Source organism: Streptomyces sp. NPDC048659 (assembly GCF_040650575.1).
In the GTDB taxonomy this organism is placed as follows: domain Bacteria; phylum Actinomycetota; class Actinomycetes; order Streptomycetales; family Streptomycetaceae; genus Streptomyces.
The window spans coordinates 1-48,875 of sequence record NZ_JBEZHM010000058.1; the positions used below are offsets into that span (position 1 = coordinate 1).

The following is a 48,875-nucleotide window of genomic DNA, read 5'->3' on the forward strand; positions in this document are numbered from 1 at the left end:
GGAAGATCAGCATGGTGAGGCCGAGCTCCGAGAGGCCGTCGACCAGCGCGTCGGGCTTCGCCCAGCCCAGCAGGTCGGGGCGCCGTTCCCAGACAGAGGAAGAGCGCGCCGACGAGCGTCGCCACGGCACTCGCCAGTGCCAGGGGACGCGCGTGTCGCGGCGGGCCGATGCCACCAGCGCGGCGGCGAGGAGGGTCCGGCGCGGCGGCGCACCAGGAGAGGACGGAGAGGACGGAGCTGTGTCGGGCGTTGCTGGCATGGGCGGGACCCCCGGTCGAGAGCTGGGCGAGCGGGCGCGGTGGGTGGCGCCGCGCGCCCACTATCCCGGCTGCCCGGTCCCTTCGGCCAGCCATTCGACGCGCGCCGCCCGAGCAATATCGGTCTGGACCACTGGCGCCCGGCCCCGCGCTGACCTGCGCGCTCGCCTACCCTGGGGCCATGACCGACCTCGACCGCGCCGCCGCCGCGCTCCGCGGGCTGCCGCCCTCCTGCGGGCCGGTGCGGCTCGTCGCCGTCGACGGGCACGCCGGCTCCGGCAAGTCCACGCTGGCCGCCCGGCTCTCCGGGGCACTGGGCGGCGCGCCGGTGCTCCACCTCGACGACCTCGCCACCCACGAGGAGCCCTTCGAGTGGACCGGCCGGATGCTCGCCGAGGTGGTCGGGCCGCTCTCCCGGGGCGGGACCGCGCGCTACCGCCCGTACGACTGGACGCTGCGCGCCTTCGGCCCGGCCCGCCCGCTGGCGCCGGAACCGGTGGTGCTGGTGGAGGGTGTGGGGGCCGGGCGGCGGGCGCTGCGGCCGTTCCTGGCGCGGCTGCTGTGGATGGAGCGCGGCGCCGAGGAGTCCTGGGTGCGGGGGCGCCGCCGGGACGGTCCGGAGCTCTCCTCCTTCTGGGACGGCTGGACCGTGGCGGAGACTCGCCATTTCGCCGAGGACCCCTCGCGGCCCTTCGCCGACACCGTGGTGCGGGAGCGCGAGGAGGGGTACGAGTGGCTCCCAGGGCCCTCTGTGACAGCGAGTTCGCACCACACCGTCACCCACCGTGACACCTCCCGCCCTGCGAACTGAGTGGGCGGAAGTCCACTTCCGCAAGTGCCCCAACTCCGCTTGACCCAAGGGGCGTACAGGTCTTACGTTCTGAATGTGCGGCTTTCCGAAGTCGCCGCAGACGCGAAGCCCCCGGTTGTTCCCCCGTGATCGGGGGCTTCGTTCTGCCCCCGCCCTCACCGTGGGTCACCACCCGTGAGCGGTCGTCGGATCACGCCGGTTCCCGGTGGATCGACTCCTTCTCCCTCATCAGGCACCCCCTGCGCAGGTACGATGCCCCTCGGTGCGGTCAATTCCCGTCCACGTGATGACGGTTGTGGGGGACCCGATGGACATCGGCACACAGGGCGCGCACGCCCCCGCCGAGCTCGCCTGGCTGCGCGGTGTGGACGCCTACACGATGGGCGCCTATCCGCAGGCCGAGGAGGAGTTCCGCACGGCGGTGCGCGTCGATCCCGGCATGGCCGACGGCTGGCTCGGCCTGCACGCGCTGCGCGTCGACACCACCACCGCCCTGCTGCGGATGTACCGCAACCGCGAGCGGTTCGGCGAGCAGCGGGCCCGGCACCGCCGGACCCTGAACTCCTGGTACTGGCTGGGCTGGTGGGTGCAGCCGGTGCTGGAGAGCCCGCGCGACCTGCTGCTCGCGCACGCCTCGCACTGGCTGGACGGCCGGCACGTGCCGGAGCTCGACCGGGCGCTCGCCGGGCTGCCGCCGGTCGACGCCGACCCGCAGGTCCGCTTCCTGCACGCCTGCCGCTCCTACCTGGTCAAGGACTGGGAGCAGCTGGTCCGGCACACCGAGCCGCTGGTCGACGACCCGCTGCTCGGCATCGAGGCGGGGCTCTTCGGCGGCATGGCCCGGGTGCGGATGGAGATGTACGGGCAGGCCGAGCCGCTGCTCGCGACGGCGCTGATGCGCTGCCGCAGCGAGCAGCCGCAGCGCAAGGAGCTGCGCTACTGGCTCGCGCGGGCGCACGAGGGCACCGGGCGGACCGCCGCCGCCATGCCGCTGTACCGGGCGGTGCACCGGATCGACCCCGCGTTCATGGACACCGCCGCGCGGCTCGCGGCCATCGCCGAGTACGACGGCTTCGAGGGCCCGGACGACCCGGCCGGGCTCGCTCCCGTCGCGCTCGGCGGCTTCGGCCAGGACGTGCGGGACGCCATGGACGCCGTACCGGGCGATCCGGAGCCGCTGGGCGGGGACGCCCTGCTGCTCAAGCCCGGCGCCGTACCGCCCGCCGCTCCGCCCGTGCCGCCGCCCGCTCCCCCGGAGCCGCCGGAGTTCGTCCGGCAGAAGGCGGTGGTCCCGCCGCAGCCGGTGCCGCCCCGCTTCCCCGCCAGCCCCACCGACCCGGCGCTGCTCGCCGAGGCGCTCTCGGAGCTGGAGCGGATGGTCGGGATGGAGCCGGTGAAGCGGCAGGTCAAGGCGTTGTCGGCGCAGTTGGAGATGGCCCGGCTGCGGGCCGGGCAGGGCCTGCCGGTGCAGCCCCCGAAACGTCACTTCGTCTTCTCCGGCCCTTCCGGCACCGGGAAGACCACCGTCGCCCGCATCCTCGGCCGGGTCTTCTACGCGCTCGGCCTGCTCGGCGGCGACCACCTGGTGGAGGCCCAGCGGGCCGACCTGGTCGGCGAGTTCCTGGGCCAGACCGCGGTCAAGGCCAACGAGCTGATCGACTCGGCGGTCGGCGGGGTGCTCTTCGTCGACGAGGCGTACTCGCTCTCCAACTCCGGCTACAGCAAGGGCGACGCCTACGGGGACGAGGCCCTCCAGGTGCTCCTCAAGCGCGCCGAGGACAACCGCGACCACCTGGTGGTGATCCTGGCCGGCTACCCGGAGGGGATGGACCGGCTGCTGGCCGCGAACCCGGGGCTCTCCTCGCGGTTCACCACCCGGGTCGACTTCCCCTCGTACCGCCCGCTGGAACTGACCGCGATCGGCGAGGTGCTGGCCGCCTCGAACGGCGACGGCTGGGACGACGAGTCCCTGGACGAGCTGCGCTCGATCAGCGCGCACGTCGTCGAGCAGGGCTGGATCGACGAGCTCGGCAACGGGCGCTTCCTGCGCACCCTGTACGAGAAGTCCTGCGCCTACCGGGACCTGCGGCTCTCCGGGTACGCGACCACGCCGACCCGAGAGGACCTGGCCACCCTGCGGCTGCCGGACCTGATGCAGGCGTACGGGGAGGTGCTGTCGGGCCGCGGCCCGGTGGACCGCGGCCCGCAGGAACCGCCGGGGCTGTAGGGGGAGCCCGCCCGGCGGGAGTCCCCCGGGGGCCCGACGGCACCCCCGGCGACTCCCCCGCCGGCTCCCCCGCGCTCAGCTCGCCAGCACCTGCGTCGCCCTCGGGTGCAGGGGCGCCGCCGGCATCCGGTGCGACGGGTCGCGGACCTCGCCGACCAGCATCTCCAGCACGTCCTCCAGCGCGACCAGGCCCAGCACCCGGCCGGAGCCGTCCGCGACCTGCGCCAGGTGCGTCGCGGCCCGGCGCATCACCGTGAGGGCGTCGTCCAGCGGGAGCTCGGCCCGCAGCGTGCCCATCGGGCGCCACACCTGCTGCGGGACGGCCCGCTCCCGGTCCTCCAGGTCGAGGACGTCCTTCACGTGCACGAAGCCCATGAAGGTGCCCCGGGCCTCGGAGCGCACCGGGAAGCGGGAGTAGCCGGTGCGGACGGTGAGCTCCTCGATCTCGCGCGGGGTCACCGAAGGGGAGACGGTGACCAGCGCGGCCGAGGGGATCAGGACGTCCGTGACCGGGCGGGTGCCGAGCTCCAGGGCGTCCTCCAGGCGCTCCTGCTCCGCCGGGTCGAGCAGTCCGGCCTGGCCGGCGTCCTCGACGAGCCGGCCGAGCTGGGCGCGCGTGAACACGGCCTCCACCTCGTCCTTGGGCTCCACGTGGAAGGCCCTCAGCACGAGCCGGGCGCAGGCCCCGAGCGCGCTGGTGACCGGGCGGCAGAGCCGGGCGAAGCCGACCAGGCCGGGGCCCAGCCAGAGCGCGGTGCGCTCGGGGTCGGCCATGGCCAGGTTCTTCGGGACCATCTCGCCGATCACCAGGTGGAGGAAGACCACCGCGGCGAGCGCGAGCACGTACCCGAGGGGGTGGATCAGGCCCTCCGGTACGCCGACGGCGTGGAAGACCGGTTCGAGCAGCCGGGCCACGGTCGGCTCGGCGACCGCGCCCAGGGTGAGCGAGCAGACGGTGATGCCGAACTGGGCGGCGGCCATCATCTGCGGCAGGTGCTCCAGGCCGTACAGCACCTGGCGGGCGCGGGAGCCGCCGAGCGGCTCGATCTGGCTGCGCCGCACGGAGACGAGGGCGAACTCGGCGCCCACGAAGAAGCCGTTGGCCAGCACGAGCAGCACGGCGAACAGCAGCGGGAGCAGGCTCATCGGACCGCCTCCGCGCCGACCGGCACCGGGGCGGCCCCGGCGGCCCCGACGGCCTCGGTCGTCCGGGTGATCCGCACCCGCCCGGCCCGGTAGCGGTCCACCTGGCGCACCGAGAGGCGCCAGCCGGGGAGTTCGGCGCGGTCGCCCGGGGCGGGGATCCGCCCGAGGAGGTCGGCGACGAGCCCGGCGACCGTCTCGTACGGCCCGTCGGGGACGTCGAGACCTATCCGGTGCAGGGTGTGGACCCGGCAGGAGCCGTCGGCCTCCCAGGCCGGCTGGCCGTCCTCGGAGGGGACGGCGGCCAGTTCGGGCCGCTCGTCGGCGGCGGTGTCGTGCTCGTCGCGGACCTCGCCGACGAGCTCCTCCACGATGTCCTCCAGGGTGACGACCCCGGCGGTGCCGCCGTACTCGTCGACGACGACCGCGATCGGCTGCTCGCGGCGCAGCCGCTCCAGGAGCGTCTGGGCGGGCAGCGACTCGGGGACGAGCAGCGGCGGGACGGCGATCCGGCCGACCGGGACCCGGTGCCGCTCGTGCGGGACGACGGCGAGGGCGTCCTTGAGGTGGACCATGCCGACGATCTCGTCGATCCGCTCGCGGTAGACCGGGAAGCGGGAGAGGCCGGTGGCCCGGGTGAGGTTGAGGACGTCGGCGGCGGTGGCGTCCGACTGGAGGGCGCTCATCTTCACCCGCGGGGTCATGACCTGCTCGGTGGTGAGCCCGCCGAGCGTGAGGGTGCGGACGAAGAGGTCGGCGGTGTCCTGTTCGAGGGCGCCGGCGAGGGCCGAGTGCCGGGCGAGGGAGACCAGCTCCCCCGGGGTGCGGACCGAGTCGAGCTCGTCGGTGGGCTCCACGCCGAAGAGCCGGACGAGCCGGTTGGCGACCCGGTTGAGCAGGGCGATCACCGGCCGGAACAGCGAGGAGAAGACGTGCTGCGGTCCGGCGACGAAACGGGCCACCTGGAGCGGCCGGGAGACCGCCCAGTTCTTGGGGACGAGCTCGCCGACGACCATCTGGACGGCGGAGGCGAGCAGCATCCCGACGACCACGGCGATGCCGGAGACGGCCCCGGCGGGGAGCCCGGTCGCGGTGAGCGGCCCGTCGAGCAGCCCGGCGAGTGCGGGCTCGGCGAGCATGCCGGTGACGAGCGAGGTGATGGTGATGCCGAGCTGGGTGCCGGAGAGCTGGAAGGACAGCTCGCGCAGCGCCTTGACGACGGTACGGGCGCGGCGGTCGCCTTCGGCCGCGGCCCGTTCGGCCTCGGGGCGGTCCACGGTGACGAGGCCGAATTCGGCGGCCACGAAGAATCCGTTGGCGAGGATGAGCAGGAAGGCCGCCGCGAGCAGCAGAAGCGAGACGATCATGCCGCCGCCTCGGGTGAGGGGGCGGCGCGGGTACTACCGGACGATCCGTCCATTGCCGGAGGGAGTCACTCCTCGGGTCGAAGGGCTGCCTCGCGGGCCGCCGGCGGGCGGCCCTGCACGCGCGAGGCGGTGGTGCCGCGTGGCACCACCGCCTCAAGAGTAGTCACGCCCGTGCCACCGGGGGCAGGGGGTCGGCCCCGTATGGGGGACGGATCGGGGTCAGGAATCCTCGCGGCCGCTGCCGTGGCTGTCGGCGAGGGCGCGCAGCGCGCGGGCGTCGCGGATGGCCGACTCCTTGGCGATCCCGGGCTGGATGCCGAGCGCGGGCATGCTCGTGCCGTCGCTCAGGTCGAGGAAGACCCAGGGGTCGCCGGGGCGCAGGTTGACCTTGAGGATCTCGGCCCAGGCGAGCCGGCGCGTCCGGGTGATGTTGACGACCGTGACACCTTGGTCGTCGGCGACGACCTTGGGGCGGCTGAGCAGCACCAGGACGCCGAGGAACAGCGCGGCGGTGAAGACGAAGCTGGCCCGCTCCCCCGGCCCGAGCTTGTCGAGCATCATCCCGACGGTGGTGATCACGACGAACATGGCCACCCCGACGGTCAGCAGCACGATCCGGGTGCGGGCGGGCCGGAAGGTGACCGGGAGGGCGGCGGCGGTGGGCTCGGACATGCGGGTTCCTTGCGCGGTTCCTGCGGGCGCCCCGTCGGGCGCCCGCCGGCGGGTCGGGGTCAGAGGCGGCAGGCGTGGATGGCCGTGGTGAGGATGGCGCGGGCGCCGATCTCGTACAGGTCGTCCATGATCTTCTGGGCCTCCTTGGAGGGGACCATGGCGCGGACGGCGACCCAGCCCTCGTTGTGCAGCGGGGAGACGGTGGGCGACTCCAGGCCGGGGGTGAGGGCGACGGCCTGCTCCAGGTGCTCGGCGCGGCAGTCGTAGTCCATCATCACGTACGAGCGGGCGACCAGGACGCCCTGGAGGCGGCGCAGGAACTGCTGGACCTTCGGGTCGTCGTCGGGGGCGCCGGAGCGGCGGACGACGGTGGCCTCGGAGGTGAGGATCGGCTCGCCGATGACCTCCAGGCCCGCGTTGCGCAGGCTGGTGCCGGTCTCGACGACGTCCGCGATGATCTGGGCGACGCCGAGCTGGATGGCGGTCTCGACGGCGCCGTCGAGGTGCACGACGGAGGCGTCGACGCCCTGCTCGGCGAGGTGCTTGGCGACGATGCCCTCGTAGGAGGTGGCGATCGTCATGCCGGCGAAGTCCTCGGGGCCGTTGGCGGTCCCGGGGCGGGTGGCGTAGCGGAAGGTGGAGCGGCCGAAGTTGAGCGGCAGGATCTCCTCGGCGTTGGCGCCGGAGTCGAGCAGCAGGTCGCGGCCGGTGATGCCGATGTCGAGCCGGCCGGACGCCACGTAGATCGCGATGTCCTTGGGGCGGAGGTAGAAGAACTCCACCTCGTTCTCCGGGTCGACGACGACGAGCTCCTTGGACTCCTTGCGCTGCCGGTAGCCCGCCTCATGGAGCATTGCCATCGCAGGTCCGGAGAGAGAACCCTTGTTGGGGACGGCGATGCGCAGCATGGGACGGGCTTCCTTTGCCTCAGGTGTAAGGGAGTGTTTCGGTGCTCACGTGCTCAGAAGTACTCGGCGGTGCCCGGAGGTACCCGGCGGGGCGCCGCGCTCGGGGAGCGGGCGCCGCGCTCAGAGATGGGAGTAGACGTCGTCGAGCGAGATCCCGCGGGCGACCATCATCACCTGGACGTGGTACAGCAGCTGCGAGATCTCCTCGGCGGCGGCTTCCTTGCCCTCGTACTCGGCGGCCATCCAGACCTCGGCGGCCTCCTCGACGACCTTCTTGCCGATGGCATGGACGCCCTTGCCGACCAGTTCCGCGGTGCGGGAGGTCGCCGGGTCGCCGGTCTCGGCCTTGAGCTTGAGCTCGGCGAAGAGCTCTTCGAAGGTTTTGTTCGCCATGATGTCCTTAGAGTACGTGGTGGGCGGGCACCACTCAGCGCCAGGGTTCGCTGACCGTGCGCAGCGTGGTCGCGGTGGCGACGGCGGCGACGACGGCCTCGTGGCCCTTGTCCTCGGAGGATCCTTCGAGACCGGCCCGGTCGAGGGCCTGCTCCTCGTTGTCGACGGTGAGGACGCCGAATCCGACGGGTACGCCGGTGTCGATCGAGACCTGGGTGAGGCCGTGGGTGACGCCCTGGCACACGTACTCGAAGTGCGGCGTTCCGCCGCGGATGACGACGCCGAGCGCCACGATGGCATCGTAACCGCGACCGGCGAGTACCTTCGCCACGACCGGGAGCTCGAAGCTGCCGGGGACGCGGAGCAGGGTGGGCTCCTCGATGCCGAGGTCGTTCAGGGCGCGCAGGGCGCCGTCGACGAGGCCGTCCATGATCTTCTCGTGCCACTGCGCCGCGATGACCGCGACGCGGAGGTCGCCGCAGTTCCTCACGCTGAGGACGGGTGCGCCCTTGCCGCTCATGTGTCTCCTTGCCTGGTGCCGGTGGTACGTGCGGGATTACTGGTTGTCGCAGCCGGCGGCCGGGGAGCCGTCCAGCCAGGGCAGGTCGTGGCCCATCCGGTCGCGCTTGGTGCGCAGGTAGCCGACGTTGTGCTCGCCGGCCTGGACGGGCATGGGCTCGCGGCCCGCGACGGTGAGGCCGTGCCGGGTGAGGGCCTCGACCTTGTCGGGGTTGTTGGTCATCAGCCGCAGGCTGCGGACGCCGAGGTCGGCGAGGATCCGCGCGCCGGCCGCGTAGTCGCGAGCGTCGGCGGGCAGCCCGAGCTCCAGGTTGGCGTCGAGGGTGTCGCGGCCGCGCTCCTGGAGCTCGTAGGCGCGCAGCTTGGACAGCAGGCCGATGCCGCGGCCCTCGTGGCCGCGCAGGTAGACGACGACGCCCCGGCCGGCCTCGGTGATGCGGTCCATGGAGGCGTGCAGCTGGGGGCCGCAGTCGCAGCGCAGGGAGTGGAAGACGTCGCCGGTCAGGCACTCGGAGTGGACCCGGACCAGGACGTCCTCGCCGTCGCCGAGCTCGCCGTGGACGAGGGCGACGTGCTCGACGCCGTCGACGGTGGAGCGGTAGCCGTACGCGGTGAACTCGCCGTGCGCGGTGGGGAGGCTGATCTCGGCCTCGCGGCGGACGGTGGGCTCGGCGGAGCGGCGGTAGGCGATCAGGTCCTCGATGGAGATGATCGTCAGGCCGTGCTTGCGGGCGAAGGGGATCAGCTCGGGCAGCCGGAGCATGACGCCGTCCTCGCCGGCGATCTCGACGATGGCGCCGGCCGGGCGCAGTCCGGCGAGCCGGGCGAGGTCGACGGCGGCCTCGGTGTGCCCGTCGCGGGCCAGCACGCCGCCGGGCCTGGCGCGGAGCGGGAAGACGTGGCCGGGGCGGACGAAGTCGCCGGGCTCGTGGACGCCGCTCGCCAGCATCCGCAGGGTGGTGGCGCGGTCGGCGGCGGAGATGCCGGTGGTGACGCCGTGGGCGGCGCTCGCGTCGACGGAGACGGTGAAGGCCGTCCGCATGGACTCGGTGTTGTGCCCGACCATCTGCGGCAGGTCGAGGCGCTCCAGCTCCTCGCCCTCCATGGGGGCGCAGATCAGGCCGCGGCACTCGCTCATCATGAAGGCGACGATCTCGGGCGTGGCCTTCTCGGCGGCGATGACGAGGTCGCCCTCGTTCTCGCGGTCGGCGTCGTCCACGACGACGACGGGGCGGCCCGCGGCGATGTCGCGGATCGCCTGCTCGACGGGGTCGAGGGCGAGGTCGGCGGGGTCCCAGGGAGACAGCGCGCTCATGCGTGGGCTCCTTCGAGGGCGGGGGCGGTGCGGGACCGGAGCCACCAGTCGCGCATCCCCCAGATGACGAGGGCGAAGTAGACGACGTAGACGAGGCCGGAGAAGGCGAGGCCGCTGTTGAAGGCGAGCGGGACGCCGACCAGGTCGACGAGGAGCCAGGCGAACCAGAACTCGACCAGGCCGCGGGCCTGGGCGACCATGGCGACGAGGGTGCCGACGAAGATGTACGCGTCGGCCCACGGGCTCCAGGAGAGCGTCGGGTAGAGGGTGAAGAGGCCGCCGACGGCGAGGGTGCCGAGGACCGCGCCGCCGAGGAGGACGCCGCGCTCCTTCCAGGTGGCGAAGCGGACGGCGATGGAGCCGTCCTGGGCCTGCTGCCGGCCGCGGCTCCACTGGCGCCAGCCCCACAGGGCGACGCCGATGACGAGGAGCTGCTTGCCGACGCCGCCGCTGAGGTGGGCGGAGGCGTAGGCGCCGACGAGGATGACGCCGGAGAGCAGCTGGGCGGGCCAGGTGAGGACGGAGCGGCGCCAGCCGAGGGCCAGGGCGATCAGGCCGATCGTGTTGCCGATCATGTCGGACCACAGGATGTGCTGGCCGAAGGCGGTGAACGCCTCGGAGTTGAGCCAGTTCACTTGACGTTCTCCTGAGCGTTCGGGCCGAGCAGGCGCTCGACGTACTTGGCGATGACGTCGACCTCGAGGTTGACCGGGTCGCCGGGCTGCTTGATGCCGAGCGTGGTCAGGGCGAGGGTGGTGGGGATGAGGCTGATGGTGAAGAAGTCGGCGGCGGCGTCGACGACGGTGAGGCTGACGCCGTCGACCGTGATCGAGCCCTTCTCGACGACGTAGCGGGAGAGGTGGGCGGGCAGGCCGACCTTGACGAGCTCCCAGTGCTCGGAGGGGGTGCGCTCCAGGAGGGTGCCGGTGCCGTCGACGTGGCCCTGGACGATGTGGCCGCCGAGGCGGTCGCCGACGGCCATGGGGCGTTCCAGGTTGACCCGGGAGCCGGTCTCCAGGGCGCCGAGCGAGGAGCGCTTGAGGGTCTCGGCCATCACGTCGGCGGTGAACTCCCCGTCGCCGTGCTCGACGACCGTGAGACAGACGCCGTTGACCGCGATGGAGTCGCCGTGCTTGGCGCCCTCCGTGACCAGCGGGCCGCGCAGCCGGAAGCGGGAGGCGTCCGGCAGCTGCTCGACGGCGACGACCTCACCCAGCTCTTCGACGATTCCGGTGAACACGGTCAGGCTCCCTTGGGGGTGGTGGTGGGGACGGCGGTGACGCGGAGGTCGGGTCCGACGCGCGCGGTGTCGGTGACGTCGAGCCGCAACGCTTCGGTGAGGGTGCTGATTCCGGCGTCGGCGAGGACGGCGGGGCCCGCGCCGAGGAGGACCGGGGCGAGGTAGCCGACGACCTGGTCGACGGCGCCCGCGGCGACGAAGGAGCCGGCGAGGGTGGCGCCGCCTTCGAGGAGGACGGAGCGGACGCCCCGCGCGTACAGCTCGGCGAGCAGCGCGCGGACGTCGATCCGGCCCTCGTGGAGCGGCAGCCGCAGGACTTCGGCGCCGGGCAGGTGCCCGGTGTCGGCGTCCTCGCCCACGACGAGGAGGGTGGGGGCGGCCGGGTCGAGGATCCGGGCGCCGGCGGGGAGCTCGGCGCGGGTGTCGACGCCGACCCGGAGGGGCTGGGTGACGCCGTCGAGGCCGCGGACGGCGAGGTGCGGGTCGTCGGCGCGCAGGGTGCCGCCGCCGACGAGGACGGCGTCGGACTCGGCGCGCAGCCGGTGCACGTCGGCGCGGGACTCGGCGGAGCTGATCCAGCGGGAGGTGCCGTCGGCGGCGGCGGTGCGTCCGTCGAGGGTGGCGGCGTACTTCCAGCGGACGAAGGGGCGGCCGAGGCGTACGGCGGTGAGCCAGGCGATGTTCCCGGCCTCGGCCTCGGCCTCCAGGAGTCCCTGGCGGACCTCGACACCGGCCGCACGCAGGGTGTCGGCACCGCCGGTGGCCCGCGGGTTCGGGTCGGCGACGGCGTACTCGACGCGGCTGATCCCGGCGTCGATGAGGACCTGGGCGCAGGGGCCGGTGCGGCCGGTGTGGTTGCAGGGTTCGAGGGTGACGTACGCGGTGCCGCCGCGGGCCCGGTCGCCGGCCTCGCGCAGGGCGTGGACCTCGGCGTGCGGGCCGCCGGCGCGCTCGTGGTGGCCGGATCCGACCGGGTGGCCGGCTGTGTCGGTGATGACGCAGCCGACGACGGGGTTGGGGCTGGTGGAGCCGAGACCGCGGGCGGCGAGCGCGAGGGCGCCGCGCATGGCGGTGATGTCGGCTGGTGTGGCCACCGGGTCCTCCTGCCTCTTCGGGCACGGACTCCGGGGCCTGTCGATGTCGACAGAGAGCGGGTACGACGTGACACACGGGTGCGCCGAGGCCGAGGGTCCCCTGGGACGCCGGAGGGCGCCGGCGTGCGGCGTCTCGGCGACCAGCGGACGTACGGCCGGCACACCCCTGTGAAAGGGGTCGCCCGCCGCGCACTGCCTCCCATCCGGACTTTCACCGTCGGTCCAGGAATCTCACCTGGTCAACCGGCCGCTGGCTTGCGGACGGGTCGCGGACTATACCGCCGGTTCGGAATTACACCGACCCCGGAGTGCGCTGCTGCTGATACAGGGCCAGTGTGCCACGGCCGGGAACCGGCCATATGGGTGAGGTCCTGTGGGCTGGGTCACAGCCCGTGCTCAGACTGCCACGGATTCCTTCGTTGGTCCAGACCTATTGACGCACTGGTCTAGTCCTCTTAATCTCCGAGTCACCTCCGAGGTACGGCCCGCCGGTTGTGCGCACTCCCACGGGCCCAACACGACCCACCCCCTTGTTCGTTGTGTTCTGCCGACCTCCCCCTGGAGGAACCGAACGTGCTGTCCCCCACGAAGAAGAGAGCGAGCCTGCTCGCCTCCGGCGCCGCCGTCGCCGGACTGCTGATCAGCTCCCTCGCCTCCGGCGGCGTCTCCTACGCGGCCGACAACGAGTCCTGTCGCCCCGACGGGCTCTACAAGACGCCCGGCGTCGACGTCCCCTACTGCTCGGTCTACGACACCGAGGGCCGCGAGAAGATGGGCGCGGACCACCAGCGCCGCGTCATCGGCTATTTCACCGGCTGGCGCACCGGGAAGAACGGCGAGCCCGCTTACCTCGCCAACAACATTCCGTGGGACAAGATCACCCACATCAACTACGCCTTCGGTCACGTCGGCAGTGACAACAAGCTGTCCGTGGGCACGGACGGCCCGAACAACGCGGCCACCGGGATGACCTGGCCCGGCGTCGCGGGTGCCGAGATGGACCCGGCGCTGCCCTACAAGGGCCACTTCAACCTGCTGAACAAATTCAAGAAGCAGTACCCGAACGTCAAGACGCTGATCTCGGTCGGCGGCTGGGCGGAGACCGGCGGCTACTTCGACGACAACGGCGCCCGGGTCAACTCCGGCGGCTTCTACTCGATGGCCACCAACGCCGACGGCTCGGTCAACCAGGCCGGTATCGACACCTTCGCCACCTCCTCCGTCGACTTCATCCGGAAGTACGGCTTCAACGGCGTCGACATCGACTACGAGTACCCGACGACCATGAAGGACGCGGGCAACCCGCTCGACTGGCAGCTCGCCAACGCGCGCCGCGCGGGCCTCGTGCAGAGCTACGCCGTCCTCATGAAGTCCCTGCGCGAGAAGCTCGACCGGGCCGGCGCCGCCGATGGCAAGCACTACCTGCTGACCGTCGCCGCGCCCTCCTCGGGCTACCTGCTGCGCGGCATGGAGACCTTCCAGATGCAGAAGTATCTGGACTACGTCAACATCATGTCCTACGACCTGCACGGCGCCTGGAACGAGTACGTCGGCCCCAACGCCTCGCTCTTCGACGACGGCAAGGACGGCGAGCTCGCCGCCGCCAACGTCTACGGCTCGGCGCAGTACGGCAACATCGGCTACCTCAACACCGACTGGGCCTACCACTACTTCCGCGGCTCGATGCCGGCCGGCCGCATCAACATCGGCCTGCCCTACTACACCCGCGGCCACAAGAACGTGCAGGGCGGCACCGACGGCCTGTGGGGCAAGGCCACCGCGACCACCTGCCCGGCCGGCTCCGGCCTGACCAAGTGCGGTGACGGCGCCTCCGGCATCGACAACCTGTGGCACGACAAGGACACCAACGGGCAGGAGTCGCCCGCCGGTTCCAACCCGATGTGGCACGCCAAGAACCTGGAGAAGGGGATCGTCGGCGACTACGTCACCCAGTACGGCTTCGCCGCGAACACCACGCTGACCGGCACCTACGCCCGCAAGTACGACTCCACGCTGGTCGCCCCGTGGCTGTGGAACGCCCAGAAGAAGGTCTTCCTCTCCACCGAGGACGAGCAGTCCGTGGCCGCCAAGGCCGACTACGTGGTCAGCCGCGGCATCGGCGGCACCATGGTCTGGGAGATGGCCGGCGACTACGCCTGGAACGCCGCCAAGGGCCAGTACGAGATGGGCTCCACGCTCACCTCGCTGATGTACGACAAGTTCAAGGCCGCCACCCCGTACGGCGCCAAGAAGTCCAACGCGACGCTGCCGACCAAGGCCGTGAACGTGGGTGTCGAGTTCACCGAGTTCAAGCTGGGCGACTCGAACTACCCGATCACCCCGAAGATCAAGATCACCAACAACACGCAGACGGCCCTGCCCGGCGGCACCGAGTTCCAGTTCGACTACGGCACCTCGGCCCCGAGCAACGCCTCGGACCAGTCCGGCTTCGGCACCAAGGTGATCAGCAGCGACCACACCGGCAGCAACGTGGGCGGCCTGAAGGGCGACTTCCACCGGGTCTCCCTGAAGCTCCCGGCCTGGCAGTCGCTGGCCCCCGGCGCGACCGTGGACCTGGCGTTCAACTACTACCTGCCGGTCTCCACGCCGTCGAACTGGACGGTCACCATCAACGGGACCGCCTACGCCCTCGCCGGCGACCTGGCGCGCGGCACGACCGTGGTGGAGCCGGGCGCGACCGTGCCGCCCACGACCCCGCCGACCACGCCGCCGACCACCCCGCCGACGACTCCCCCGACCACCCCGCCCACCACGCCTCCGACGACGCCGCCGACCGGCTGCACCGCCCCGGCGTACGTGGCCGGCACGGTCTACAACGCGAACAGCGTCGTCTCCCACAAGGGCCGCAAGTGGCTCGCCCAGTGGTGGACGCAGAACGAGGAGCCGGGCACGACCGGCCAGTGGGGCGTCTGGAAGGACCAGGGCGCCTGCTAGCCCCGCTCGGATCACCCCGATCACACCGATGATCCCGATCATCGCGATCACTCCCTGAGAACCCCCGGCGGCGGTCTCACGGCCCTTGGCCGCCGCCGGGCCTCCCACCGCGCCGCGTCCCCCTGTCCGGGGCGCGGCGCGGACGCGTTCGCGGGGCGCCTACGGGAAGAGCTCCTCCTGCGCCGCGTCGCGCGCCCGCAGCAGGGCGCCGCGCAGCACGGCCGTGTCGCCGAGGGCGGTGGCGCGGACCTCGGTGCGCAGCGGCGAGAGCCGGGCGAGCGCGGCCTCGACGCGGGCGGCGAGCTCCGGGCCGCCCTGGTGGCCGGTCTCGCCGGCCAGCACCACGCAGCCCGGGTCCAGGACGGCGGCGACGGCCGCCGCGCCGACCGCGAGGCGGTGCGCGAGGGCGTCGAGGAAGGGGCCGTGGCCCGAGCCGAGGGCCGTCGCCGGGTCGAGGCCGTGCGCGACGGCGAGCGCCCGTACGGCGGCCACGCAGGCGAGCTCGTGGAAGCCGCCGTCGCAGCCGAAGGCCGAGGGCAGCCCCGAGGTGCCGGGCACCGGCAGGAAGCCGAGCTCGCCCGCGCCGCCGGAGGCCCCGCGCCGCAGCCGCCCGTCGAGGACCACCGCCGCGCCGATGCCCTGGCCCAGCCAGAGCAGCACGAAGTCGTCGCGGTCGGCGGCCGCGCCCTCGCGCAGCTCGGCGACGGCGGCGAGGTTGGTCTCGTTCTCGACCAGGATCCGGGCCGGCAGCCGCTCCTGGAGGACGCCGATGAGCCGCCGGTGCCAGGCGGGCAGCTTGCCGGAGTCGCGCAGTTCGCCGGTGGCCGGGTCGATCAGGCCGGGCGCGCCGACGGCGACGGTGTGCAGCCGGTCGACACCCGCCTCCTTGGCGGTGCGCTCCAGGAGCGTGACGGCCTTCTCCACGGCGGGGCCGGTGCCGACGTCGTCGCCGACGGGCACGGCCGCCTCGGCCAGCGGGGCGCCGAGCAGGTCGGTGACGACGACCGCGACGGAGCGGGTGCGCACGTCGAGCGCGGCGAGGTGCGCGCGGTCGGCGACGAGCCCGTACAACTTGGCGTTGGGGCCGCGGCGTTCGGCGCCCGCCTCGCCGACGATCCGGACGAGTCCGGAGCCGCTGAGCCGTTCGACGAGGTCGGCGACGGTGGGGCGGCTGAGTCCGGTGAGGGTCTTGAGCTGGGTCGCCGTCAACGGGCCCTCGTCCTGGAGCAGGCGCAGGGCGAGCCGGTCGTTGATGGCCCGGGCGGTGCTCGGGGATGCGGCCATACGGTGATCCTCTCAGATGCCCCGTGGTCCGGCGGGCGCCCGTCCACTATTTATCAGGCAGGGTTCCTGATAGTTTACGCGGCACAGTCACTCCCGGGGAGGGAAACAGGCATGGACGCACTCGGCACCCGCCGCCTCCGGCGCGCCCGGTTCGCCGTCGCCGCCGTCTTCTGCGTGCACGGCGCGGTCACCGGCAGCTTCGCGACCCGGATCCCGTGGATCCAGGAACACGCGGAGGTGAGCGCGGGCCAGCTCGGCCTCGCGCTCGCCTTCCCGGCCATCGGCGCCTCGCTCGCGATGCCGCTGGCCGGAGCGGTCAGCCACCGCTTCGGCGCCCGCACCGCGCTGCGCGGCCTGCTCGCGCTGTGGACCCTCGCGCTGCTCCTGCCCTCGCTCGCGCCGAACGTCTACGGGCTGTGCGGGGTGCTCTTCGTCTACGGCGCCACGGCCGGCATGTCCGACGTGGCGATGAACGCGCTGGGCGTCGAGACCGAGAACCGGCTCGGCCGCTCGATCATGTCCAGCCTGCACGGCATGTGGAGCGTGGGCGCCCTGATCGGCTCCGCCACCGGCACCCTCGCCGCCCACCTCGACGTCGACGCCCGGCTGCACCACCTGGTCGCCTCGCTGCTGCTGACCGTGCTCGGCCTGGCCTTCTGTCAGGGCGTCCTGGACCTGCGCAGCACCCCCGACGAGCAGCCGCCGCCGCGCTTCTCGCTGCCTCCCAAGTCGGCCCTGGTGATCGGCGCGATCGGCTTCTGCGCGGTCTTCGCCGAGGGCGCGAGCCTGGACTGGTCGGCGGTCTACCTCAAGGACGAGCTCGGCACCTCGGCGGGCCTCGCCGCCGCCTCGACCACCGCCTTCGCGCTCACCATGGCCGTCGCGCGGCTGGCCGGCGACCGGATCGTGGACCGCTTCGGCGCCCAGCGCACCGTACGGGTCGGCGGCGTCGCCGCCACCCTCGGCGGGCTGCTCGTGGTCTTCGCCCCGCACGTGGCCCTGGCCCTGGCCGGATTCGGACTGATCGGGCTCGGCGTCGCGGTCGTCGTCCCGCTGGCCTTCGCCGCCGCCGGGCGCAGCGGCCCCAACCCCAGCCAGGCGATCGCGGGCGTGGCGACCATCACGTACACCTCCGGTCTCATCGCCCCCTCGGCCATCGGCGGCATCGCCAACGCGACCTCCCTCGTGGTCTCGTTCGGCCTGGTCACGCTGCTCTCCTTCGGGCTGGTGCTCGGCGCGAGCGTGCTGCGCGGCGGCTCGCGCGACACGGCCGCCGGGGCGGACCGGACCGGCGCGGGCGTCCGGGAAGGGGTCCACTGACCTCGGGCGCATTACCATGTGGCTGATCTTTTTCGGCCATGGCCCGGCCCTCACCGCCCGGAGCAGGCCGTCCGAACCCGGAGAACTGGAGCGACCACATGAGCCTCGGCGTGCGCTGGAAACTGCACGGCGACGGGAGGACACCCGCTCCGGGAGCCGTCGTCCGGCCGGACGAGCGCCTCTCCTGGCCCCGTACCGCCGGGCTCGGCGCCCAGCACGTGGTCGCGATGTTCGGCGCCTCGTTCGTGGCGCCGGTGCTCATGGGCCTGGACCCGAACCTCGCCATCATGATGTCCGGCGTCGCGACCGTGATCTTCCTGCTCGCGACCCGGGGCACGGTCCCCTCGTACCTGGGCTGCTCGCTCTCCTTCGTGGGTGTCGCCGCCGCGATCCGGGCCTCCGGCGGCTCCAGCGCCACCGTGACCGGCGCCGTCTTCGTGGTCGGCGGCGTGCTGTTCCTGGCCGGTCTCGCGGTGCGGAAGTTCGGCGCGCGGATCATCCACGCGGCGATGCCGCCGGTGGTCACCGGCGCCGTGGTCATGCTGATCGGCTTCAACCTGGCCCCGGTCACCGCCTCCACCTACTGGCCACAGGACCAGTGGACGGCGCTCCTGGTGATGCTCTTCACCGGGCTCGCCGTGGTCTGCCTGCGCGGCTTCTGGTCGCGGATCGCGATCTTCCTCGGCCTGGTCTTCGGCTACGCCGTCTCCTGGGTCTTCGACCTGGTCTTCGGCAAGATCCACTCGATGTCCCCGGGCGGCCAGGTCACCGACCACTGGCGGCTCGACCTCTCCGGCGTCTCCCAGGCCGACTGGATCGGCCTGCCCAGCTTCCACGGCCCCAGCTTCGAGTGGTCCGCGATCCTGGTGGCGCTCCCCGTCGTCATCGCGCTGATCGCGGAGAACGCGGGCCACGTCAAGGCCGTCGGCGAGATGACCGGCGACAACCTGGACGACAAGCTCGGCACCGCGATCGCCGCCGACGGCGCCGCCTCGATGCTCTCCACCGCCGTGGGCGGCCCGCCGAACACCACGTACTCCGAGAACATCGGCGTCATGGCCGCCACCCGCGTCTACTCCACCGCCGCCTACTGGGCCGCGGCCGGCTTCGCGCTGCTCTTCGGCCTCTGCCCCAAGTTCGGTGCGATCGTCGCCGCCATCCCCGGCGGCGTGCTCGGCGGCATCACCGTGATCCTGTACGGCATGATCGGCCTGCTCGGCGCCCAGATCTGGATCAACGCCAAGGTCGACCTGCGCAACCCGCTCAACCTGGTGCCCGCCGCGGCCGGCATCATCATCGGCGTCGGCGGCGTGAAGCTCACCTTCACCGACACCTTCGAGCTCGGCGGCATCGCGCTCGGCACCATCGTGGTCATCACCGGCTACCACGTGCTGCGCGCCTTCGCCCCGGCCCACCTCAAGCAGCAGGAGCCGCTGCTCGACTCGGGCACCAGCTCGTACGAGGGCACGTCGGGCGACGGCGCGGGCCCGAAGCCGTAGCCCATTCGCCCGATCTGGGGAAGCCGGGCGGCGGAACGCCTCCGTCCGGCCGCCGGACTGCCACGCTGCGTCCATGGCGCAGACGCAGCACCTCCCCGTCGGGCCCTTCACCGCCGTCGACCCCGTGGTGGACCGGATGCGGGCCTTCCGTTCGGCCTGGCACCCGGCCGACGGGGTCGCGGTGTTCAACCGGGTCTACCTGACCGTCACCGAGGAGATCGGGCACGCCCTCGAAGCCGGCGCCTTCGCCGACCGGCGGGCCGCCGCCACCCTCGACGTGCGCTTCGCCCAGCGCTACCTCGCGGTCGTCGACGCGGTCGCCGCCGGCGCCCCGGCCCCGGCCTGCTGGCGCCCGCTCTTCCACTACCGCCGGCATCCCGGCGTACGGCCCCTGCAGTTCGCCCTCGCCGGGATCAACGCGCACATCGGGCACGACCTGGCGCTCGCCGTGGTGGACACCTGCCGGACGCTGGGGTGCGCGCCGAAGGAGCTGGAGGACGAGTTCGACCGGGTCGGCGACGTCCTCGTCCTGCTGGAGGAGCGGATCCGGGAGGAACTGATGCCGGGCCCGGACCTCCTGGAGGTCGCGGACCCGCTGACGCATCTGCTCGGCTGCTGGAGCCTGGACCGGGCCCGCGACGGGGCCTGGCTCGCCGCCCGCTCACTGTGGCAGCTGCGGCGGCTGCCCGACCTGGCCGAGGAGTTCACCGAACGCCTCGACCGGTCGGTGGGCCTGGTGGGGCGGATGCTGCTCACCCCGCTGGCCCGGCCCTGACCTGGACCCTGACCCGGATCAGTCCTCCGGCAGCTCGACCGGGGCGATCTCGTCGTACACGTCACCCGGACCGGGGTTGGTCGTGTCGGTGGCGCCGCCGAAGTGGTGCATCACGCCCCAGACCGCGTTGAGCGCCGTCTGCACCGCGCCCTCGGCCCAGCCGGCCGTCCACGAGATGTCGTCGCCGGCCAGGAAGATGCCGCGCTTGTCCTCGGGCAGCCGGTCCTGCATGAAGTGGGTGAACAGGCGCCGCTGGTAGCGGTAGTGGCCCGGCAGGTTGGCCTTGAACGCGCCCATGAAGTAGGGCTCGTTCTCCCAGGAGACGGTGACCGGGTTGCCGATGATGTGCTTGCGGATGTCGACGTTCGGGTAGATCTCGCCGAGCGACTTCAGCATGACCTCCATCCGCTCGTTCGCGGACAGCGGCAGCCACTTCAGGCTGTCGTCGCACCACGTGTACGAGAGGCAGATGGTGGCCGGCTTGTCCGGGCCGTCGTCCAGCAGGTAGGTGCCGCGGGTCATCCGGTCGGTCAGCGTCATCGACATGACGTCGCGGCCGGTCACCTCGTCCTTGTCCAGCCAGAACGGCCGGTCCACCGGCACGAAGAGCTTCGAGGACTCCATGTAGTGGGTCCGCTCCATCGCCGTCCAGTGGTCGATCGGGAAGAGCGAGTCGTCGCAGGCGATCTTGGACAGCAGCATCCAGGACTGGGCGGTGAAGATCGCCGCCTGGTACGTGCGGATGTCGCCGGACGCGTCGGTGACGGTGATCCGGTTGCCGGCCGCGCGGGTCAGCCGGGTCACGGCCGGGCGCGGGGCGCCCTCGTGCAGGGAGCTCAGCGAGGTGCCCTGGGCCCAGTGGACGATCTTCTGCGGCTCGCGCTCCCACAGGCGCAGCGGCAGCTGCTGGGAGCCGCCGACGATGCCGCGGTGGTGGTCGTCCGCCTCGGTGTAGACGACCCGGAGGATCTCCAGGATGGAGTTCGGGAAGTCGGTGTCCCAGCCGCCGGTGCCGAAGCCGACCTGGCCGAAGATCTCGCGCTTGCGGAAGGACCGGAACGCCTCGGACTTGCAGAGGAAGCCGTAGAAGGTCTCGTCGTCCAGCTTCTCGACCAGCCGGGCCCAGATCTCGCGGATGCGCGGGACGTCGCGCTCGCGCATCGCCCGGTTCATGTCGGAGAAGTCGGCGCCCTCGTCGAGGCAGGCGTTCCACGCCTCGGCGACGTCCCGGTAGATCTGCGGGAGGTCGGCGATGGTCTCGGCGTAGTGGGTCTCGCCCTTGAGGTCCACGACGGTCGAGGGGGTGGCCTCGGCCAGCGGGTTCGGGAACGGCGTGGTCTCCAGGCCGACCAGGTCGATGTAGTGCTGGAGCGCGGTGGAGGAGGGCGGGAAGCGCATCGCGCCCATCTCGGCCGTCAGGCCCTCGGTCTCCGGGCCCTCGAAGCCGACGGTGCGCAGCCGGCCGCCGATCTGGTCGGCCTCGTAGACGACGGGCTTGAGGCCCATCTTCATCAGCTCGTACGCGGCGATGATGCCGGACAGGCCGCCGCCGATGACCGCGACCTCGGTGCCGTGCTCCGTCGCGGGGACCTGCCCGAGACCGGCCGGGTGGGCCAGGAAGTCGTCGTAGGCGTACGGGAAGTCCGGGCCGAACATGGTGATCGGCGGCTGCTGCTCGTCGGCGTGCTCGACGGCGTTGGGCACGGTGGACGTCATGGGGTACGGACTCCTTGCACGGAAAGCGGGTGTGGCAGGCGGGGCGGGGGGGCTGGGCGGGGCCGGCTCAGACGAGGGAGCCGTAGAGCCCGGGCCGCCGGTCCCGGAGGTAGGGGTTGAGCGCGCGGGAGGCCGCGAGGGCCGCCGGGTCGACGTCGCCGAGGACCAGGTCCTCGCCGTGCCCGGCGCGGGCCCGGGCGGTGCCGTCGGGGGCGGCGAGCGTGGACAGGCCGACGAACTCGAAGTCGCCCTCGGGGCCGGTGCGGTTGGCGTACGCGATGTAGAGCTGGTTCTCGAAGGCGCGGACGGGCACCACCGACAGCGGCACGACCTCGGCGGGGTGCATCAGCGCGGTCGGCACGAGGAGGAGGTCGGTGCCGGCCAGCGCCTGCGCCCGGACGTTCTCGGGGAACTCGACGTCGTAGCAGATCATGAGGCCGACGGTGAGCCCACCGAGCTCGGCCTGGACGACGGCCCGGTCGCCGGGGGTGAACCACTTCAGCTCGAAGTCGCCGAAGAGGTGGGTCTTCCGGTAGTGCGCGAGCACCTCGCCGTCGGCGCCGAAGAGCTGGGCGGAGTTGTAGAGGACCCCGTGCCGCTCGGTGTCGCGCTCCGGGTAGCCGTAGCCGACGGCCAGGCCGTGGCGGGCGGCGATCGCGGCGACGGCGCGCGCGGAGGGGCCGTCCGAGGGCTCGGCAAGGCGGGCGATGGAGTCGCCGATGGCGTACCCGGTGAGGAAGAGCTCGGGCGCCAGCAGCACCCCGGCGCCGGCGGCCGCGGCGCGGGCGGCGGCCTCGTCGAGGCGCTTGAGGTTGGCGGCCACGTCACCGAGCTCTCCGGAGCTCTGGAGCAGGGCGGTGCGCAGCGCGGGCATGGGCCGTCCTCGGGGCAGAAGGGGAGGGAGTAATTCAAAGGGAAGACGTCAAAAACGGTACGGTTCCGGACTCCGCCGGGACAAGGCGAGACCGTTGCGGACCGACCGTCGAACCGTTGCGCGATCCTCGGCCACGACGGCGATTCGTTGCGCACGGCCCCGACCCGGGGCGTACGGCGTCCCCGCCGCGCGGCGGAGACGGGGACCGTTCCCGGGCCCGACGCCGTGGCGCGGGCGGCGCGGAAGAGTGGTGGGCGTCCGGTTGACCTGCCGAAAGGACCGAAACGACATGACCCGCCGCACGAAGCTCGCCGCCGTCGCCGCCGCGCTCCTGATCACCGCCGGGGCGGCGGGCTCCGCCACCGCCTCGGGCGACGGGAAGGGCCCGCGCCGGGAGGCGGCGGCGCTGACGGGGACGGCCAAGCTGTACCGGGTGGCCTCGGACGACATCACCTTCGCCTTCGACGCGCACCTGGCGCTGAAGGACCGCAACGATCCGCTGGCAGCGACCGGCACCTTCCGCTACAGCCACTACAAGAACGGCAAGGGCGGCCGGGCCGAGGTGGCGGTGGACTGCCTGGTCACGGGCGGCAAGGTGGCCACGGTCACCGGCGTCGTCACGGCGACCGACGTGCCCGGGCTGCTGCACCGGCGGGTCGGGGTCTCGGTCCACGACGACGGCCGGCGCGACCGGCTGGGCTACAGCTGGGCCGCGTCCGACCCCACGAAGGACGAGGTCCCGCCGTGCACGGCCGCCGCCCCGTTCGAGCGGGTGAAGGCGGGCACCGGCGACTTCGACGTGCTGCCGTGGGTGTACGACTACCCGGCGGAGTAGCCCGTACGGAGAGCTAGGCGGGCGAGCCGGAGGAGAAGCGCCGCAGCAGCGGCGAGAGCACCAGGACGGACTTGGTGCGCTCCACGAAGGGCTCGCCCGCGATGCGCTCCAGGACGCGCTCGAAGTGGCGCATGTCCGAGGCGAAGACCTGGACGACGGCGTCCGCGTCACCGGTGACGGTCGACGCGGACACCACCTCGGGGTACCGCTCCAGACCTCGCCGGATGTCCTCCGGCGAGGTGTTGTGGCGGCAGTAGATCTCGACGAACCCCTCGGTCTCCCAGCCGAGCGCCGCCGGGTCCACCCGTACGGTGAAGCCGGTGATGGCGCCCTCGGCCCGGAGCCGGTCCACCCTGCGCTTGACCGCGGGAGCGGAGAGTCCGACGAGCGAGCCGATGTCGGCGTAGCTGCGGCGGGCGTCTTCCGCGAGGGCGTGGACGATGCGTTCGTCGAGGTCGTTGAGTCGCACTACGGGTGGATCACTTCTCTGCTGATGCCAGTCGGGAGCGGCGCATGCCGTACAGGAAGTAGAACACGAGACCCGCGGCCATCCAGCAACCGAAGACCACCCAGGTGACGGCGTCGAGGCTGAACATGTTGTACGCGCAGAAGCCGAAGCCGAGGACCGGGAAAACCGGGCCGAACGCCACCTTGAACGTGCGCGGCATGTCCGGGCGGGTGTAGCGCAGGACGATGACGGCGATGTTGACCAGGCCGAAGGCGAAGAGGGTGCCGATGCTGGTGGCGTCGACCAGCTTGCCCAGCGGGATGACCGAGGCGAGCGCGGCGCAGAACAGCGAGACGATCACCGTGTTGACGCGCGGGGTGCCGGTCTTCTCGCTGACCCTGCCGAAGACCTTGGGGACGAGGCCGTCGCGGGACATCGCGAAGAGGACGCGGGTCTGGCCGTAGAGCACGGTCAGGACGACGCTGGCGATGGAGATGACGGCGCCGGCGGCGAGCATCGTGCCCCAGAAGGTCTGGCCCGTGACGTCGTTCATGATCGCCGCGAGGGTGGCCTCGGAGCCCGCGAAGTCCTTCCAGTGCCAGGCGCCGACGGCGACCGCGGCGACGAGGACGTAGAGGACGGTCACGATGAGCAGCGAGAGCATGATCGCCCGCGGCAGGTCGCGCTTGGGGTCCTTGGCCTCCTCGCCCGCCGTGGAGGCGGCGTCGAAGCCGATGTAGGAGAAGAACAGGCTGGCGCTGGCCGCGCCGACACCGGCCATGCCGAGCGGCATGAAGTCCTTGTAGTTGCCGGACTTGAAGCCCATGAAGCCGATGGCGCAGAAGAGCACGAGCGCCGCGATCTTCACCACGACCATGATCGTGTTGACCAGGGCGGACTCCCGGGCGCCGCCGAGCAGCATGACCATCGCCAGCAGGACGACGATGAGGCCGGGCAGGTTGATCACGCCGCCCTCGCCGGGGGCGGAGGAGAGCACCTCGGGGAGGGTGACGCCGATCGTGCCGTCGAGCAGCTCGTTGAGGTACTCGCCCCAGCCGACCGCCACCGCGGCCACCGAGACGCCGTACTCCAGGACCAGGCACCAGCCGCAGACCCAGGCGACGAGTTCGCCCATCGTTGCGTACGCGTACGAGTACGAGGAGCCCGCGACCGGTATGGAGCCGGCCAGCTCGGCGTACGAGAGGGCCGAGAAGAGCGCCGTGAGACCGGCGATCACGAACGAGAGCGTGACGGCGGGACCGGCCTTGGGGACCGCCGAGCCGAGCACGACGAAGATGCCGGTGCCGAGCGTCGCACCGATGCTGATCATCGTCAGCTGCCACATGCCGAGCGTGCGGCGGAGCGTGCCGCCCTCACCGTGGCCACCCTCCGCGACCAGCGCTTCCACCGGCTTGCGCCGGATCAGGGCCCCCAGTGCGGAGGTCTTGCGGGCGGTCGTGTCCTCGACCGGTGGGGCTGCGCCGTGGTCCAGCACTGCGGGGGCTCCTTATCGCTGCCTGACGATGGGGCGGGGACCGCGGCGGTACGCGGGCAGGACTGAACTGCCCACGGGGGAAGGGGGAACCGCCGAGCAGGCGGTCGCCGCCACTCCTGGTACGGGGCATGAGCCTAAGGGCTCGACCTTCGCACCCGTAATGCAGCGTTGTTGCGCAATGGCGGATGATCATTGCGCGCTCGCGGCCCGAACGGGGAAACATTGCGCTCCCCCGCATGAATCGACACATCGGGGGCATCCGGCCATCCCCCGCGCGCGCCTTGACTCCTCGCCCCGGATGACCCACGCTGCACGCGCCTGATCGGAGGTCCCCGTGAGCTGGCTGGAGCCCGCCCCCTTCCTTCGCGGCACGGCCTGGCTGGACGGCGACCGGCCGGTGCGCGCCGACCCCGCCGACCTGGAGCGGCTGCCCTGGGACATCGCCGAGCGGGCCGCGCTGCCGATCGGGGTGCGGGTCGAGTTCACGGCGGCGCCGGGCACCCGGGCGGTCGAGCTGCGCTACCGGGCGGCCGTGCCCGGGCCCGGGGACGCGCTGCGCTCGCTGCGGCACGGCTTCGCGCTCTGGCGGGGCCCGCGCTGCCTCGCCGAGGCGTTCCCCGAACCGGCGACCGAGGGCACCGTGCGCCTGGAACTCCCGCGCTCAGGCGGCGAGTTCACGGTCCATCCGCCGGAGGGCCAGGCCCCGGTGGTACGCGGCCTGCGGCCGGTCGGCGGCGCGCTCGCCCCGGCGCCCCGGCGCCCGCGCTGGCTGGTGCACGGCGACTCCATCACCGAGGGCTGGTGGTCGACCCGCCCCGCACACTCCTGGCCCGCGACGGCCGGCCGGGCGCTCGGCCTGGACGCGGTCAACCTCGGCTACGCGGGCGGCGCGCGCGGCGAACTCCCGCTCGCCGAGCACCTGGCGCGGCTCCCCGGCGAGCTGATCACCCTCGCCTTCGGCACCAACTGCTGGTCCACGGTGCCCTGTTCGGCCCCGCTGCTGTACGAGACGACCCGCGCCTTCGTGACCTTGGTCCGGCGCGGCCACCCGGACACCCCGCTGCTGCTGCTCTCCCCCGTGCTGCGCCCGGCGGCCGAGCTCACCGGCAACGCCCTGGGCGCGACCCTCGGGCAGCTGCGGGAGGCCATGGAGGAGGCCGTACGGGGCCTCGTGGCGGCCGGGGACACCCGCCTGGCCCTGCTGCCCGGCCGGCCGCTGCTGGGCCCCCAGGACCTCGCCGACGGGCTCCACCCCAACGACCGGGGCCACCGGCGGATCGCGGCGGCGGTGGCGGGCGCGCTGAGGACAGCCGGCTTCGTGCCCCCGGGCCCCTCCTGAGCCCCGGGCCGTCCGGGTGCCCTGGTGTCCGGGTGACCGGGTGTCCCCGGGAACGCCACGGACCCCCGGGAGGAAGCTCCCAGGGGCCCGTGGACCGTTCTGAAACCGCGTGCGCGGGTCAGCTCCAGCTGGCGTGCAGCGGCTTGCCCTCCGCGTAACCGGCGGCGGACTGGATGCCGACGGTCGCCTTCTCCTCGAACTCGGCGAGCGAGCTGGCACCGGCGTAGGTGCAGGAGGAGCGGACACCGGCGATGATCGAGTCGATCAGGTCCTCGACACCCGGACGCTGCGGGTCGAGGAACATGCGCGAGGTGGAGATGCCCTCCTCGAACAGCGCCTTGCGGGCGCGGTCGTAGGAGGACTCGTCGCTCGTGCGGTTCTTGACGGCGCGGGCCGAGGCCATGCCGAAGGACTCCTTGTACGCGCGCCCCTTGGCGTCGTACTGGAGGTCGCCCGGGGACTCGTACGTCCCGGCGAACCAGGAACCGATCATGACGTTGGACGCACCGGCGGCGAGCGCCATGGCGACGTCGCGCGGGTGCCGCACGCCACCGTCGGCCCAGACGTGCTTGCCGTACTTCTTCGCCTCGGCGGCGCACTCCAGGACGGCGGAGAACTGCGGGCGGCCCACGCCGGTCATCATCCGGGTGGTGCACATGGCGCCGGGGCCCACGCCGACCTTGATGATGTCCGCGCCGGCCTCGATGAGGTCCTTGACACCCTCGGCGGCGACGATGTTGCCGGCCACGATCGGGACCTGCGGGTCGAGCGCCCGGACGGTCCTGATCGCGGCGATCATCGACTCCTGGTGGCCGTGCGCGGTGTCGATGACGAGCGTGTCCACACCCGCGTCGAGGAGCTGCTTGGCCTTGCCCGCCACGTCGCCGTTGATGCCGACGGCGGCGGCGATGCGCAGCCCGCCCTTGGCGTCGACGGCCGGGCTGTACAGGGTCGCGCGGAGCGCGCCCTTGCGGGTGAGGATGCCGGCCAGGCGCCCGTCCTTGTCGACGGCCGGGGCGTAGCGGCGGTTGGCGGCGTCGAGGGTGTTGAACGCCTCGCGCGGCTCGATGTCGGCGTCGAGGAGGAGCAGGTCCTTCGACATGACCTCGGACAGCTGGGTGAAGCGGTCCACGCCGGACAGGTCCGCGTCGGTGACGACGCCGATCGGGCGCCGGTCCCCGTCGACGACGACACCGGCGTCGTGGGCCCGCTTGGGCAGCAGCGACAGCGCGTCGGCGACGGTCTGGTGGGGCTCCAGGACGATGGGGGTGTCCAGGACGTGGTGGCGGCTCTTGACCCAGCCGATGACGTCGGTGACGACCTCGATCGGGATGTCCTGGGGGATGACGACCAGGCCGCCGCGCCGGGCGACGGTCTCGGCCATGCGGCGGCCGGCGATGGCGGTCATGTTGGCGACGACGAGCGGGATCGTCGTACCGGTCCCGTCGGGCGAGGAGAGGTCCACGGCCTGGCGGGAACCCACGGCCGAGCGGCTCGGCACCATGAACACATCGTCGTACGTGAGGTCGTACGGCGGCTTGACGTCATTGAGGAAACGCACGTGCTGACATCCCAGTCGTTCGGATCGGCCCCTAGGCATTTCAGCCAGGGGAAAAAGCACGTAGTTCATTGTCCCACGTCTGTACGAATACCAGTCCCGGGCGAATCATCCGAGGCTCGCGGGGTGTCTTTCGTCGTTTCCTCCGAAGACCTCGCCGAGCGAGAGGAGGACGGCGAGGCGCGCGGGGCGCTCCTCGACGGCCGTGGCGAAGACGTCCTGGGCCAGCCGCCACTCCCGGGGGTGGGTCGCCGCGTACTCCTGCCAGCCGGTGACGACGAGCACGACGGGCTCGGGCAGGTCGGTGAGGCAGTCGGCGAGGGCGTCCCAGTTGCGCCCGAACCAGTCGGGCAGGGCGAGCGTCGTGGCGCAGCGGTCCATGAAGGCGGCCTTGTCGGCGACGCCGTACAGGTCGAGGACGACGGGGTCGCCGTGCTCATCGAGCCTCATCCGGGACCACCTCCCGGAAGCTCTCGTAGTGGTCGTCGGTGTAGTACACGTCGCCCTCCGTCCCGGTCACGATCCGCCGCGCCCCGCGGTCGCGGGAGCCGGGGGTCTTGACCGTGTACTCGTGGTAGTAGCCGCGCTTCCGCCGGGGCAGCACCTTCTCGAAGTTCGAGAAGACGGTGCCGTCCTTGGCGTACGGGAAGGGCCCGCCGTCCCGGATCAGGGTGAGGGTCCGCCGCGCCTCGGCGGGCAGCGCGCCCTCCCGGACGGTGGGGAGCGTGGAGAAGCGGGTGGCGGCGGCGCCGGGGCTCCGGGTGCCGGGGGCGCTCCCGGGGCTCCGGGAGCCGGCCGGCGGGGCGGCGTCCGTGGTGCGGGAGGGGGCGGCGGTGGCGGTGCTCTCGGCCCTGCTCTGGCCGCCGCCGGTGCCGCCGCCCGCGCAGCCGGTCAGCAGCAGCGCGAGCCCGGCCAGCAGGGCGAGCCCGAGCCGGGCACATCGTGTGATCATGCCCCGATGCTGCCACCGGTGGCGCCCGCCGACACGAACGCCCCGCCGGGTGAACGGCGGGGCGTGTCGGAGCGGCGGGGCCCGGAGGCGCCGTCCGGGACGGTACGGGACCGGGGTCCCGGCGCCCGGCTCAGGCGCTGTCGGGGTCCTTGCGGTCCAGGGCCGGGCGGGGACCCGGGCTGGACTCGGTGAGCAGGTAGTCGGCGGCCGAGCGGTCGGTCACCAGGCTGGTGACGAGGCCCGAGCGGAGCACCGCGCCGATCGCCGCCGCCTTGCGCTGGCCGCCCGCGATGGCGACGACCTCGGGGATCCGGCGCAGCCGGTCCGCCTCGACGGTGATGCAGCGCTCGCCCAGGTCGCGGCCGACCCGGCGGCCCTCCGCGTCGAAGAGGTGCGCGGACATCTCGGCGGCGACGCCGAGCGAGGCGTAGTGGGCGCGCTCCTCGTCCGAGAGCATGTCGTGGACGGTGGAGATGCCCGGCTCCCAGGAGCCGATGGAGACGCAGGCGACGGTCACCTTGTCGAAGTACTCGAAGGCGCGCGCGATGCCGGTCTGGCTGCGCAGCGCCGCCGCGGTGGCCGGGTCGGGCAGCAGCATCGGCGCGTAGATCGGGTGCGCCTCGCCGCCGGAGACCTGGGCGGCCCGCCGGACCGCCTCGACCGAGCCGCGCTCGGCCGTGCCCGCGTCGTAGACGCCGGTGAGCTGGACGACCGTGCAGGGCGGCAGCCGGTCGAGGGCCGCCGCCATGTGGATGGTGGACCGGCCCCAGGCCAGGCCCAGCACGTCGCCCTCGGTGACCAGCTCGCCGAGCAGGTCCGCCGCGACCTCGCCGAGGTTCTCCGGGTCGGGCGACTCGTCCTCGCCCTCCGCCGGGGACTCGACGACGACGGCGTGGCGGAGCCCGTAGCGGGCGCGGAGCGCGTCGGAGCGCTCGGCGTCCAGCTCCGCCGGTACGCGGATCTCGATGCGCACGAGGTCGCGCTCCAGGGCGGTCTCCAGGACCCGGGCCACCTTGAAGCGGCTCACGCCGAACTCCTCGGCGATCTGGATCTTGGACTTGCCCTCGAGGTAGAAACGGCGGGCCATGGCCGCCGCCTGCACGAGCTCCGCGGGTCCCATCCGCAGGGCTGACCGTCCCGCCGACATACCCGCCACCGCGATCTCCTCACTGCTGTTCACGTACGGCTGCTCCGGTGCCGCGGACCCCTGTCCGGCCCGCGTCACGCTCTGGTCACCGGGACTGGAGCGCCCGGCGCTGTTCACACTCTGGACTCACCGTTCATCCTGTCAGATCCGGTGGGTCCCGTTCGGTTCCGTCGGCGGCCCGACGGGCCGCGTTCATGTCCCGGAGGGCAGTTGGCGGCTCAGTGGCCACACGCCCACGCGGCCGAGGCCGTCGCGGCCTCCGCCTTCGCCCGCAGGGAGCGGACGGCGGCGGCCGGGTCGGCGGCCCCGTAAACGGCGGAACCGGCCACGAAGACGTCCGCGCCGGCCTCGGCGCACCGCTCGATCGTGGACTCGGCGACGCCGCCGTCGACCTGGAGCCACAGCTCCAGACCGTGCTTGGAGATCAGCTCACGGGTGCGGCGGATCTTCGGCAGCATGATGTCGAGGAAGGACTGGCCGCCGAAGCCGGGCTCGACCGTCATGATCAGCAGCATGTCCAGCTCGGGCAGCAGGTCCTCGTACGGCTCGATGGGCGTGGCCGGCTTGAGCGCCATGGAGGCCCGCGCGCCCTTGGCCCGGATCTCCCGCGCGAGGCGCACCGGCGCCGCCGCGGCCTCCACGTGGAAGGTGACCGAACCGGCGCCCGCCTCCACGTACTGCGGGGCCCAGCGGTCCGGGTCCTCGATCATGAGGTGGCAGTCGAGCGGGGTGTCCGTGGCCCGGGCGAGCGACTCGACCACCGGCACGCCGAGGGTCAGATTGGGCACGAAGTGGTTGTCCATCACGTCGACGTGCAGCCAGTCGGCCCCGTCGACCGCCTTCGCCTCCTCGGCGAGCCGGGCGAAATCAGCGGACAGGATGCTGGGATTGATCTGCGCCATGTGCCAAGCCTGCCATGTTCTTGAGGACTTCTTTGCCGCGAATCGGTTTGCGTGCCGAGACCGTGGCCCCGTACTGGTACAGACCAGCTGATTCCGCCGCCCGGGTGTCAGGCGGTGCGCCGGATCAGCGCCAGGTACATGGCGTCCGTACCGTGCAGATGCGGCCACAGCTGGATGTCGGGCCCCTCGCCGAGGTCCGGGACGCCGGGCAGCAGCGGGCGGGCGTCGATCAGCTCGGCGCCGCCGGTCTTCTTGAGGACGTCGTCGACGACGACCCGGGTCTCGGCCAGGTGCGGGGAGCAGGTCGCGTAGCCGACGACGCCGCCGACGCGCACGGACCGCAGCGCCTCGGCGAGCAGCCCGCGCTGGAGCGGGGCGAAGCCGTCCAGGTCGGAGGGGCGGCGGCGCCAGCGCGCCTCGGGGCGGCGGCGCAGCGCGCCGAGCCCGGAGCAGGGCACGTCCATCAGGACCCGGTCGAAGACGCCCTCGCGCCACGGCGGGCGGGTGCCGTCGGCGGCGATGACCTGGTACGGGCCGGGGTTGCCGGCCAGCGCGCGCTCGACGAGGCGCGCCCGGTGCGGCTGCTTCTCGGAGGCCAGCAGGGCGGCGCCGCGCTCGGCGGCCAGCGCGCCCAGCAGCGCGGCCTTGCCGCCGGGGCCCGCGCAGCCGTCGAGCCAGCGTGTGTCGGGGCCGTCGAGGGGGGCGTTGGCGAGGGCGAGGGCGACGAGCTGGCTGCCCTCGTCCTGGACGCCGGCGCGGCCCTCGGCGACGGCCGGGAGCGCCCCGGGCTCGCCGCCCTCGGCCAGCGTCAGCGCGTACGGGGACCAGCGGCCCGGCTCGGTCTCGGCGGAGGCCGCCAGCTCCTCGACGGTGGCGCGGCCGGGCCGGGCGACCAGGGTCACGGCCGGGCGCTCGTTGTCGGCCTCCAGGAGCGCCTCGATGCCGGCGCGCCCGCCGCCGAGGGAGTCCCACAGCGCGGAGACCACCCAGCGCGGGTGCGAGTGGACGACGGCCAGGTGGTCCTCGGCGTCGTCCTCGTACGGCGGGGCGACCCGCGCGACCCAGGTGTCGAAGTCGTCCTGCGCGATCTTGCGGAGCACCGCGTTGACGAACTTGGCGCGTCCGTCGCCCAGCACCACCCGGGCCAGCTCGACGCTGGCGGAGACGGCGGCGTGGCTGGGGATGCGGGTGCCGAGGAGCTGGTGGGCGCCGAGCGCGAGCACGTCGAGCACCGGCGGGTCGACCTCGCGCAGCGGGCGGTCGATGCAGGAGGCGATGATCGCGTCGTAGGTGCCCTGGCGGCGCAGCGTCCCGTAGACGAGCTCGGTCGCGAGGGCCGCGTCCCGCCCGTCGAACTTCTCCGGCCCCTCCTTCTCGCGGGCCTTCTTGAGCAGCGGCGGCAGCACCAGGTTCGCGTACGCGTCCCGCTCGTCCACGGCCCGCAGCGCCTCGAAGGCGAGGATCCTGACCGGGTCCTTCTTGGGGCGCCGGTAGGGCTTGGGGGTACGGGGACGTGCCTGCTCGCTCAAAGGTGCTCCGCGTGAGAAGTGAACGGTGGTGCGACGGGGTGAGGTGGAACGGGGCCGACGGGCGGCGGGAGGGCCGCCCCGGCCCTCCCAGCCTACGTCCGCCGGCGGGGGCTCACGCCCCGACCCGCTCCCCGGGGGCGATGCGGACGCCGCGCGCCCAGTCGGCGGCCTTCATCGGCTTCTTGCCCTGGGGCTGCACCCACAGCAGCTCGACGGCGTGCGAGCCGGTGCCCGCGTAGACGTTGTTCTTGCCGACGGAGAGCTCGCCGGGGGCGAGGTCGGCGCGGTCCGGGACGAGGGCGGCCTGGATCAGCTTGAGGCGCTCGCCGCGGAAGAGGGTCCAGGCGCCGGGCGCCGGGGTGCAGCCGCGGACGACGCGGTCGACCCGCAGCGCGGGGGCGGCGAAGTCGACGTGGGCGTCCTCGACCTGGATCTTCGGGGCGAGGGTGATCCCGTCGGCGGGCTGCGGCACGGCCTTGAGGGTGCCGTCCTCGATGCCGTCCATGGTGGCGGCGAGCAGCCCGGCGCCCGCGAAGGCGAGCCGGGTGAGCAGGTCGCCGCTGGTGTCGGCGGGGCGGACCTCCTCGGTGACGACGCCGTAGACGGGGCCGGAGTCCAGGCCCTCCTCGATCTGGAAGGTCGAGGCGCCGGTGACCTGGTCGCCGGCCATCACGGCGTGCTGCACGGGCGCGGCGCCGCGCCACGCGGGCAGCAGCGAGAAGTGCAGGTTGACCCAGCCGTGGGCGGGGATGTCGAGGGCGGTACGGGGCAGCAGGGCGCCGTAGGCGACGACGGGGCAGCAGTCGGGCGCGATCTCGCGCAGCCGGGCCAGGAACGCCTCGTCGCGGGGGCGCGCGGGCTTCAGGATCTCGATCCCGGCCTCCTCGGCGCGCTCGGCGACGGGGCTGGCGACCAGCCGCCGGCCGCGGCCCGCGGGCGCGTCGGGGCGGGTGACGACGGCGGCCACCTCGTGCCGCCCGGAGGCGAGCAGGGCGTCCAGGGCGGGCACGGCGACCTCGGGGGTACCAGCGAAGACGAGCTTCACGCGGGAAAACCTCGCATCTCGGGGCGATCGGGGCGATCAGGGTGATCGGGGACCTCCCCGCCCCGGGCGGGGCCGGGCGCGCGGGTGAGGGCGGCGCACCAGTCTAGGCCGGGCGGCCGGGCCCGGCTCCCCGGCCTCCGGCGGGGCCGCCCCCGGGGGGCGTACGCGTGGACGAGCGCCCTGCGCATATGCGTGTACGCCCCCGGGGCGTGACCAGACCCCGGGTGGCGCGTTGGTCAAGAGAGATTGACCGAATCGGGCCGCCCCTCCCCAAGCGGCCCGCCCCTTCACACGCCGGTTCGAGAGGCTTATCCATGGCCGACCACGCAACCCACGACGCCCAGGCCCGGGCGAGTCTGCACCTGCTGGTGCGGGACATCGAGCGGGTCCGGCGGCAGGTGGACGCACTGCGCACGCTGACGGCCCAGCTGGGCAATGTCTACCGCCCTCGCCGCTCCGCCCCGTCCACGGGCTTCGTCGTCTACGGGCGCGCCCCCGCCCCGACCGTCCGGCTCGCCCAGGAGCTGCGGGACAGCGTCGAGACCCTGGTGACGGCGGCGGTGGACTTCGACCGTTCCCTCGGGTTCTCGTGGGACGCGGTGGGCTCCGCCCTGGGTGTCACCAAGCAGGCGGTGCACCGCCGCTACGGCTCCCGCCGCGCCCCGCAGCCGGGCGCCGCACTGGAGCAGGAGCGGACGCCCGAGACGACCACGACCCGCACGCTGCCGGTGGTCCCGCCGGCCCGCAGCATGCCGCCGCAGCCCACCTCGGGCAGCCAGACCCTCCGCGAGGACCAGCGCCCGCCGGCCTTCCCCGCCCCCCGCAACGGCTGACCACACCAGCCACCCCACTCCCCCGGGCCGCCCGCCGTGTCCCCGGACACGACGGGCGGCCCCTCGCGTGGGCGGGCCTTCCCGCCGGACGCGGATGGGACGTACGGGGCCTCCAGCCGATGGCCGTCCGGCGTACGGCCCTCCGGGCGAAGACCGACCGCCGCGTGGGCGACGCCTCCACCTCAGCCGAAGGCCGTCCGGCGTACGACCCTCCTGGCGAAAGCCGGCCGCCCCGTGGACGGCGCCACCGCCTCAACAGAAGACCATCCGGCCGTACGGCCCCTCCGGGCGAAGACCAGCCACGTCGTGGGCGCCGCCTCCGCCTCAGCCGATGTCCGGCGGGTCCACCCGCACCCGTACGGGCTCGCCGCCGCCGCGCGCGAGCCGGGCGGCGCGTGCCTGCTTGAGGGCCAGGGCCAGGGCGGCGCCGCTGCCGGGCGGGACCCGGATCAGGGCCCGCTCCCACTGCTCGCCGGGCGGGGTGTCGCCGGGGCGGCGCGGGCCGCCGGGGCGGGTGACGGGCAGCGGGACCGGGCCGAGGATCTCCGCGTCGGGCGGCAGCGTGGCGGCGGCCAGGAAGCCCGCGAGGGCGTCCGGCGGGCCGGCGACGGCGGCCATCCGGGAGACCGGCGGGAAGCCCAGCTCGGCCCGCTCGGCCAGCTCCCGCCGGGCGTGCCCGACGGGGTCCCAGCGGACCAGGGCCTGGACCGGCCGGAGGGTCGGTTCGGCGACGACGACGACCGTGCCGCCGTCCGGCTGGCCGCGGACCAGGGAGGCGGCGTCGATCCAGCGCCGCAGCGCCTCTTCCCCCGCGCGCAGGTCGGGGCGGCCGAGCATGGCCCAGCCGTCGAGGAGCAGCGCGGCGGCGTAACCGCCCTCGGCGACGGGCTCGGCGCCGGGCGTGCTCACCACCAGCGCGGGGCGGCCCGGCACCCGGTCGAGCACGTGGTCGCGCCCGGAGGTGCGCACGGGCACGGCGGGGAAGGCCCGGCCGAGCTCCTCGGCGGTGCGCCGGGCGCCGACGATCTGGGCCCGCAGCCGGTCGGAGCCGCACTCCGAGCAGTGCCAGCCCTCGGCGCCGCGCCCGCACCAGGCGCAGTGCAGCGCCTGCTGCTCGGGGGCCTCCAGGGGGCCGGCGCAGTGGGCGCAGCGGGCGGGCGTGCGGCAGCGCTCGCAGGCGAGCCGGGGCACGTAGCCGCGGCGCGGGACCTGGACGAGGACGGGGCCGGTCTTCAGGCCCTCCCGGACGATCTGCCAGGCCAGCGTGGGCAGCCGGGCGGCGCGGGCGGCCTCGTCGCGGGCGAGGTCGGTGTCGCCGACGGTCCGCACCAGCGGGGCGGCGGCCCGGACCTGCTCGCGCCCGGCGGCGAGCGGCTGCGCCCAGCCGGACTCGACGAGCTGGGCGGCCTCGACGGTGCAGCTCGTGGAGCCGAGGAGGAAGGCGCAGCGGTCGTGGGCGGCGCGCAGCAGCAGCACGTCACGGGCGTGCGGCTGGGGGGCGTGCGGCTCGCTGTGGCTGCCGTCGCCGTCGTCCCAGATGACGGCGAGGCCGAGTTCGCGGACGGGCGCGAACATCGCGGCGCGGGTGCCGACGACGGCCCGGACGGCGCCGCGCCGCACGGCGAGCCACTGGGCGTACCGCTTCTCGGGTCCGGCCTCGGCGGTCAGCAGGGCGTGCCGCCCGTCGCCGAGGAGCGCGGTGAGGGCCCGGTCCACCCGGTCGGCGGCGCGCCCGTCGGGGACGACGACGAGGGCGCCGCGGCCGGAGGTGAGGGTGGCGGCGACGGCGCGGGCGATCTCCTCGGCCCAGTGGGGGCCGGGCAGCGCGTTCCAGACGGCGCGGGGCGCCCCGCCGTGCGCGAGGGAGTCCAGGAAGGCGGCCCCCCGCTCGTACCGCGTCCAGCTCCCCGGCTCGGGGACGGGCGGCGGGGGCAGCGGCGCGGGCGAGGGGCGGCCCTCGGCGCGGGCGCTGCGGGGCGGCACGGCGAGCTGGAGCACGTCGGCGAGGCTGCCGGCGTACCGGTCGGCGACGGCGCGGGCGAGGGCGAGCTGTTCGGGGCCGAGCACGGGCTCGGGCGAGACGACGTCGGCGAGCGCGGCGAGCGGCCCGGAGTAGTCGGAGTGGGCCAGCCGCTCGACGAGGAACCCGTCGATGAGCCGCCCGCCCTCTCGGCGCCCGCCCCTGACCTGGTGCGCACCGGCCCCGAACCGCACCCGCACCCGCACCCCGGGCCGGGCGGCCTCGTCGAGCTCCTCGGGCACGGCGTAGTCGAAGAACTGGTCGAGGTGGAGCACCCCCTTGTTGACCACGACCCGCGCCACCGGCAGCTCCTTGGCGAGCGCGGCCCCCCGCCAGGTCCGCGGCTTGGCCCGCGGCACCTTGGCCTGCCGCACGGTCTCCCGGATGAGCGCGAGCTGCTCGGGCTCCGCATGCCCCTCGGGCTTCTCGTTCTCGCTGCTCACAGCCTCATACCTACCAGACGGCACCGACAAGCCCTCGGCACGGACCGGCCACGCACTGGCCGGATCGGCGCTCTGTCCGCCGCGCCGCGCCAGATGGAAACGTGAAACAGCTCCGACCGCCTTGTCGCCGATTCACGCCCGGACCCAGGCTGTCACGCGGAAAGAGAAGGGGAGCGACGGTGGACGGCTTATCGAGATTCGGCCCCGAGCTGCGCCGGCGACGGCTGGCGGCGGGAATGACGCTGGACGGCCTCGCGACGCGGGTGCACTACAGCAAGGGGCAGTTGAGCAAGGTGGAGACGGGGCGGCAGCAGCCGACGCCGGAGCTGGCCCGGCTGTGTGACGGCGCCGTCGGGGCGGGCGGCGAACTCGCCGCGCTCGTCCCGTACACGCCGCGCACGGCACGGCCGAGCCGCCGGCTGGTGATGACCGCCGGCGCGGCCTCGGCTCTCACGCTCGCCGCGACGCCGCCGGGGGCCCCGGCCGCTCCGACGAACCCGGCGCCGGTGCCGGACCCCGGCCGGATGGCGGACGCCGTCGGCGGGCCACTACTGGACGGCGTACAGGCCCTGCTCGGCGAGTTCCGGCGGCTCGGCCAGACCGCCCCGGCCTCGCTCGTCCTGCCCTCGGTCGCCGCCCAGGCCCGTACGCTGCCCGAGCTCGCCCGCGCCTCCGGAAGCCGCACGGCGCGGGGCCTGTACGTGCTCGCCTCCCGGTACGCCGAGTTCACGGGCTGGATGGCCCAGGAAAGCGGCGACGACCGGGCCGCCCTCGCGTGGACGGACGCCGCCGTGCGCCTCGCCGAGGCGGCGGGCGACCGCGACCTGGCCGCGTACGCCCTCGTACGCCGGGGACTGATCACCTTCTACGGCGGAGACGCCAAGGCCACCGTCGAGCTCGTCCAGGGGGCGCAGAGCGGCCGGTCGCCCGATCGCATCCGGGGCCTGGCCGCCCAGCGCGAGGCCCAGGGCCACGCGCTCGCCGGGGACCGTGACGCCTGCTTCCGGGCCCTCGACCGGGCCCGGGTCCTGCTCGACCGGGCCGCGGCCACCGGATCGGACGGGCTTCCCGTGGTCGGCACCACCCACCTCGGCGACCCGGTCGCCATGACGACCGGCTGGTGTCTGCTCGACCTCGGACTGCCACGGCAGGCGGCGGAGGCCCTCGACCGCGAGGTCGCCCGCGTCCCCGAGCACGCCCTGCGCACCCGGGTGCGGTACGGGGCGCGCCGCGCGCTCGCCCACGCCGTGGCGGGCGAGGCGGACCACGCCTGTGCCCTGGCCCTGCCCCTGCTGGCCGGGGGCGAGGCACTGGCCTCCGCGACGATCCGCGTCGATCTGCACCGGCTCTCCCGTGTCCTCGCCCGGCACCACAGAAACGCCGCCGTGCGCGCGCTCACCCCGCGGCTCACGGCCGCACTGCACGACACCGTCCATCCCAGCGTCGTACGAGAGGCAGTACCGCGTGTCTGAGATCTTCATCAATTACCGGACCGGTGACGGGAACGAGATCGCCGCGCTCCTCTACCAGTCCCTGACCCGGCGCTTCGGCGAGGATGCCGCGTTCTTCGCCGGCGAGTCGATCAGGGCCGGCCAGAACTTCGCGCACGAGCTGCTGACGCATGTCCGGCGGAGCAGCGTCCTGCTCCCTGTCATCGGGCCGGACTGGTCCGGTGACCGGCGTCTGCATGACGAGGACGACTGGGTCCGGACCGAGATCGCCGAAGCCCTGCGCTGCGGCGTGCCGGTGATTCCCGTCATCCGGGGCCGCCGCACGGACCGGCTCGACGCGGCGGACCTGCCGTCGGAGCTGGCCGAGCTGGCGGAGCTGCAGTCCCTGCGCATCGATTCGGCGAGCCACGACCGGGACCTGCGGGAGATCGGCGAGGCCGTGGCCGAGCTCGTACCCCGGCTGGCGTCCCGTGACGCGCACCGGACCGCGACGGCCCCGCAGCCCCCGGGCAGCACGCAGAACTCGATCCACGACGGCAACAACGGCTTCAGTTTCCAGGGCCGGGACATCGGTTCGATCGGCACGGTGTTCTCGGGCCCGACCGGCCCGGTCCACAGCGGCTCGGGCGCCCAGCACAACCACACGCACCGCCCGACCCTCTCCGGCGACGGAGCCGCGTACGTGGCGGGGGACAACCACGGGGGCATCTCGCACCGCTTCGGCCGCGCGGAGAGGGACGAGGCCGACGGCCGATGAGCGAACCGTTCTTCACGGGGGTGCGGGCCGAGGGCGGAAACGTGCACGCCGGCTCCGGCCCGCAGTACAACTACTCCTTCCACGAGCGGACGGCACCGGGAGCGCCGCCGCTGCGCCCGCTGGCCGAAGACCACCTCGTCTGGCTGCGCCGACGCTTCATCCCTCCCACGGGCATGGCCGAAGCCCACGAACGCCTGGAGCGCCAGGGCACGCTGTTGCTCGACGCGCACCCGGGCAGCGGGCGCACCGCCACGGCCCGGATGCTCCTGCACAAGCTGGGAGGGGTCCGGGCGCCCCGGCAGCTCCTGGCCGACGAGGGCATCGGGGCGGACCAGGCGGGCGAGCACCTCGGCGACGGTGACCGGCTGCTGCTCGACCTCACGGAGGCCGACCAGCGGAAGTGGGAACAGGTCCACGACAGGCTGCCCTCCTTCCATCAGGCGGTACGGGAACGGAGGGGCCACCTGGTGGTGCTCCTCCCCCGCCAGGCCCATCCGCTGAGCAACGAGGTGGCGGCCTGGCTGCACACCGTCGTCCGCCCGAGCGGTATGCGGGTGCTGTTGCGGAGCTTGAGGATCGCCGATCCGCCGCTGGCCGAGAGCCCCGACGACCTCCCGCCCGCCGTTCACACCTACGTGGCGGAGGGCCCGCCGCTGAGGGACATCGCGCGCCTCGCCCGGCTCATCGGCGAGGCCCGGCAGGCCGACCCGGCGAACGGCATCGACGACTGGTGCGCCGTCGCCCTCGAAAGCCTGCACGAGCTTGCCTCGGCCGTGCGGGGGGCGGTCGACACACTGGACGCGGCACCGGACCGCGCCCTGCTGATCGCCGCGTCGATGCTCCCCGGCTGCCGCCCCCACGTGCTCCACGCCGTCGGCGAGGAACTGCTGAAGGCCGTGGGCCATCCCGCCGACACCCGCCCCCTGCTGGAGCGCGAGTGGCTGTTCCAGCGGCTGAGCTCCATCAAGGCCGGACTCGGCCCTGACGGCTCCGTCTCCTTCGCCCTCCCCGACTACGCGGCGGCCGTCCGCACCCACTTCTGGACGCATATGCCCGCGCTCTGGCGGCCCTTACGCATCTGGGTGGAACGCTCCGTGCGGCTGCCGTCGCTCGGCCCCGACGACCGGGACGCTCTCGTCGCCGGGTACGCCGAGCAGACCCTGCGCACGGGACAGCACGGACATCTCCTCGCCTCGGTGCGGAAGTGGACCGGCTCCGACGAGCCGCGCACCGTCCAGGCCGCCATCCAGGCCCTCGGCCATGGCCTCAGTGATCCAGGAGCGGGGCAGGCATTCCGCCAACAGGTCTACACCTGGGCCACCGACTCGAACATCCAACGGGGTCTCGCCCGCGCGCTGGTGGTCGTCTCCGCGGATGTCATGAGCGTGAGCCACCCCCACCAGGCGCTGGTCCGCCTCCACCATCTGGCGCGACGGGCGGGCCGCGGGCTGAAGGCCGACCAGCGTCTGCTCACTCTCGTACGGGAGGACCGGCAGCTCCACCGGGTCATGCTCGACCGGCTCGCCCGCGGCCTCACCCAGCACAGCTGGCCCGCCGACGTCGCTCTCTTCCGCGCCTGCGCCGCCCCGCCCCTCCTCGTCGCGCCCCGCGCGGACCGCCCGCCGCTCCTCGACCAGCAGGACGTCGTCACCGCGCTCACCACGGGCTGGCGCGCCCTGTGCACCCGGTGGCCCGAGGCCGGGTGGCTGGCGCCGGCGGAGGAATGGCTGAGCGCCGCCGACGAGGACCGCCGGTACGGCGACGTGCTGCTCGATGTGCTCGCCCGGGCCGCCGGGGCCAGCCCGGCCGCGGCGGCGCGGCTCTACGTCCTGTCGCTCCGGCACCCGTGCAGCGGGCGGCTGCGCGGGCGGCTGGACGCCGCGCAGGGCCTGCGCTCCGTGCGCTGACCACTTCACCGACACTCGTCTCGGAGACACCCCCATGAGTTCTGGTCACAAGACCATGACGGCATTCCTCACGCTCATCGGCGCCCTGGTGATCGTGATCACCGGCCTCTGCACCCACTGGCCCTGGTGGGCCTGGCCCGCCGCGTTCGGCGCGCTCCTCGCCGTGGCCGGTGGTGCGCTCGTCGGTGTGCGCAGACGGCGACCACTCATCCCCCGTGAGTTCGTCCTCGAACCGGACCTGCCCATCCCGCCGGTCGAGCGCTGGGAGAAGGTCGTGCGCGATGTCGCGCTGCCCAGCCTCTCCCCGGACTACGACTTCCTCGTCACCGCCCTGGTCCGCTGGGTCCCGGTCGACGTGCCGCACGGGTCACCGGAGGTCAGCAGCGCGGGGCTCGCCGTGGACGCCGTGCTGTCGCGGGCGCGGGTGATCACGGCCGAGCAGCCGCCGCAGCGGGCCAGCCTGGTGCAGCATCAGCTCAGCGGCGAGCTGGCGACGATGCTGCCCGATCCGTCGGGGCGGGTCCTCGCGATGGCGGAGAACCTCGTGGTGACCCTCTCGGACGCGGACCGGGAGCGGCTGGAGAAGCTGGCCGGGGTCCGCAAGGACGAGGCCGTCTGGGAGCACGAGCGCAAGTGGGAGCAGAGCAAGCGCGCCTACCTGGGCAAGGACGTGCTCACCTCCACGGGCAGCGCGGTGGTGTGGTGGCTGGCCAAGAACAACGACCGCGTCGACAAGGCGGTGGCGGACATCGGGCTGCTCGCCCGGCTCACCGCGGTCGCCAACGACGAGCCCGTACCCGAGCGACTGCAAGGTTTCCTGGCCGACACGGACCGGCGGGACGAGACGCCGCAGGCCGCCCGGGCGGCCGAGCCGCCGACGGACGGGGGTGCGGCCGAGTCGTTCTCCGCTGTTCTCGCCAAGCTCGTCGACGACCTCGACGAGGACGATCCGAGGTGGCTGCTCTTCGCGCGTCGGGTGGCCGATGACGCGATGGCCGCGGGGATGCCCGGGGCCGAGACGCTGGCGGGACTGGCCGACGATCTGGAGCGCGATCTTCAGGACCCGTGGGTGGCCGGGGACCAGCCCGGTGAGGACGCGGACCTCGCGGACGGCGAAGGGCCGGGCCGCCCGGAGCGTCCCTCCGGCGAGGGCGGCGGCCTGGACGACGAGCGCTGGTAGCCGGACCGGCAGGACACGGCGAAGGCCCGACCCCCCGTGAGGGGTGCCGGGCCTTCGAAGGACTGCCGTGGGGGCGTGGATCAGACGCCGGCGGCCTTCTTCAGGGCCTCCACGCGGTCGGTGCGCTCCCAGGTGAAGTCCGGCAGCTCGCGGCCGAAGTGGCCGTAGGCGGCGGTCTGGGAGTAGATCGGGCGGAGCAGGTCGAGGTCGCGGATGATCGCGGCCGGGCGGAGGTCGAAGACCTCGGCGATGGCGTTCTCGATCTTCTCGGTCTCGATGGTGTTGGTGCCGAAGGTCTCGACGAAAAGGCCGACGGGCTCCGCCTTGCCGATCGCGTACGCGACCTGGACCTCGCAGCGGGAGGCGAGGCCCGCGGCGACGACGTTCTTGGCGACCCAGCGCATGGCGTAGGCGGCCGAGCGGTCGACCTTGGACGGGTCCTTGCCGGAGAAGGCGCCGCCACCGTGGCGGGCCATGCCGCCGTACGTGTCGATGATGATCTTGCGGCCGGTGAGGCCGGCGTCGCCCATCGGGCCGCCGATCTCGAAGCGGCCGGTCGGGTTGACCAGCAGGCGGTAGCCCTCGGTGTCCAGCTTGATGCCGTCCTCGACGAGCTGCTTCAGCACGTGCTCGACGACGAACTCGCGGATGTCGGGCGCGAGCAGCGACTCCAGGTCGATGTCGGAGGCGTGCTGCGAGGAGACGACCACGGTGTCGAGGCGGACGGCCTTGTCGCCGTCGTACTCGATGGTGACCTGGGTCTTGCCGTCGGGGCGCAGGTAAGGGATGGTGCCGTTCTTGCGCACCTCGGTGAGGCGGCGGGAGAGGCGGTGCGCGACGTGGATCGGGAGCGGCATGAGCTCCGGGGTCTCGTCCGACGCGTAGCCGAACATCAGGCCCTGGTCGCCCGCGCCCTGCTTGTCGAGCTCGTCCTCGTCACCCTCGACGCGCTGCTCGTAAGCGGTGTCGACGCCCTGGGCGATGTCCGGGGACTGCGACCCGATGGAGACCGAGACGCCGCAGGAAGCGCCGTCGAAGCCCTTCTTCGAGGAGTCGTACCCGATGTCGAGGATCTTGTTGCGGACGAGGGTGGGGATGTCCGCCCACGCCTTCGTGGTGACCTCACCGGCGACGTGCACCAGGCCGGTGGTGATCAGGGTCTCGACGGCTACGCGGGAGGTGGGGTCCTCCTTGAGCAGCGCGTCGAGGATGGTGTCACTGATCTGGTCAGCGATCTTGTCGGGGTGACCCTCGGTGACGGATTCCGAGGTGAACAGACGACGGGACACAACGCTCCCTGGGGTTGCAGCGGCTGCTGGCTAGACGATTGCGGACCGGCAGGGGGCTGCGCCCCGCGACGTTCCGAGAACAGTCTATCGGTCACGATCGGGTATCTGGCCAGGAGTCTTGGCAGGTGATTCCCCTCGCAGAGCGGAAATGGTCGGCTCGGCGCCATGAGTTGTCCGTTTTCCGTTGATTTACGGATGCCGAAGCGACGGAAACCGGACGGTCCGCCCCCCTGACGGACCGCCCCTGCCGTCGCTTCCGCCCCGCACGTCACACGGATGGGGCATACGACTCCGTCAGGAGACCCGCAGCCGCGGCAGCACGAGGTCCCAGACCGTCTCCGCCAGCGCTTCCTTCGGCCCGTACGGGACCGGGGTCTCGGTGCCGTCGGCGGCGAGGACCACGGCCTCGTTCTCCTCGGAGCCGAAGGTCTTGCGCTCCCCCACCTCGTTGACGACGAGCAGGTCGCAGCCCTTGCGGCGCAGCTTGGCGCGCCCGTTGGCGAGGACGTCGTCGGTCTCGGCGGCGAAGCCGACCACGACCTGGCCGGGCAGCGCCCGCTCGGCGGCCAGCTCGGCGAGGATGTCGGGGTTGCGGACCAGCTCGATGGTCGGGGCGCCGCCGTCGTCGGTCTTCTTGATCTTGCCGGGGGCGTAGGCGGCGGGCCGGAAGTCGGCGACCGCAGCGGCCATCACGACGGCGTCGGCGTCGGCGACCGCCTTGAGGACCGCCTCCCGCAGCTGGACGGCGGTGCCGACGTGCACGACGTCGACGCCGGCCGGGTCGGGCAGAGCGGCGTTGGCCGCCACCAGCGTGACCCGGGCGCCGCGCGCGGCGGCGGCCTTGGCCAGCGCGTATCCCTGCTTGCCGGAGGAACGGTTGCCCAGGTAGCGGACCGGGTCCAGGGGCTCGCGGGTGCCGCCCGCGCTGACCACGACGTGCCGCCCGGCCAGGTCGGGGGCGGTGACGCCGCGGGCCAGCACGTTGCGGCAGACCTCGAAGATCTCGCCCGGGTCGGGCAGCCGGCCCTTGCCGGTGTCGACGCCGGTGAGCCGGCCGACGGCGGGCTCGATGACGACGGCGCCGCGGCGGCGCAGCGTCGCCACGTTCTCCTGGGTGGCCGGGTGCTCCCACATCTCGGTGTGCATGGCCGGGGCGAAGACCACCGGGCAGCGGGCGGTGAGCAGCGTGTTGGTGAGCAGGTCGTCGGCGAGCCCGTGGGCGGCCTTGGCCAGCATGTCGGCGGTGGCGGGGGCGACCACGACCAGGTCGGCGCCCTGTCCGATGCGCACGTGCGGGACCTCGTGCACGGAGTCCCAGACCTCGGTGGAGACCGGGTGGCCGGAGAGCGCGGACCAGGTGGCCGCGCCGACGAAGTGCAGGGCCGAGTCGGTGGGCACGACGCGGACGTCGTGGCCGGACTCGGTCAGCCGCCGCAGCAGCTCGCACGCCTTGTACGCGGCGATGCCACCGCTCACACCCAGGACGACCTTCGGCTTGGCCACGACTTCCCCTGCTCCCCGCATACCGATGCGGACGCGTACTCGGACACGTACCGCTCCATGAGACACCACAGGCCCGGCGGATGTTCCGCCGGGCCTGTGGTGACAACCCTTACACGATCAGGTGCTCTGCTACGCCGGGTCCGCAATCTTCTCGGAGGTCAGCAGGCCCGCGTTGATCTCGCGCAGCGCGATCGACAGCGGCTTCTCGTGGACGTGAGTGTCGACGAGCGGACCGACGTACTCCAGCAGGCCCTCGCCCAGCTGGGAGTAGTACGCGTTGATCTGACGCGCGCGCTTGGCCGCGTAGATCACGAGGCTGTACTTGGAGTCGGTCGCCTCGAGCAGCTCGTCGATCGGAGGGTTGATGATGCCCTCGGGCGCGGTGATGGAAGAGGACACGCTCTACCTTCCGAAGATGGAAAAAAGATCAGACAACGTTCATCAACGTTAGCAGCTCGCGGGCGACGTCCTCGACCGAGGTGTTGACAAGCGTGGTGTCGAACTCCGACTCGGCGGCCAGCTCGACCTTCGCGGCCGCCAGCCGGCGCTCGATCACCTCGGGCGACTCGGTGCCTCGGCCGGTGAGCCGGCGGACCAGCTCCTCCCAGCTCGGCGGGGCCAGGAAGACCAGCTGGGAGTCGTCCATGGACTCCTTCACCTGGCGCGCGCCCTGGAGGTCGATCTCCAGGAGGACCGGCTCGCCGGCCTCCAGGCGCTGGAGCACCGCGCCGCGCGGGGTGCCGTAGCGGTTGCCCGCGAACTCGGCCCATTCGAGGAGCTCGCCGTTGGCGATCAGCTTGTCGAACTCGTCGTCCGTCACGAAGAAGTACTGGACGCCGTGCTTCTCGCCGGGGCGGGGCTTTCGTGTCGTGGCCGACACCGAGAGCCAGACCTCGGGGTGGACCTTGCGCATATGAGCGACGACCGTGCTCTTGCCCACCCCTGAGGGGCCGGAGAGCACGGTCAGCCGCGGACGTACCTCTGCTGCCATGCAGCGATTATTCCAGCTTCACCGGGGTGCCCGGGACGCGTGTCACGGGCACGGTCCGCCGTTCAGGCGCCGGTGCTGCCGAACTCGCGCTCCAGGGAGGCGATCTGGTTGGAGCCGAGGCCACGGACCCGGCGGCTCTCGGAGATGCCCAGGCGCTCCATGATCTGCTTGGCGCGGACCTTGCCCACGCCCGGGAGCGACTCCAGCAGGGCGGAGACCTTCATCTTGCCGATGACGTCGTTCTCCTGGCCGGACTTGATCACCTCGTGGAGGGATGCGCCGGAGTGCTTGAGTCGATTCTTGACCTCGGCCCGCTCCCGGCGAGCCGCGGCGGCCTTTTCGAGCGCGGCTGCGCGCTGTTCAGGGGTAAGGGGCGGAAGAGCCACGCCTACGTCACCTCGGATGTCGAACTGTCGGATACGGACCGGTGGGAAGCTGCGCGCCACACACCAGTGGAGCAGCGACCGACGTGGAGTACGCCGAACGCCGACTCTGCCCCGGAGACTAGCGGCCATGGCCGCTCCAGTCAGCGAGAACAGACGAAAACTCCAGGTCAGCATCCATCGGATCGGGCTTTTAAGACAAATCGCCCCGGATTTCGGTAAGGATTCCGCCAAGGAGTCGTCGACCGGCGTCCGAGATGTGTTCGGGAACACCGTCCGATCCGGCGCTCGCCAGGCGCCCGGCCGCCGCGCGGGCGGTGGCGTGTCGGCGCCGGATCAGGGCGGACCGGCTCCGCAGCGCCACCGGTCCGTCACCGCAGCGTCACCGGATCAGCGGTGCGCGTATCCCACGGCGTCCCGGAACGAGCCGAATCCGCGTTCCGCGAGCTCCCGGCGCAGCTCCCGGAGCACGTCGAGCGGCGCCGAGGGGTTGGTGAAGATCGCGGTGCCGACCGCGACACCCGAGGCGCCCGCGAGGACGAACTCCAGGGCGTCGGCGCCCGAGGTGATCCCGCCCATGCCGAGGATCGGGACGGCGCGGAAGTCGCCGCGCCGCATCGCCGCGTACACCTGGTGGACGCAGCGCACCGCGACCGGGCGGACGGCGGGGCCGGACAGGCCGCCGGTGACGCCGGCGAGGGCGGGCCGGAGCGTGACGGGGTCGATCCGCATGCCGAGCAGCGTGTTGATCATGGAGAGGCCGTCGGCGCCCGCCGCCACGCACGCCGCCGCCACGTCGACGATCGAGGTGACGTCCGGGGTGAGCTTCGCGTAGACCGGCAGCGCCGGGTCGGTGGCCGCCCGTACCGCGGCGACCACCTCGTGGGCGGAGTCCGGGTCGGCGGCGAAGACCAGGCCGCGGTTGGCGACGTTGGGGCAGGAGATGTTGACCTCCACCCCGACCACCCCGGGCGCGCCGGTGAGCCGGGCCGCCGCCTCGGCGAACTCCTCGGGCCGCTCCCCCGCCACCGACACCAGCACGCGCGCGCCGCGCTCGGCCAGCCAGGGCAGCTCGCGGGCCACCAGGTGGTCGACGCCGGAGCCCTGGAGGCCGATGGAGTTCAGCATGCCGCTGGGCGTCTCCGCCATGCGCGGGGTGGGGCGGCCCTGCCGGGGCCGGAGCATGACGGTCTTGGTGGTGAGGGTGCCGAGCTCGCCGAGCGGCACGAAGGCGGCGAGCTCCCGGCCGTATCCCGCGCAGCCGGAGGCGGTGCTCACGGGGTTGGGGAGGGTGACGGAGGCGCCCAGCGGGGCCGCCATGTCGACGGCGGCGGGGTCCAGGGCGGTGATACGGGTGAGGGTGCGGGCGGCGGTGCGGGCGGCGACGGGGGGCTGGACGGGGGCGTTCATGCGCGGGCTCCTCCCCGGGCGTCCCGGGACTCGGTGGACGGGGACGGGGGCAGTGACGGCGACAGGGGCGTCGGCATTGGTGTCGATGTCGCTGGCGAGGCCGCCGGCCCCGGGACGCCCGCCTCCGACCAGCGGACGGTCGTGCCGTCGAAGACCGGGCCCTCGGTGCAGGAGCGGACCAGGCGGGTGGTCCCGTCCGGGCCGGCCACCGGGAGTACGCAGGTCATGCAGACGCCGAAGCCGCAGGCCATCGCCTCCTCGACGGCGGTGTGGCTGCGGGCGCCCGCAGCGACGGCCACCTCGGTCACCGCGCGGAGCATGGGCATCGGCCCGCAGGAGTGGACGACACCGGCGCCGACGGCCCGGACCATGGCGGCCAGCGGATCGGTGACCCGGCCCCGCTCGCCGTACGAGCCGTCGTCGGTGACCACGGCGACGTGCGGGGTCAGGGCGCGGGCCTCGGCCACGCCGAAGAGGCGGTCGGCGGTGGCGGCGCCCAGGACGAAGCCGACCGTGCCGCCGCGCGCGAGGATCGCCTCGGCCAGCGCGAACATGGGCGCGCTGCCGTAGCCCCCGGCGACCAGCACGGCCGCCTCGGGCCCGTCGGCGAGCGGGAAGGGGGTGCCGAGCGGCGCGACCAGGTCGACGGTGTCGCCGGGCCGGTGCCGGGCGAGCGCGCGGGTGCCCCGGCCGTGCTCGGCGAAGATCAGCTCGATGGTGTCGGCGGCCGGGTCGGCCCGGTGGATCGAGAAGGCGCGCCGCAGCGGCATGGCGGAGTCGCGGCCGCCGATGCCCAGCGTGGCGAAGTGGCCGGGGCGGACGGCCGCCGCGACACCGGGGGCCCGCAGCAGCAGCCGGTGGTAGGCCCCGGCCGGTTCGATGCCGAGTACCTCGGCGGGGGTCTGTACGGGCCGCGCCACGTCCGCTCCGTTCCTGCTCCGCGCCCCGGGCGGGCGCGTCCGCTCTCCACGCTGCCCGCGTGGCGGCGGGCCGGGACCATCACCCGGGCCCTGTACGACCAGATCGTGGAACACTCCCGCGCGGACCACCCCGACGAGGCATGCGGCGTGGTCGCCGGTCCGGTCGGCA

The 48,875-nt window shown here is 73.4% G+C and carries 45 protein-coding genes and 1 riboswitch; of the genes, 14 read left to right on the plus strand and 31 right to left on the minus strand.

What is annotated here, in order from left to right; translation table 11 throughout:
• Nucleotides 1-259: hypothetical protein (locus tag AB0C99_RS32145; protein WP_362482744.1), on the minus strand; the 259-nt coding region annotated here is incomplete at its 3' end.
• Nucleotides 260-438: 179 nt separating this feature from the next.
• Here AB0C99_RS32145 and AB0C99_RS32150 point away from each other — a divergent pair.
• Both AB0C99_RS32150 and AB0C99_RS32155 read left to right on the plus strand, forming a co-directional pair.
• Nucleotides 439-1,068 (plus strand): hypothetical protein, encoded by a 630-nt coding sequence (locus tag AB0C99_RS32150; RefSeq protein WP_362482745.1) that lies wholly within the window; start codon nucleotides 439-441, stop codon nucleotides 1,066-1,068.
• Between the two features lie 307 nt (nucleotides 1,069-1,375).
• Nucleotides 1,376-3,295, plus strand: a complete 1,920-nt coding sequence (locus AB0C99_RS32155) for an AAA family ATPase (RefSeq protein WP_362482849.1) — start codon at nucleotides 1,376-1,378, stop codon at nucleotides 3,293-3,295.
• A gap of 75 nt (nucleotides 3,296-3,370) precedes the next feature.
• Here the strand turns inward: AB0C99_RS32155 and AB0C99_RS32160 are convergent, their stop codons facing one another.
• From AB0C99_RS32160 to ribD, 10 genes are all read right to left on the minus strand, one after another.
• Nucleotides 3,371-4,441: a hemolysin family protein gene (locus AB0C99_RS32160; RefSeq protein WP_362482748.1), complete on the minus strand. Its 1,071-nt coding sequence runs from the start codon at nucleotides 4,439-4,441 to the stop codon at nucleotides 3,371-3,373.
• Nucleotides 4,438-5,805, minus strand: coding sequence for a hemolysin family protein (locus AB0C99_RS32165; protein ID WP_362482751.1), 1,368 nt, complete (start codon nucleotides 5,803-5,805; stop codon nucleotides 4,438-4,440). Before AB0C99_RS32165 ends, AB0C99_RS32160 begins: the two co-directional genes overlap by 4 nt.
• Nucleotides 5,806-6,024: 219 nt before the next feature.
• Nucleotides 6,025-6,477 carry a PH domain-containing protein gene (locus AB0C99_RS32170; RefSeq protein ID WP_362482753.1) on the minus strand — a complete coding sequence of 151 codons (453 nt, stop codon included), beginning with the start codon at nucleotides 6,475-6,477 and terminating at the stop codon, nucleotides 6,025-6,027.
• Nucleotides 6,478-6,536: 59 nt separating this feature from the next.
• The gene (gene hisG, locus AB0C99_RS32175; protein ID WP_362482756.1) at nucleotides 6,537-7,385 is read right to left on the minus strand and encodes an ATP phosphoribosyltransferase; all 849 of its coding nucleotides are present in this window, start codon (nucleotides 7,383-7,385) and stop codon (nucleotides 6,537-6,539) included.
• A gap of 120 nt (nucleotides 7,386-7,505) precedes the next feature.
• Nucleotides 7,506-7,778 carry a phosphoribosyl-ATP diphosphatase gene (locus AB0C99_RS32180; protein ID WP_046907435.1) on the minus strand — a complete coding sequence of 91 codons (273 nt, stop codon included), beginning with the start codon at nucleotides 7,776-7,778 and terminating at the stop codon, nucleotides 7,506-7,508.
• 34 nt (nucleotides 7,779-7,812) lie between these two features.
• The gene (gene ribH, locus AB0C99_RS32185) at nucleotides 7,813-8,298 is read right to left on the minus strand and encodes a 6,7-dimethyl-8-ribityllumazine synthase (RefSeq protein ID WP_362482759.1); all 486 of its coding nucleotides are present in this window, start codon (nucleotides 8,296-8,298) and stop codon (nucleotides 7,813-7,815) included.
• A 36-nt stretch (nucleotides 8,299-8,334) separates the two neighbouring features.
• Complete coding sequence (locus AB0C99_RS32190) at nucleotides 8,335-9,612, minus strand: bifunctional 3,4-dihydroxy-2-butanone-4-phosphate synthase/GTP cyclohydrolase II (protein ID WP_362482762.1); 1,278 nt, start codon at nucleotides 9,610-9,612, stop codon at nucleotides 8,335-8,337.
• Entirely contained in the window at nucleotides 9,609-10,187 is a 579-nt protein-coding gene (locus tag AB0C99_RS32195) for a nicotinamide mononucleotide transporter family protein (RefSeq protein WP_362482852.1), read from the minus strand. Before AB0C99_RS32195 ends, AB0C99_RS32190 begins: the two co-directional genes overlap by 4 nt.
• A gap of 56 nt (nucleotides 10,188-10,243) precedes the next feature.
• Nucleotides 10,244-10,852: a riboflavin synthase gene (locus AB0C99_RS32200; protein WP_362482764.1), complete on the minus strand. Its 609-nt coding sequence runs from the start codon at nucleotides 10,850-10,852 to the stop codon at nucleotides 10,244-10,246.
• Between the two features lie 2 nt (nucleotides 10,853-10,854).
• Nucleotides 10,855-11,946 carry a bifunctional diaminohydroxyphosphoribosylaminopyrimidine deaminase/5-amino-6-(5-phosphoribosylamino)uracil reductase RibD gene (ribD, locus tag AB0C99_RS32205; protein ID WP_362482766.1) on the minus strand — a complete coding sequence of 364 codons (1,092 nt, stop codon included), beginning with the start codon at nucleotides 11,944-11,946 and terminating at the stop codon, nucleotides 10,855-10,857.
• Nucleotides 11,947-12,131: 185 nt separating this feature from the next.
• Nucleotides 12,132-12,262: riboswitch (FMN riboswitch) on the minus strand.
• Nucleotides 12,263-12,519: 257 nt separating this feature from the next.
• On the opposite strand from ribD, the gene AB0C99_RS32210 reads away from it, so the two are divergent.
• The gene (locus AB0C99_RS32210) at nucleotides 12,520-14,901 is read left to right on the plus strand and encodes a chitinase C-terminal domain-containing protein (protein WP_362482768.1); all 2,382 of its coding nucleotides are present in this window, start codon (nucleotides 12,520-12,522) and stop codon (nucleotides 14,899-14,901) included.
• A gap of 159 nt (nucleotides 14,902-15,060) precedes the next feature.
• Here the strand turns inward: AB0C99_RS32210 and AB0C99_RS32215 are convergent, their stop codons facing one another.
• Nucleotides 15,061-16,185, minus strand: coding sequence for an ROK family transcriptional regulator (locus tag AB0C99_RS32215; protein ID WP_362482771.1), 1,125 nt, complete (start codon nucleotides 16,183-16,185; stop codon nucleotides 15,061-15,063).
• Nucleotides 16,186-16,296: 111 nt separating this feature from the next.
• Here AB0C99_RS32215 and AB0C99_RS32220 point away from each other — a divergent pair, with 111 nt between their 5' ends.
• The 3 genes from AB0C99_RS32220 (at nucleotide 16,297) to AB0C99_RS32230 (ending at nucleotide 19,779) form a co-directional block, all read left to right on the plus strand.
• On the plus strand, nucleotides 16,297-17,505 hold the full coding sequence (locus AB0C99_RS32220; RefSeq protein WP_362482773.1) for an MFS transporter: 1,209 nt from the start codon (nucleotides 16,297-16,299) through the stop codon (nucleotides 17,503-17,505).
• A gap of 98 nt (nucleotides 17,506-17,603) precedes the next feature.
• Entirely contained in the window at nucleotides 17,604-19,004 is a 1,401-nt protein-coding gene (locus AB0C99_RS32225; RefSeq protein ID WP_362482776.1) for a solute carrier family 23 protein, read from the plus strand.
• A gap of 73 nt (nucleotides 19,005-19,077) precedes the next feature.
• A complete protein-coding gene (locus AB0C99_RS32230; protein WP_362482779.1) occupies nucleotides 19,078-19,779 on the plus strand; it encodes a DUF5995 family protein in 702 nt (233 codons plus the stop codon).
• 18 nt (nucleotides 19,780-19,797) lie between these two features.
• On the opposite strand, the gene AB0C99_RS32235 is transcribed toward AB0C99_RS32230, so the two are convergent.
• Both AB0C99_RS32235 and AB0C99_RS32240 read right to left on the minus strand, forming a co-directional pair.
• A complete protein-coding gene (locus AB0C99_RS32235) occupies nucleotides 19,798-21,495 on the minus strand; it encodes an NAD(P)/FAD-dependent oxidoreductase (RefSeq protein WP_362482781.1) in 1,698 nt (565 codons plus the stop codon).
• Nucleotides 21,496-21,562: 67 nt separating this feature from the next.
• On the minus strand, nucleotides 21,563-22,369 hold the full coding sequence (locus AB0C99_RS32240; RefSeq protein ID WP_362482784.1) for a carbon-nitrogen hydrolase family protein: 807 nt from the start codon (nucleotides 22,367-22,369) through the stop codon (nucleotides 21,563-21,565).
• 289 nt (nucleotides 22,370-22,658) lie between these two features.
• Here AB0C99_RS32240 and AB0C99_RS32245 point away from each other — a divergent pair, with 289 nt between their 5' ends.
• Nucleotides 22,659-23,204 (plus strand): Repetin, encoded by a 546-nt coding sequence (locus AB0C99_RS32245; RefSeq protein ID WP_362482785.1) that lies wholly within the window; start codon nucleotides 22,659-22,661, stop codon nucleotides 23,202-23,204.
• A 13-nt stretch (nucleotides 23,205-23,217) separates the two neighbouring features.
• Here the strand turns inward: AB0C99_RS32245 and AB0C99_RS32250 are convergent, their stop codons facing one another.
• A complete protein-coding gene (locus AB0C99_RS32250; protein WP_030691274.1) occupies nucleotides 23,218-23,673 on the minus strand; it encodes an Lrp/AsnC family transcriptional regulator in 456 nt (151 codons plus the stop codon).
• Between the two features lie 10 nt (nucleotides 23,674-23,683).
• A complete protein-coding gene (locus AB0C99_RS32255; RefSeq protein ID WP_362482787.1) occupies nucleotides 23,684-25,147 on the minus strand; it encodes an amino acid permease in 1,464 nt (487 codons plus the stop codon).
• 334 nt (nucleotides 25,148-25,481) lie between these two features.
• On the opposite strand from AB0C99_RS32255, the gene AB0C99_RS32260 reads away from it, so the two are divergent.
• Nucleotides 25,482-26,486, plus strand: a complete 1,005-nt coding sequence (locus tag AB0C99_RS32260; RefSeq protein WP_362482790.1) for a GDSL-type esterase/lipase family protein — start codon at nucleotides 25,482-25,484, stop codon at nucleotides 26,484-26,486.
• A gap of 118 nt (nucleotides 26,487-26,604) precedes the next feature.
• Here AB0C99_RS32260 and AB0C99_RS32265 read toward each other — a convergent pair whose 3' ends face one another.
• The 7 genes from AB0C99_RS32265 to fmt form a co-directional block, all read right to left on the minus strand.
• Entirely contained in the window at nucleotides 26,605-28,047 is a 1,443-nt protein-coding gene (locus AB0C99_RS32265) for a GuaB1 family IMP dehydrogenase-related protein (protein ID WP_362482792.1), read from the minus strand.
• Between the two features lie 105 nt (nucleotides 28,048-28,152).
• Complete coding sequence (locus AB0C99_RS32270; protein WP_362482795.1) at nucleotides 28,153-28,494, minus strand: barstar family protein; 342 nt, start codon at nucleotides 28,492-28,494, stop codon at nucleotides 28,153-28,155.
• On the minus strand, nucleotides 28,481-28,996 hold the full coding sequence (locus tag AB0C99_RS32275) for a ribonuclease domain-containing protein (protein WP_362482798.1): 516 nt from the start codon (nucleotides 28,994-28,996) through the stop codon (nucleotides 28,481-28,483). The genes AB0C99_RS32270 and AB0C99_RS32275 overlap by 14 nt, the downstream gene beginning before the upstream one ends.
• A 130-nt stretch (nucleotides 28,997-29,126) precedes the next feature.
• The gene (locus tag AB0C99_RS32280) at nucleotides 29,127-30,176 is read right to left on the minus strand and encodes a sugar-binding domain-containing protein (RefSeq protein ID WP_362482801.1); all 1,050 of its coding nucleotides are present in this window, start codon (nucleotides 30,174-30,176) and stop codon (nucleotides 29,127-29,129) included.
• Nucleotides 30,177-30,361: 185 nt separating this feature from the next.
• On the minus strand, nucleotides 30,362-31,045 hold the full coding sequence (rpe, locus tag AB0C99_RS32285; protein WP_362482804.1) for a ribulose-phosphate 3-epimerase: 684 nt from the start codon (nucleotides 31,043-31,045) through the stop codon (nucleotides 30,362-30,364).
• A gap of 107 nt (nucleotides 31,046-31,152) precedes the next feature.
• The gene (locus tag AB0C99_RS32290) at nucleotides 31,153-32,574 is read right to left on the minus strand and encodes a transcription antitermination factor NusB (RefSeq protein ID WP_362482807.1); all 1,422 of its coding nucleotides are present in this window, start codon (nucleotides 32,572-32,574) and stop codon (nucleotides 31,153-31,155) included.
• A gap of 112 nt (nucleotides 32,575-32,686) precedes the next feature.
• Complete coding sequence (gene fmt / locus AB0C99_RS32295; RefSeq protein WP_362482810.1) at nucleotides 32,687-33,619, minus strand: methionyl-tRNA formyltransferase; 933 nt, start codon at nucleotides 33,617-33,619, stop codon at nucleotides 32,687-32,689.
• Between the two features lie 314 nt (nucleotides 33,620-33,933).
• Here fmt and AB0C99_RS32300 point away from each other — a divergent pair, with 314 nt between their 5' ends.
• Nucleotides 33,934-34,452, plus strand: a complete 519-nt coding sequence (locus AB0C99_RS32300; protein WP_362482813.1) for a hypothetical protein — start codon at nucleotides 33,934-33,936, stop codon at nucleotides 34,450-34,452.
• 324 nt (nucleotides 34,453-34,776) lie between these two features.
• Here AB0C99_RS32300 and AB0C99_RS32305 read toward each other — a convergent pair whose 3' ends face one another.
• A complete protein-coding gene (locus AB0C99_RS32305; RefSeq protein ID WP_362482816.1) occupies nucleotides 34,777-36,915 on the minus strand; it encodes a primosomal protein N' in 2,139 nt (712 codons plus the stop codon).
• Nucleotides 36,916-37,094: 179 nt separating this feature from the next.
• On the opposite strand from AB0C99_RS32305, the gene AB0C99_RS32310 reads away from it, so the two are divergent.
• Genes AB0C99_RS32310 through AB0C99_RS32325 form a run of 4 tightly spaced genes read left to right on the plus strand, consistent with a single transcriptional unit; the run spans nucleotide 37,095 to nucleotide 42,210 of the window.
• The gene (locus AB0C99_RS32310) at nucleotides 37,095-38,387 is read left to right on the plus strand and encodes a helix-turn-helix transcriptional regulator (RefSeq protein WP_362482819.1); all 1,293 of its coding nucleotides are present in this window, start codon (nucleotides 37,095-37,097) and stop codon (nucleotides 38,385-38,387) included.
• A complete protein-coding gene (locus tag AB0C99_RS32315) occupies nucleotides 38,380-39,123 on the plus strand; it encodes a TIR domain-containing protein (protein ID WP_362482822.1) in 744 nt (247 codons plus the stop codon). Before AB0C99_RS32310 ends, AB0C99_RS32315 begins: the two co-directional genes overlap by 8 nt.
• Nucleotides 39,120-41,030 carry a hypothetical protein gene (locus tag AB0C99_RS32320; protein WP_362482825.1) on the plus strand — a complete coding sequence of 637 codons (1,911 nt, stop codon included), beginning with the start codon at nucleotides 39,120-39,122 and terminating at the stop codon, nucleotides 41,028-41,030. The genes AB0C99_RS32315 and AB0C99_RS32320 overlap by 4 nt, the downstream gene beginning before the upstream one ends.
• Before the next feature lie 34 nt (nucleotides 41,031-41,064).
• Complete coding sequence (locus AB0C99_RS32325; protein ID WP_362482828.1) at nucleotides 41,065-42,210, plus strand: hypothetical protein; 1,146 nt, start codon at nucleotides 41,065-41,067, stop codon at nucleotides 42,208-42,210.
• A gap of 80 nt (nucleotides 42,211-42,290) precedes the next feature.
• On the opposite strand, the gene metK is transcribed toward AB0C99_RS32325, so the two are convergent.
• From metK to AB0C99_RS32360, 7 genes are all read right to left on the minus strand, one after another.
• On the minus strand, nucleotides 42,291-43,499 hold the full coding sequence (metK, locus tag AB0C99_RS32330) for a methionine adenosyltransferase (RefSeq protein ID WP_362482831.1): 1,209 nt from the start codon (nucleotides 43,497-43,499) through the stop codon (nucleotides 42,291-42,293).
• 294 nt (nucleotides 43,500-43,793) lie between these two features.
• On the minus strand, nucleotides 43,794-45,002 hold the full coding sequence (gene coaBC / locus AB0C99_RS32335) for a bifunctional phosphopantothenoylcysteine decarboxylase/phosphopantothenate--cysteine ligase CoaBC (protein WP_362482834.1): 1,209 nt from the start codon (nucleotides 45,000-45,002) through the stop codon (nucleotides 43,794-43,796).
• A 129-nt stretch (nucleotides 45,003-45,131) separates the two neighbouring features.
• Nucleotides 45,132-45,401: a DNA-directed RNA polymerase subunit omega gene (rpoZ, locus tag AB0C99_RS32340; RefSeq protein WP_362482837.1), complete on the minus strand. Its 270-nt coding sequence runs from the start codon at nucleotides 45,399-45,401 to the stop codon at nucleotides 45,132-45,134.
• 28 nt (nucleotides 45,402-45,429) lie between these two features.
• Entirely contained in the window at nucleotides 45,430-45,993 is a 564-nt protein-coding gene (gmk, locus tag AB0C99_RS32345; protein ID WP_362482840.1) for a guanylate kinase, read from the minus strand.
• Between the two features lie 62 nt (nucleotides 45,994-46,055).
• Entirely contained in the window at nucleotides 46,056-46,379 is a 324-nt protein-coding gene (locus AB0C99_RS32350; RefSeq protein ID WP_030693098.1) for an integration host factor, read from the minus strand.
• Between the two features lie 387 nt (nucleotides 46,380-46,766).
• On the minus strand, nucleotides 46,767-47,786 hold the full coding sequence (locus tag AB0C99_RS32355) for a dihydroorotate dehydrogenase (RefSeq protein WP_362482843.1): 1,020 nt from the start codon (nucleotides 47,784-47,786) through the stop codon (nucleotides 46,767-46,769).
• Nucleotides 47,783-48,706, minus strand: coding sequence for a dihydroorotate dehydrogenase electron transfer subunit (locus tag AB0C99_RS32360; protein ID WP_362482846.1), 924 nt, complete (start codon nucleotides 48,704-48,706; stop codon nucleotides 47,783-47,785). The genes AB0C99_RS32355 and AB0C99_RS32360 overlap by 4 nt, the downstream gene beginning before the upstream one ends.
• Before the next feature lie 51 nt (nucleotides 48,707-48,757).
• Between AB0C99_RS32360 and AB0C99_RS32365 the strand changes: the two genes are divergently transcribed.
• Nucleotides 48,758-48,875: Mov34/MPN/PAD-1 family protein (locus AB0C99_RS32365; protein ID WP_362482855.1), on the plus strand; the 118-nt coding region annotated here is incomplete at its 3' end.

Bases quoted from the DNA above. Each gene is read 5' to 3' on its own strand.
- AB0C99_RS32150 (WP_362482745.1), top strand. From the start codon at position 439: ATGACCGACCTCGACCGCGCCGCCGCCGCGCTCCGCGGGCTGCCGCCC.
- AB0C99_RS32155 (WP_362482849.1), top strand. From the start codon at position 1,376: ATGGACATCGGCACACAGGGCGCGCACGCCCCCGCCGAGCTCGCCTGG.
- AB0C99_RS32160 (WP_362482748.1), bottom strand. From the start codon at position 4,441: ATGAGCCTGCTCCCGCTGCTGTTCGCCGTGCTGCTCGTGCTGGCCAAC.
- AB0C99_RS32165 (WP_362482751.1), bottom strand. From the start codon at position 5,805: ATGATCGTCTCGCTTCTGCTGCTCGCGGCGGCCTTCCTGCTCATCCTC.
- AB0C99_RS32170 (WP_362482753.1), bottom strand. From the start codon at position 6,477: ATGTCCGAGCCCACCGCCGCCGCCCTCCCGGTCACCTTCCGGCCCGCC.
- hisG (WP_362482756.1), bottom strand. From the start codon at position 7,385: ATGCTGCGCATCGCCGTCCCCAACAAGGGTTCTCTCTCCGGACCTGCG.
- AB0C99_RS32180 (WP_046907435.1), bottom strand. From the start codon at position 7,778: ATGGCGAACAAAACCTTCGAAGAGCTCTTCGCCGAGCTCAAGCTCAAG.
- ribH (WP_362482759.1), bottom strand. From the start codon at position 8,298: ATGAGCGGCAAGGGCGCACCCGTCCTCAGCGTGAGGAACTGCGGCGAC.
- AB0C99_RS32190 (WP_362482762.1), bottom strand. From the start codon at position 9,612: ATGAGCGCGCTGTCTCCCTGGGACCCCGCCGACCTCGCCCTCGACCCC.
- AB0C99_RS32195 (WP_362482852.1), bottom strand. From the start codon at position 10,187: ATGATCGGCAACACGATCGGCCTGATCGCCCTGGCCCTCGGCTGGCGC.
- AB0C99_RS32215 (WP_362482771.1), bottom strand. From the start codon at position 16,185: ATGGCCGCATCCCCGAGCACCGCCCGGGCCATCAACGACCGGCTCGCC.
- AB0C99_RS32220 (WP_362482773.1), top strand. From the start codon at position 16,297: ATGGACGCACTCGGCACCCGCCGCCTCCGGCGCGCCCGGTTCGCCGTC.
- AB0C99_RS32225 (WP_362482776.1), top strand. From the start codon at position 17,604: ATGAGCCTCGGCGTGCGCTGGAAACTGCACGGCGACGGGAGGACACCC.
- AB0C99_RS32230 (WP_362482779.1), top strand. From the start codon at position 19,078: ATGGCGCAGACGCAGCACCTCCCCGTCGGGCCCTTCACCGCCGTCGAC.
- AB0C99_RS32235 (WP_362482781.1), bottom strand. From the start codon at position 21,495: ATGACGTCCACCGTGCCCAACGCCGTCGAGCACGCCGACGAGCAGCAG.
- AB0C99_RS32240 (WP_362482784.1), bottom strand. From the start codon at position 22,369: ATGCCCGCGCTGCGCACCGCCCTGCTCCAGAGCTCCGGAGAGCTCGGT.
- AB0C99_RS32245 (WP_362482785.1), top strand. From the start codon at position 22,659: ATGACCCGCCGCACGAAGCTCGCCGCCGTCGCCGCCGCGCTCCTGATC.
- AB0C99_RS32270 (WP_362482795.1), bottom strand. From the start codon at position 28,494: ATGAGGCTCGATGAGCACGGCGACCCCGTCGTCCTCGACCTGTACGGC.
- AB0C99_RS32275 (WP_362482798.1), bottom strand. From the start codon at position 28,996: ATGATCACACGATGTGCCCGGCTCGGGCTCGCCCTGCTGGCCGGGCTC.
- rpe (WP_362482804.1), bottom strand. From the start codon at position 31,045: ATGGCGCAGATCAATCCCAGCATCCTGTCCGCTGATTTCGCCCGGCTC.
- AB0C99_RS32300 (WP_362482813.1), top strand. From the start codon at position 33,934: ATGGCCGACCACGCAACCCACGACGCCCAGGCCCGGGCGAGTCTGCAC.
- AB0C99_RS32320 (WP_362482825.1), top strand. From the start codon at position 39,120: ATGAGCGAACCGTTCTTCACGGGGGTGCGGGCCGAGGGCGGAAACGTG.
- AB0C99_RS32325 (WP_362482828.1), top strand. From the start codon at position 41,065: ATGAGTTCTGGTCACAAGACCATGACGGCATTCCTCACGCTCATCGGC.
- gmk (WP_362482840.1), bottom strand. From the start codon at position 45,993: ATGGCAGCAGAGGTACGTCCGCGGCTGACCGTGCTCTCCGGCCCCTCA.
- AB0C99_RS32355 (WP_362482843.1), bottom strand. From the start codon at position 47,786: ATGAACGCCCCCGTCCAGCCCCCCGTCGCCGCCCGCACCGCCGCCCGC.